40 protein-coding genes, 2 tRNA genes and 1 rRNA gene (1 of these 43 only partly in view) are annotated in these 50533 nt (G+C 36.2%); 40 read left to right on the top strand and 3 right to left on the bottom strand.

What is annotated here, in order from left to right; translation table 11 throughout:
• Together rrf and E5D58_RS11570 are read left to right on the top strand one after the other, a co-directional pair.
• Positions 1 to 83, top strand: a 5S ribosomal RNA gene (gene rrf, locus E5D58_RS11575); the annotation flags it as partial.
• 238 nt (positions 84 to 321) lie between these two features.
• Positions 322 to 1674, top strand: coding sequence for an RNA-binding domain-containing protein (locus E5D58_RS11570; RefSeq protein ID WP_136482020.1), 1353 nt, complete (start codon positions 322 to 324; stop codon positions 1672 to 1674).
• A gap of 60 nt (positions 1675 to 1734) precedes the next feature.
• Here the strand turns inward: E5D58_RS11570 and E5D58_RS11565 are convergent.
• A tRNA-Phe gene (locus tag E5D58_RS11565) sits at positions 1735 to 1807 on the bottom strand.
• 181 nt (positions 1808 to 1988) lie between these two features.
• Here E5D58_RS11565 and E5D58_RS11560 point away from each other — a divergent pair.
• The 22 genes from E5D58_RS11560 to E5D58_RS11455 all read left to right on the top strand — a co-directional run bounded on the left by E5D58_RS11560 (position 1989) and on the right by E5D58_RS11455 (position 30385).
• On the top strand, positions 1989 to 2717 hold the full coding sequence (locus E5D58_RS11560; protein WP_136482019.1) for a type III pantothenate kinase: 729 nt from the start codon (positions 1989 to 1991) through the stop codon (positions 2715 to 2717).
• Complete coding sequence (locus E5D58_RS11555; RefSeq protein WP_136482018.1) at positions 2714 to 4024, top strand: hypothetical protein; 1311 nt, start codon at positions 2714 to 2716, stop codon at positions 4022 to 4024. The genes E5D58_RS11560 and E5D58_RS11555 overlap by 4 nt, the downstream gene beginning before the upstream one ends.
• Positions 4025 to 4042: 18 nt before the next feature.
• Complete coding sequence (locus tag E5D58_RS11550) at positions 4043 to 5422, top strand: tetratricopeptide repeat protein (protein ID WP_136482017.1); 1380 nt, start codon at positions 4043 to 4045, stop codon at positions 5420 to 5422.
• Positions 5422 to 5976: an LPS export ABC transporter periplasmic protein LptC gene (gene lptC / locus E5D58_RS11545; RefSeq protein WP_136482016.1), complete on the top strand. Its 555-nt coding sequence runs from the start codon at positions 5422 to 5424 to the stop codon at positions 5974 to 5976. The genes E5D58_RS11550 and lptC overlap by 1 nt, the downstream gene beginning before the upstream one ends.
• A 57-nt stretch (positions 5977 to 6033) precedes the next feature.
• On the top strand, positions 6034 to 6225 hold the full coding sequence (locus tag E5D58_RS11540) for a hypothetical protein (RefSeq protein WP_136482015.1): 192 nt from the start codon (positions 6034 to 6036) through the stop codon (positions 6223 to 6225).
• Between the two features lie 3 nt (positions 6226 to 6228).
• On the top strand, positions 6229 to 7521 hold the full coding sequence (locus E5D58_RS11535) for a hemolysin family protein (RefSeq protein WP_136482014.1): 1293 nt from the start codon (positions 6229 to 6231) through the stop codon (positions 7519 to 7521).
• Between the two features lie 133 nt (positions 7522 to 7654).
• Positions 7655 to 9784, top strand: coding sequence for a peptidylprolyl isomerase (locus E5D58_RS11530; RefSeq protein WP_136482013.1), 2130 nt, complete (start codon positions 7655 to 7657; stop codon positions 9782 to 9784).
• A gap of 149 nt (positions 9785 to 9933) precedes the next feature.
• Positions 9934 to 10902 (top strand): thioredoxin-disulfide reductase, encoded by a 969-nt coding sequence (gene trxB, locus E5D58_RS11525; RefSeq protein WP_136482012.1) that lies wholly within the window; start codon positions 9934 to 9936, stop codon positions 10900 to 10902.
• A gap of 116 nt (positions 10903 to 11018) precedes the next feature.
• A tRNA-Pro gene (locus E5D58_RS11520) sits at positions 11019 to 11093 on the top strand.
• Between the two features lie 1070 nt (positions 11094 to 12163).
• The gene (locus E5D58_RS11515; RefSeq protein ID WP_205660319.1) at positions 12164 to 12838 is read left to right on the top strand and encodes a bifunctional 4-hydroxy-2-oxoglutarate aldolase/2-dehydro-3-deoxy-phosphogluconate aldolase; all 675 of its coding nucleotides are present in this window, start codon (positions 12164 to 12166) and stop codon (positions 12836 to 12838) included.
• Positions 12839 to 12847: 9 nt separating this feature from the next.
• A complete protein-coding gene (locus tag E5D58_RS11510) occupies positions 12848 to 13936 on the top strand; it encodes a sugar kinase (RefSeq protein WP_136482011.1) in 1089 nt (362 codons plus the stop codon).
• A gap of 403 nt (positions 13937 to 14339) precedes the next feature.
• Positions 14340 to 15518: a mandelate racemase/muconate lactonizing enzyme family protein gene (locus tag E5D58_RS11505; RefSeq protein ID WP_136482010.1), complete on the top strand. Its 1179-nt coding sequence runs from the start codon at positions 14340 to 14342 to the stop codon at positions 15516 to 15518.
• Positions 15519 to 15569: 51 nt separating this feature from the next.
• Positions 15570 to 17027 (top strand): NAD-dependent succinate-semialdehyde dehydrogenase, encoded by a 1458-nt coding sequence (locus tag E5D58_RS11500; protein WP_136482009.1) that lies wholly within the window; start codon positions 15570 to 15572, stop codon positions 17025 to 17027.
• 29 nt (positions 17028 to 17056) lie between these two features.
• Positions 17057 to 18061 (top strand): family 16 glycosylhydrolase, encoded by a 1005-nt coding sequence (locus E5D58_RS11495; RefSeq protein WP_136482008.1) that lies wholly within the window; start codon positions 17057 to 17059, stop codon positions 18059 to 18061.
• A 185-nt stretch (positions 18062 to 18246) separates the two neighbouring features.
• Positions 18247 to 18438 (top strand): hypothetical protein, encoded by a 192-nt coding sequence (locus tag E5D58_RS11490; RefSeq protein ID WP_136482007.1) that lies wholly within the window; start codon positions 18247 to 18249, stop codon positions 18436 to 18438.
• A gap of 24 nt (positions 18439 to 18462) precedes the next feature.
• Positions 18463 to 19956, top strand: coding sequence for a sulfatase-like hydrolase/transferase (locus tag E5D58_RS11485; protein ID WP_136482006.1), 1494 nt, complete (start codon positions 18463 to 18465; stop codon positions 19954 to 19956).
• A 97-nt stretch (positions 19957 to 20053) separates the two neighbouring features.
• Entirely contained in the window at positions 20054 to 20911 is an 858-nt protein-coding gene (locus E5D58_RS11480; RefSeq protein WP_136482005.1) for an AraC family transcriptional regulator, read from the top strand.
• A 182-nt stretch (positions 20912 to 21093) separates the two neighbouring features.
• Positions 21094 to 24270 carry a SusC/RagA family TonB-linked outer membrane protein gene (locus E5D58_RS11475; protein ID WP_136482004.1) on the top strand — a complete coding sequence of 1059 codons (3177 nt, stop codon included), beginning with the start codon at positions 21094 to 21096 and terminating at the stop codon, positions 24268 to 24270.
• A gap of 12 nt (positions 24271 to 24282) precedes the next feature.
• On the top strand, positions 24283 to 26022 hold the full coding sequence (locus tag E5D58_RS11470) for a RagB/SusD family nutrient uptake outer membrane protein (RefSeq protein ID WP_136482003.1): 1740 nt from the start codon (positions 24283 to 24285) through the stop codon (positions 26020 to 26022).
• A 92-nt stretch (positions 26023 to 26114) separates the two neighbouring features.
• Positions 26115 to 27431, top strand: coding sequence for an MFS transporter (locus E5D58_RS11465; protein WP_136482002.1), 1317 nt, complete (start codon positions 26115 to 26117; stop codon positions 27429 to 27431).
• A complete protein-coding gene (locus E5D58_RS11460) occupies positions 27428 to 28594 on the top strand; it encodes a mandelate racemase/muconate lactonizing enzyme family protein (RefSeq protein WP_136482001.1) in 1167 nt (388 codons plus the stop codon). The genes E5D58_RS11465 and E5D58_RS11460 overlap by 4 nt, the downstream gene beginning before the upstream one ends.
• Positions 28595 to 28612: 18 nt before the next feature.
• Positions 28613 to 30385 carry an arylsulfatase gene (locus E5D58_RS11455; protein ID WP_136482000.1) on the top strand — a complete coding sequence of 591 codons (1773 nt, stop codon included), beginning with the start codon at positions 28613 to 28615 and terminating at the stop codon, positions 30383 to 30385.
• A gap of 117 nt (positions 30386 to 30502) precedes the next feature.
• Here the strand turns inward: E5D58_RS11455 and E5D58_RS11450 are convergent, their stop codons facing one another.
• Together E5D58_RS11450 and E5D58_RS11445 are read right to left on the bottom strand one after the other, a co-directional pair.
• On the bottom strand, positions 30503 to 31741 hold the full coding sequence (locus tag E5D58_RS11450; protein WP_168796678.1) for a T9SS type A sorting domain-containing protein: 1239 nt from the start codon (positions 31739 to 31741) through the stop codon (positions 30503 to 30505).
• A 222-nt stretch (positions 31742 to 31963) separates the two neighbouring features.
• Positions 31964 to 32968, bottom strand: a complete 1005-nt coding sequence (locus E5D58_RS11445; protein WP_136481998.1) for a T9SS type A sorting domain-containing protein — start codon at positions 32966 to 32968, stop codon at positions 31964 to 31966.
• A gap of 345 nt (positions 32969 to 33313) precedes the next feature.
• Between E5D58_RS11445 and E5D58_RS11440 the strand changes: the two genes are divergently transcribed.
• The 16 genes from E5D58_RS11440 to E5D58_RS11370 all read left to right on the top strand — a co-directional run.
• Positions 33314 to 33565 carry a hypothetical protein gene (locus E5D58_RS11440; RefSeq protein ID WP_136481997.1) on the top strand — a complete coding sequence of 84 codons (252 nt, stop codon included), beginning with the start codon at positions 33314 to 33316 and terminating at the stop codon, positions 33563 to 33565.
• A 363-nt stretch (positions 33566 to 33928) separates the two neighbouring features.
• A complete protein-coding gene (locus tag E5D58_RS11435) occupies positions 33929 to 35377 on the top strand; it encodes a sulfatase (RefSeq protein ID WP_136481996.1) in 1449 nt (482 codons plus the stop codon).
• A 40-nt stretch (positions 35378 to 35417) separates the two neighbouring features.
• A complete protein-coding gene (locus E5D58_RS11430; RefSeq protein ID WP_235835904.1) occupies positions 35418 to 36935 on the top strand; it encodes a family 16 glycosylhydrolase in 1518 nt (505 codons plus the stop codon).
• Positions 36932 to 38911 (top strand): glycoside hydrolase family 127 protein, encoded by a 1980-nt coding sequence (locus E5D58_RS11425; protein WP_136481995.1) that lies wholly within the window; start codon positions 36932 to 36934, stop codon positions 38909 to 38911. The genes E5D58_RS11430 and E5D58_RS11425 overlap by 4 nt, the downstream gene beginning before the upstream one ends.
• Before the next feature lie 12 nt (positions 38912 to 38923).
• The gene (locus E5D58_RS11420) at positions 38924 to 40735 is read left to right on the top strand and encodes an alkaline phosphatase D family protein (protein WP_235835903.1); all 1812 of its coding nucleotides are present in this window, start codon (positions 38924 to 38926) and stop codon (positions 40733 to 40735) included.
• A gap of 10 nt (positions 40736 to 40745) precedes the next feature.
• On the top strand, positions 40746 to 42608 hold the full coding sequence (locus E5D58_RS11415) for a CRTAC1 family protein (RefSeq protein ID WP_136481994.1): 1863 nt from the start codon (positions 40746 to 40748) through the stop codon (positions 42606 to 42608).
• Positions 42609 to 42633: 25 nt separating this feature from the next.
• Positions 42634 to 44202 carry an MFS transporter gene (locus E5D58_RS11410; RefSeq protein ID WP_136481993.1) on the top strand — a complete coding sequence of 523 codons (1569 nt, stop codon included), beginning with the start codon at positions 42634 to 42636 and terminating at the stop codon, positions 44200 to 44202.
• Between the two features lie 24 nt (positions 44203 to 44226).
• Positions 44227 to 44973 carry an HpcH/HpaI aldolase family protein gene (locus tag E5D58_RS11405; protein WP_136481992.1) on the top strand — a complete coding sequence of 249 codons (747 nt, stop codon included), beginning with the start codon at positions 44227 to 44229 and terminating at the stop codon, positions 44971 to 44973.
• Positions 44974 to 44981: 8 nt separating this feature from the next.
• A complete protein-coding gene (locus E5D58_RS15240; protein WP_394345709.1) occupies positions 44982 to 45206 on the top strand; it encodes a GntT/GntP/DsdX family permease in 225 nt (74 codons plus the stop codon).
• Positions 45190 to 45492: a GntT/GntP/DsdX family permease gene (locus E5D58_RS15035; protein WP_205660317.1), complete on the top strand. Its 303-nt coding sequence runs from the start codon at positions 45190 to 45192 to the stop codon at positions 45490 to 45492. Before E5D58_RS15240 ends, E5D58_RS15035 begins: the two co-directional genes overlap by 17 nt.
• Before the next feature lie 13 nt (positions 45493 to 45505).
• Positions 45506 to 45610: a hypothetical protein gene (locus E5D58_RS15235; protein WP_168796677.1), complete on the top strand. Its 105-nt coding sequence runs from the start codon at positions 45506 to 45508 to the stop codon at positions 45608 to 45610.
• Between the two features lie 113 nt (positions 45611 to 45723).
• Complete coding sequence (locus tag E5D58_RS11390) at positions 45724 to 47379, top strand: sulfatase (RefSeq protein WP_136481991.1); 1656 nt, start codon at positions 45724 to 45726, stop codon at positions 47377 to 47379.
• 30 nt (positions 47380 to 47409) lie between these two features.
• Positions 47410 to 49044 carry a T9SS type A sorting domain-containing protein gene (locus tag E5D58_RS11385; protein WP_136481990.1) on the top strand — a complete coding sequence of 545 codons (1635 nt, stop codon included), beginning with the start codon at positions 47410 to 47412 and terminating at the stop codon, positions 49042 to 49044.
• A gap of 23 nt (positions 49045 to 49067) precedes the next feature.
• On the top strand, positions 49068 to 49253 hold the full coding sequence (locus E5D58_RS11380; protein WP_136481989.1) for a hypothetical protein: 186 nt from the start codon (positions 49068 to 49070) through the stop codon (positions 49251 to 49253).
• 46 nt (positions 49254 to 49299) lie between these two features.
• The gene (locus E5D58_RS11375) at positions 49300 to 50334 is read left to right on the top strand and encodes an SMP-30/gluconolactonase/LRE family protein (protein ID WP_235835902.1); all 1035 of its coding nucleotides are present in this window, start codon (positions 49300 to 49302) and stop codon (positions 50332 to 50334) included.
• Positions 50335 to 50393: 59 nt separating this feature from the next.
• On the top strand, positions 50394 to 50533 hold the beginning of the coding sequence (locus E5D58_RS11370) for an alpha-amylase family protein (protein WP_136481988.1). Its footprint extends 2242 nt past the window's final position; 140 of the gene's 2382 nt are visible here — the first part of the coding sequence; it begins with the start codon at positions 50394 to 50396; its stop codon lies off the right edge, out of view.

Raw genomic sequence — 50533 nt, 5'->3', positions numbered from 1 at the left:
ACCTCTTACCATTCCGAACAGAGAAGTTAAGCCCATTAGCGCCGATGGTACTACACTTGTGGAAGAGTAGGTCGCTGCCTTTTTTGAATCCTCAATCTAAGCTAGATTGAGGATTTTTTTTGCTTTAATATTTAGGAATACTTGATTTGACTTAGTGCCGTGATTGAGGTATAACCATTTTAAAAGCCTCCGCCATATTCCTCATAGATGCCTTTATAAAAGGTTAACATAAATTTTTTTATTCATATAAATAATGTCAATTTTGTGTCAGTAAGTGTTAAAGATTATTTTAACAAAAAGAGGGCTACTAAAATTATTTTAATGGACAAGCAAGGCTTAAATAAATTACTTTTTTTTATTTCGCTTATAGTATTTTCTACAGCGGTATTTTCGCAATCATATAAGGTGGCCTGCTTAAACGATTACCCGCCTTATTCTTCTTTAGATTCGCAAGGAAAGTTGTCAGGGTTTATTATAGATTGGTGGGATTTATGGAGCAAAGAAACTGGAATAGGTGTAATTTTTGTTCCAGGAAGTTTAGATGATTGTATAGATAGGCTAAAGCATAATAGGGTTGATATTATTGCAGGAGGCTTCTATTCAGATGAGCTCAGTGAAGTTTACGATTTTGGAGATCAAATACTGGCTACGCAAGCTATTCTTTGTATTAGGAATGGTTTTGACCCAGTTAGCATGGATAGTTTAGATTTAGAGGTAAGCCATGTGAAAAACGGTTATACGGGAATGTATTTAAAAGAACATCACCCAGACTTAAAACTTAATGTTTACGAAAAGAATGCTGCTTTATATGATGCGGTTCAGCAAAAAGCCTTGGATGCGTTTGTTTATATTACACCAAGTTCTGTTTTAAATCTGGCTGATATTTCGATACCTGATGGCTATAAGCAATATGAAACTTTGTTTACCAATAATTTAAGACCTGTTGTTAAGAAGGGCAATGAAAGGGTTTTGGCCGATATAATGAAAGGATCTGAAAGTATTTCGAATGAAGATTTGTTAGAAGTAGCAAAAAAATGGAACGTTTTTAAGGATAAGGTAGCGCTAAACAAGTCCTTTTTGTATGTTTTATTTGGAGTTATAATAGCCTTAATTACTGGGATACTACTTGTTGGAAAAAGAGTATTTAAGCTTAAAAGAGGCAGGTTAGTATTTGATATACATAATTTGGAATCAGAAATCAGTAAGGGAGAATCTGATTTTCTTGAGTTTAAATCCTCACTGAGATGGGACTATTATCAAAATTCAAAAAATAAGGATTTAGAAGTGGTCGTTGCCAAAACCATATCTGCATTTTTAAACTCCAATGGTGGTATGCTACTTATAGGTGTGGATGATGAAGGGACTGTGTTAGGATTAGATAATGATTATAGTACACTGCGTAAAAATAATAGAGATGGTTTTGTTTTGGCCCTAATAACGCTTATCAATAATACATTAGGCAAACAAACCCATAAATATATTAGTACTAAAATAGTTTCATTACAAGATAAAGATATTTGTGTTATTGAAATAGAAAGGAGTAACAAACCTGTATTTTTAGTAAAAGGAGAGAAAGAAGAATTTTTTATCAGGGCTTCTGCTTCTTCCCAGCCTTTGGGTTTAAAAGATACTATGGCATATATAGAATCCCATTGGAAATCTAAGACCAGTTAACAGAATTATCGGCTTAAAAAACAAAAAATCCCGTAAACATAAAGTTTCGGGATTTTTTTGTGGTACCTCCAGGAATCGAACCAGGGACACAAGGATTTTCAGTCCTTTGCTCTACCAACTGAGCTAAGGTACCTCGCCAAAGCGGTTGCAAATATATATTCAATTTTATAATTCGCCAAACTAATTGCGTAAAAAATAATATGAATGAGCTTATTTTTTAAGTGTTTTATGCTAACCAATTAATTGTGAATATTATAACTTTTTATAACAGTTTAATTTCATGGGGTTTTGTAAATTTGAGCTTTTAGTAAGGAATGAATTTAATTGTTGATGTAGGTAATTCTTTTGTGAAACTTGCTGTTTTTCAAGAAGGTGTTTTAAAACATAAAAGGATTGTTGATATAGAGAATGTGCTGTATCATGTAAAAGCTATTAAAGAGAATTATGCGATCGATAGGGCTATTATTTCATCGGTAGGAAAACTTAATACAATTGATTTACAAGAGATAAGGCGTAGTTTTACTCTATTGCTACTCGATTTTAAAACAAAAGTACCTTTTAAAAACCTGTATGCAACTCCAAAAACTTTGGGAGTTGATAGAATGGCATTGGCAAGCGCTTCGGTAAAAATATATCCAAATGAAAATACACTTATTATAGATGCGGGTACTTGCATAACATTTGACTTTGTTGACCGCAGCAACCATTACCTTGGAGGAGCTATTTCGCCTGGCATATCTATGCGCTACCAAGCATTACATAATTTAACAGCCAAATTACCGTTATTAAAACCAATGTTACCCGAACACTTAATTGGTAGGTCTACAAATACATCGATGCATTCTGGTGTGGTAAATGGTGTTTTAAATGAAATTGATGGAACCATTGAAATGTATAAGCTTAAATATCCAGATTTAACAGTTATTTTAACAGGTGGCGATGCTAATTTTTTGTCTAAACAATTAAAAAGTAGCATATTTGCCAATTCTAATTTCCTTTTGGAAGGATTGGATTATATTCTTGAATTTAACTCAAACGAATGATAAAAAAACTTGTACTAGGTTTAATTGTATTAACTGCAATTCAAAGTTATAGTCAAGAGGCAACAACCTCACCTTATTCTTTTTATGGTATTGGTAGTTTAAATTTTAAAGGTACCGTAGAAAATAGAAGTATGGGGGGCTTGAGTATCTATACAGATAGTATTCATGTAAATTTAAGAAACCCAGCTTCGTATGGAGGAAATAACCTAGCGATGTGGGGAGGCGACAGCAGACCCGTAAAATTTTCATTGGGAGGCAGTTTTAAAAGAACAAATTTAAAAAGTGCCACAAGTAAAGGAGAGGCACAATCGGCTGCTTTAAATTATTTAGCTTTATCAATACCTATTGGTAAGCTAGGGTTTGGAGTTGGTGTTATGCCTTATACCTCAGTAGGTTACAGATTAGAATCTCTTAATGACGAAGGTGACGTAGACAACAGGTTTAATGGTGAAGGCGGTTTAAATAGAGTGTTTTTAGGCTTGGGTTACCAATTTACTGAAGGGTTGTCGGCAGGAGTAGATTTTCAATATAACTTTGGAAATATACAGAATAATGTTATTGCGTTTCAATACGATAATCGTGTTCCTGTACAGTATCAGTCGAGAGAGATTAATAGGTCTGATCTAAGTGGATTCACGGTTAACTTTGGGTTGTCTTATAAAGCCAAGATAAATGAAAGATTAGAATTGGTTACAGGGGCAACATACGCTCCTGAAAGGAAGATCGTTTCTGATAACGATAGACTATTCTCAACCATTACAATAGTGCCTAGTTCAGGGAGAGAAGTTCCTCTTAACACAGTAGAGGCAAACTTGGAAGCACTAGGTTTGGAGAAAACGGATTTAGTTATGCCTGCAAAATATAGCATAGGACTTGGGATTGGACAAGTTAGAAACTGGTTTATCGGCGCAGAATATTTTTTTCAGGAGTCGAGTAAATTCTCAAATGTGTTATACAGTACCAATAAAACAACCTATGAAGATGCGTCTACAATAGCAATTGGTGGCTTTTTTATTCCGCAATACAATTCTTTTTCAAGTTATTTTAAAAGAGCTGTTTATAGAGCAGGGGTACGATTTGAAAAGACTGGTTTGGTTATTAATGATGAATCTATTAATGAGTTTGGCATGTCTTTTGGTATAGGGTTACCAGTGGGCGATACAAGATTACTATCAAACGCAAATATTGGTTTCGAGTATGGTCAGCGCGGGACTACAAAGAATAATTTAATTCAAGAGAATTTTATTAATGTTCAATTAAGTTTATCTTTGAACGATAGATGGTTTCAGAAAAGAAAATTTCAATAAAAGCACAAAATTATTATCATGAAAACAAGAATTACGTTATTAGTATTATTATTTATTGGATTTAATATTGGGTTTGCTCAACAAGACGAGGAGTGCATCACAAAGCTTTCCATATTCCACGAGTACGTGAAAGCAAAGAATTATGATGCTGCCTACGAACCTTGGATGGCTGTAAGAAATAAATGCCCTAAGTTTAATATTGCCATTTATGCAGACGGCGAGAAAATATTAAATCACAAAATAGACAATGCTAGTGGTGCTGAAAAAACTGCTTTTATCAATGATTTAGTAAAGTTATGGGAGCAACGTGGCGAGCATTTTACAAGTAAGACACCTAAAGGAGAGTATCTTGCAAAGGCTTGTCAATTAAAATATGATAATAGAGATATTTTAAGCTTGTCTAAAGATGAGTTATATACTTGTTTTGATGAGGCCTACCACATGGATAAAGATTCTTTTACGAATCCTAAAAGTTTGTATACCTACTTCTCGTTAATGGTTGATTTGTTTGATGAAGGGAAAAAACCAGCACAAGATTTATTTAATAAGTATGATGACATAGTAGAGAAAGTTGAAGAAGAGGTAAAGAATTACTCTGAAAAACTAAACAAACTTGTTGCTAAAGAAGATGCGGGTACAGCTTTAACTAAAAAAGAGAACAGCTATAAACGTTACTACTCAAGTTATTTAAAGGCTTATGATCAGATATCCGGAAGTATTGATCAAAAATTGGGGAATAGAGCAAATTGTGAAAATTTAATTCCTTTGTACCAAAAAGATTTTGAAGCTAACAAAGATAATGCCATTTGGTTGCAAAGAGCTGCTGGTAAAATGTCTGAAAAAGAATGTACCGATGACCCGTTATTCTTTAAGTTAGTAAATGCTTTACATGAATTGAATCCTTCTGCAAGTTCGGCTTATTATTTAGGTTTACTTAAAGAGAAAGAGAAAAAGGCAAATGAGGCGCTTAAGTTTTATGATCAGGCAATTAGTCTAGAAACAGATGGTTTCAAAAAATCAAAACTTTATTATAAAGTAGCGACTAAATTAAAGGCAAGAAAAAGTTACGGAAAAGCAAGAAACTATTACAGACAAGCTTTAAAGCTCAATCCATCAAATGGAAGACCGCATATTGCTATAGCCTCTATGTACGCTGCTAGTGCGAATAGTTGTGGAGAATCAAATTTTGATAAGAGAGCGGTATATTGGTTAGCTTCTCAGGAAGCAAATAAAGCGGCACGTGTTGATCCAACAATGAAAAAGGCTGCATCTCAGTCTTCTGCAAACTATAAAGCAAAAGCTCCAAGTAAGGCAGAAGTATTTAGCTCTGGGAGAGCCGGAGAAACCATTAAAATTGGTTGCTGGATAAATAGTTCGGTTACCGTACCAAGTATTTAATGAAAATTAGAAGATTATATAAATTGTTAAACATCGTCACAGTTATTACTGTGACGATGTTTTTTTCATGTAATAATAATTACGACCAGGTTCAAAAAATTGGAATTTCTGAGAATGAACCATTAGGTGTTGACTATAATCTTAATTTAAAATATACGGCTTTTGGAAGGATAAAAGCTAATCTGTTAAGTACAAAAGCTTTAGATTATACCAATCGAGATTTTCCTTTTAGAGAATTTGTAGAGGGGGTAACACTTTATGTATTTGATGATCAGAATAAAAAGAGTACGGTGGTTGCAGATTATGCAATAGTCTATACAAGCAATAACCTTATAGACTTACAGGAAAACGTGGTTATAACCACAAACGATAGTAGTGTTTTAAAAACGAACCAGTTGTATTACGATGAAAAAAAAGAGTGGTTGTTTACTAATCAACCCGTTTCTTTTCAAACAAAACAAGATATTATTAATGGTAACGGATTCGATTCTAATTCAAAGTTTACTAATGCCGAGGTGCTCGAAGTTACTGGAATTATAACTCTTGAGGAGTAATTTTAAAGCCATTTTTTTCAATTTTAAGTATCTTTACAATCAAATTCAACAAATAAAATGAAGTATTCTAAAATATTCCAATATGCGTATTTAGTATTTGCTGTATTATTTATTTATGATGGCGTAACCAAATGGGGTAATGGAACAAACGGCGCTTATATTTCTTTTGGTTTAGCTGCCCTTGCTATTTTCATGTATTTCTTCAGGAAAAAGTTTAGTAAGAAGTTTGATAATAGAAATAACTCTTAGTAAATGAGTCTTTATGTAATTATAATAATTGCATCTTTAATACTTTCTGCTTTTTTTTCAGGGATGGAAATTGCTTATGTGTCGTCTAATAAAATTCATATTGAGATTGAAAAAAAGCAAGAAGGACTTTTAGCAAAGATATTAAGTAGGCTTACCGCTAAACCCTCCAAATTTATCACCACGATGTTAATAGGCAATAATATTGCTCTTGTTATCTATGGGTTTTTTATGGGAGATATGTTAATGGATTGGTTTCAAACCCTAATCCCTACATCGTATGGGTTTGTTGATTATTTATTGGTTGATGCTAGCCTGTTTTCACAAACGGTAATTTCCACTTTTGTTATTCTTATAACAGCAGAGTTTTTACCTAAGGTGTTTTTTCAAATTTATGCCAACACATTAATTAAAGCGCTGGCTATACCAGCATATTTGTTTTATATACTCTTTGCTGTGATATCAAACTTTGTTATTTGGATATCGGATTTTATATTGAAAGTGTTTTTTAAAACTGAAGGCGATCAAATTCAATTAGCTTTTACCAAAGTAGAATTGGGTAATTATATAAGTGAGCAGATGGAATCTGTTGAAGAGCATGAGGATGTAGATTCTGAAATTCAAATTTTTAAGAATGCCCTTGAGTTTTCAGAAGTAAAAGCTAGAGAGGTGATGGTTCCCAGAACGGAGATTATTGCTGTTGAAATTAATGACTCTATAAAATCTTTAAACACCTTATTTACAGAGAGTGGTAGAACAAAGATTCTGGTCTATAAGGAAAATATTGATGATATTTTAGGGTACGTTCACTCCTTTGAACTGTTTAAAGAGGCTAAGAGTATAAAATCAATGTTAACACCTGTAGAGTACGTTCCGGAAACAGTGCTCATTAAGGATGTTTTAAATGTCTTAACAAAGAAACGCAGAAGTATAGCCGTGGTTCTAGATGAATATGGTGGAACTTCTGGGATTATGACGGTTGAGGATATTGTAGAGGAACTCTTCGGTGAAATTGAAGATGAACATGATTCGATTGATTTAATAGAAGAGTTCGACGAAGCTACAAATACGTATAAGTTTTCGGCGCGTTTAGAAGTAGATGATATTAACGAAACTTACAAAATTAATCTTCCTGAAAGTGAGAATTACGAAACGTTGGGAGGGCTTATTGTAAATCATGCCGAAGAAATTCCTGGTCAAAACGATGTTGTGGTTATTGATACGTTTCAATTTGTCATTTTAGAAGTGTCAAATACTAAAATTGACTTAGTAGAACTTAAAGTTTTAGAGGAAGATTAAAATCCGATATTCTCCTTTCATTATTAAATAGAAAATGGTATTTTCGCGCACGATATTTTTGTCAAATTGCAATATTTGGCAGCAAATTAATAAGTATATCCCTGTAACTGGGTGTTAAAATTAAATTTTTCAGATGGCAGTTTTAAATAAGATAAGACAACGTTCACTATTCTTAATTCTCATAATCGCATTAGCGTTATTTTCCTTTGTATTAGCAGATTTATTCAAGAACAGTGATGCACTAACTTCAAAATCGCAAAATATAGTTGCCACTATAAATGGGAAAGACATTTCTCGAGAAGAATTTTTGCAAAAGGTAGAAGGGTTGCAGAGGCAATTGGGTCCAAATGCCACAAATACTCAGGTTATGAATAGAGTATGGGATCAAGAAGTAAGGCAAGCTGTGATGGAAACACAGTTTGAAGAGCTTGGCATTTCTGTTGAACAGGACCAGATGAGAGATTTACTTAGAACAGCTTTAGCAACAAGTCCTGAGTTTTTAAATGAAGCAGGATTGTTTGATGAGAATAAATTAAACGAGTATATAGCAAATTTAAAAGAAACATCTGCGCCTGGCTATGAGAGTTGGATTGGATATGAGAAGCAACTAGCTTTTAACGGATTAAACCAAAACTATTTTAATATGGTTAAGGCTGGTTTAACAGGAACGCTTTCAGAAGGGGAATTAGAGCATAAGTTAGAAGGTAATAAGGTTGATATAAAGTATGTTCAGGTAGCATATGCTTCTATTCCAGATAGTGTCGTGCAAGTATCTAAATCTGATATTTCAAGTTATATTAACGACAATAAAAAGCAGTATGAAGTAGAGGCCTCCAGAGATATTCGTTTTGTGGAATTTAAGGAGCAAGCATCGGTTGAAGATGAAAATGCCATTAAGGAAGAATTAGAAACCTATGTAAAAGGGCAATTGGTTGACGAACGAGGAAGAAAAGACACCATTGTTGCGTTTAGCAAAGTAAAGAATAATGAGGAGTATATCAACTCAATAGCCTCTTCAGATATTAAGTTTAACGATCGTTTTGTCTTTAAATCAAGTTTACCAACAGAGTTTGCGGAAGATATTTATGCACTTAACGAAGGTGAAGTTTTTGGTCCATATAAGCACGACGGTTTCTTTAAGGTATCAAAGGTAACGGCGGTAAAGCAAATTCCTGATTCTGTTAAAGTACGCCATATATTAATACCTTTTATCGGGGCTCAAAGTGCAACACCAGAAGTAACTCAAACAGAAGCAGAGGCTAAGACTTTAGCCGATAGCCTATTAACTGTTTTAAAGAGAAGTCGTTCTAAATTTCCAGAATTTGTAAAGCAATTTTCGTCAGATCAGGGAAGTATAGCAAAAGAAGGACGGTATGATTGGCACCCATATAACACGATGGTTCCTGAGTTTAATGACTTTGAATTTGATGGAAAAACGGGCGATTTAGGTGTTGTAAAAACTGTTTTTGGATTTCATATTATTGAAATAGAAGGTCAAAAAGAAAAGAAGAAGGCTGTTCAGGTAGGTACCATTGCTAGAAAGATTGAACCTTCGGAGGCAACAAGCGATAAAGTATTTAGAGATGCTTCAAGCTTTGAAATAAATGCAGGAGAAGGAGATTTTGAAACTGTTGCTGCTGAAAATAAATTTAATATAAGACCTGTAAACGGTATTAAAGTGCTTGATGAAAGCATTCCGGGCGTTGGTAATCAAAGACCTATAGTGCGTTGGGCTTTTCAAGATGAGACGTCAGTGGGCGATATTAAACGTTTTAATGTGCCAGGAGGATATGTTATTGCTCAATTAGTAGCGCAACATGAAGCAGGACTTATGTCGGTTGAAGATGCTACCGCAAAAGTTTTACCTGTTATAAGAAAAGAGAAGAAAGCAGAGATGATTAGATCTCGGGTTTCTGCTTCCACTTTAGATGATTTAGCTGCTGCAGAAAGCACTTCTGTTAGAACGGCTACAGGAATTAATATGAAAAACCCAACCATTTCAGGAGCAGGACGCGAACCATTAGTTGTTGGTGCTGCCTTCGGTTTAGATGAAGGTGAAACTTCCAGTTTAATTGATGGCGAGAAAGGCGTTTATATGATACAAGTAACAAAGGTTACTCCAGCAGTAGAACTTGATAACTACCAAGCCGCAGCTAATAGAGTTGAACAACAAAAGTCGAATGTGGTAAATTCTAAATTATATAATGCCTTAAAAGAATCGGCAGAGATTGAAGACAATAGAGCTAAAACACAAATTCAGTAGACTTAAGTAACATATTTGAATAAGCGCTTCCGTTTATAGGAGCGCTTTTTTTTATAGTTAAACCTTATTATTAAATAACAAGTGTTGATAACTTAAGTGTAAGTTTTCTATCAAAAAACCTACTTTTGTAAGGATAAAAAATAAAGATAATGTCTGATACAATAGAAAAAGTAAAATGCTTAATTATAGGCTCTGGACCTGCTGGCTATACTGCTGCTATTTATGCGGCAAGAGCTAACATGAATCCTGTTTTATACCAAGGAACGCAACCTGGAGGGCAATTAACAACCACAAATGAAGTGGAGAATTTTCCAGGGTATCCAGAAGGAGTTACTGGCCCAGAAATGATGATAGAGCTTCAAAAGCAAGCTGAACGATTTGAAACAGATGTTCGTAATGGCTGGGTTACAAAGGTTGACTTTTCAGGAGATGTGCATAAGGTGTGGGTTAATGAAACTAAGGAAATTCATTGTGACACTGTTATTATATCAACTGGAGCTTCTGCAAAATATTTAGGTTTAGATTCAGAACAGAAATATTTAAAGCTAGGAGGTGGGGTTTCGGCCTGTGCAGTTTGTGATGGTTTCTTTTACAGAAATCAAGAGGTAGTTATTGTAGGAGCTGGAGACTCTGCTTGTGAAGAGGCGCATTACCTTTCAAAGTTGTGCACTAAAGTAACCATGCTAGTTCGCAGAGATGAATTTAGAGCTTCTAAAATTATGGCGGCGCGCGTTAAGAATACAGAAAATATTGAAATACTTTTTAATACAGAAACCGAAGAAGTCTTGGGAGATGGTCAAGTAGTTACTGGTGTACGTGTCTTTAATAATCAAACTAATGAGAAGCACGATATTCCTGCTACAGGTTTCTTTGTGGCTATTGGTCATAAACCCAATACAGATATTTTTAAAGAGTATTTAAGTTTAGATGAAACAGGGTATATTATCAATGTGCCTGGAACGTCAAAAACTAATATAGAAGGCGTCTTTGTATCTGGTGATGCTGCAGACCATGTTTATAGACAAGCGGTAACAGCTGCAGGTACTGGATGTATGGCTGCCTTAGATGCTGAACGCTATTTAGCGGCAAAAGAAGCCAATATAGAGGTTTCAGCATAGAATAAATTAATGCAGATTAGAATATAAACCGAGATACATTATCTCGGTTTTTTAAGAAAGCAGCATTTATGTTTTGATTTTTATTGAAATATGCTTTCTTTGATGTTTTATTTCAACGGGATGTGGCGCAGTCCGGTTAGCGTACACGGCTGGGGGCCGTGTGGTCGCAGGTTCAAATCCTGTCATCCCGACAACCCTATAATTAGGTAAAACCAAAACACTGATAATTATATGATTATCAGTGTTTTTTGTTTTTTAGTATTTTGGTTAATTCTAATTGTTGACAAATAGAGCATTAAATAAGCACCCAATTAATGAATGCTTTTTCTGGAGGGTTTGGTTATTCTCGAGGAACTGAATCCTGTATTTTAGAGTAGTTTATGGGAAAATTTAAAAGTTCTACGTACACAGATCTTAAATGGTAACTTTCATTTAGTTATTACAATTTGTCTAAACTTGAGCCTAAATAGCGTCTCGCTTTTTTTTTAAATTATGAGTTATTTTGAGGGTTTAAATGTCTTTTGATGCGAATGTTTTTTTACAAAACATGAAAACCTAATGGCTATGCAGATTGTAAAATTCGATTTCCTAAACAATACAACTAGTATTAATCTTCTTTTGGCATCAGGTTTTTTTGTGGAGTTGATGGCCGGTAATATCACTTTTACTGCTTATATAGCCTTCTTTCCACTTGATTTGCTCATAGATACTCTTTATAATCTAAGTCCGTTCTAAAGCGTTCAGCAAACTCTAGAACTTTATGGAAGCGATGTTTCTTATTGAGATGTTGGAGATGCAGCCTTTAGGACAACCGATTCGATCTGTCGATTCTTAGAAAAAAAGACCAATAAATCATTAACACACTTTCTAAATGAAATCCGGCTTAGAAAAGCTTCACGATTTTTAATTCAGGAAGATTAGCCCATTTCAGAAATATGCCACGGTGTGGGATATAAATGCATTCCTAATTTCAACTAGCCACTTAAGCAAATCATAGGGTTGCCCAAAAGAATTTAGATGTAATTTTTAGCTTTTATTTGTTAAAGGGAATTTGTTGAAAGCCTATCCCGCTGCTTATTTATCCATTGATATTTAGGGTTTCCTAGCACTGTTTTTTATCCATAAGGTAAATTTAGCTAAGTACTGGGTAAGTTTTATGAATTCTTGCCTTTGTTTTTTGTCTTGTTTTGTAGAATGCTTTTAAGATACAACACCATGTTTTCGCTTAAAAGTCTATGTAAAACTTTATTAAAAATAGAAGATGCAACCTATAGCTCAAAAGTCAATGACTCCTGAAATGATTACAAAAATTGACGCTTCAGGTGTAATTGCAGTTTTGGTCATTGATGAACTGAAGCATGCCGTTCCTTTGGCAAAGGCTTTATTAAAAGGAGGGGTTGACGCAATTGAGTTGACCTTGCGTACCCCTGTAGCACTTGATGCAGCTAAATTGATTAAAAAGGAAGTCCCTGAAATTACTTTAGGTTTTGGGACTGTACTTACTACTGAACAAGTAAAAACTGTGGTGGATTTAGGGGCTGATTTTGCAGTTGCTCCTGGTTGTAATCCCAAAGTAATAGTTGAGGCTGTTAAGCGGGGTTTACCATTTGCACCCGGAATTATGACACCAACAGATATTGAAATAGCTCTTGAAGAAGGTTGTAGAATACTTAAGTATTTCCCAGCTGAAACTTCTGGAGGTATGGAGAACTTAAGGAATATGGTAGCCCCTTACCAATATCTAGGACTTAAATTTATTCCTTTAGGAGGATTGAATATTAATAATGCAAGAACCTATCTAGAGTCGTCTTTAGTTACAGCGATTGGAGGCTCTTGGATAGCAAAAAGCTCGCTGATACATGATGAAAACTGGGAGCAAATTACTCAGAACGCACAAGAAATAAGAAATTTGATATCTAACATAAGAACAAAATAATTTGTAAAAATGAATACTGTAGTAACATTTGGTGAAATTATGGGGCGTATCGCTGCTCCAGATAACTTAAGATTAAGACAAACTAGACAATTTGATATGACTTATGCTGGTGCAGAAGGAAGTGTTGCTGCTTCAATATGTAATTTTGGAGGTAAAGCTAGATACGTAACCGCATTACCTAAACACGCTTTGGCCGAAGCCGCTATGGATGCGGTAAGAGCTGTTGGTGTCGACACCCAATATGTGCTGAGAACAGACAAGGGGCGATTAGGTATGTACTTTCTGGAAACCGGTGCCAACCAGCGTCCAAGCAACGTGATTTACGACCGTGCAGATTCGGCCATTGCAATAACACCGGCAAATGCGTATAACTGGAAAGATATTTTTCAAGGTGCTAGTTGGTTACACTTAAGCGGTATTACACCAGCGCTTTCAAAAAATGCTGCCCAGGCAACTTTGCATGCTGCAAAAGAAGCAAAGGAAGCAGGGGCTTCTGTTTCTATTGATTTGAATTTTAGAGGAAAACTCTGGAATTGGGACGAGAGCAAATCGGCTCGCGAATTGGCGCAGGAAACCATGCGGAAAATTTTACCGTTCGTTGATGTAGTTATCGGAAATGAAGAGGATTGTCATGATGTTTTAGGAATAAAAGCAGGTGATACTGATGTCCATGCCGGAAAATTGGATACGTCGCGCTATCCAGATGTTGCCCGTAAAGTGATTAGCCAATTTCCTAATGTAAATAAAGTTGCAATTACTTTACGAGAAAGTTATTCGGCATCACACAATAACTGGGGTGCCATGCTTTTTGATGGGAAATCGGATAAGCCGTTTTTCGCCCCTTTGAACGTAGATGGGAATTATCAGTCTTACCAAATAAAGAACATCGTTGATAGAGTTGGTGGTGGCGATTCCTTTGCCGGAGGCCTTATATTCGCTTTAACAACAAAAGAATTATCTGAACCTCAAATAGCCGTGAAGTACGCCGTAGCCGCGTCTTGTTTAAAGCACTCTATAAAAGGTGATTTTAACTTTTCAACCCGTGCTGAAGTAGAGGCATTAATGGGTGGTTCTGGTTCAGGAAGAGTTGTTAGGTAAAAACTGAAAATAATAAAAGTAATGAATTCAATTAATTTCTAACTTAAAAAATTTAGTGATTCCCAGGGAGTTTGTGTTAGTTGTTTTTTTATTCAAGTAATATCTACAGTTATTCCAAATGAATTTGGAAATGGGTTATGAAATTGTTGAAAATACACTTTAAATAAACATATGCAGGAGACTATAGGGCCTTTTATACTGTTGATTTTAAATAAGATACTTAACTTACAATCTGCTTACAGTAACAAGAGAATTTATAAATGAGGTAAAATTGGTTACTTCGAGGGTAATTTAATAAATAATTATAGAATTATTAAGTCCTAATTTAGAAGTCTATTAAATTGAGTCTTAAAAAAAGTATAGAAATACTGAGTGAATTTTAATTATAAAAATTAGTACAATTGTGGTTATAACAAAAATTGAAACATTCGTCTTAAAGGATAAGTTGTCGAAAAGCTTTTTCTTTTCCCAATGGGAGTATTCGGAAAGATGTATTTGTATTGTAAAAGTAACTGCTAAGGATGGTACTTATGGATGGGGAGAGGGCTATGGGCCAGCATCGGTTTTAGAGGCTGGTATTAAACTTTTGGAACCTTTTGTTATTGGTCAAAATGCCTTGGAAAATGAGGTGATTTGGAACAAAATGTATCGCAAGACTCTAGACTTTGCAAGAAGAGGGATTTTAGTGGCTTCCATGAGCGCGATTGATATAGCTATTTGGGACTTGAAAGGGAAGCTTTTGGGTTTGCCTGTCTCTACATTACTAGGTGGTGCACATCGTGACAGAATTAGACCGTATGCAACAGGTCTTTATTTTACAGATCATAAGAATCCTGCTAAAACGTTTAAGGAAGAGGCCGAACTGTATATTTCTCAAGGGTTTAAAGCGATGAAAATGAAGGTTGGACTTGGCATCAAGGAGGATGTGAATAATGTAAAGTTCATGCGTGAAATTATTGGCCCGGATATCCAATTGATGGTGGATTCTAATCATGCCTACACATTAAGAGAGGCTACTGAATTAGCGAGAAAAATTGAGAAATATGATATTAGTTGGTTTGAAGAGCCTTTATCACCTGAATTTTACGATCAATATAGTGAGTTAAGACAAAAAACAACTATACCAATCTCTGGTGGAGAATGCGAATACCTCAGATTTGGTTTCAAACAGTTGATTGAAAGTAAATCAGTAGATATTATACAGCCCGATATTTGTGCAAGTGGTGGGCTTACCGAGGCTAAACGAATTGGAGCTTTGGCAAGTGCAAATGGTGTAGATATTATACCCCACACTTGGGGAACAGCCATTGGATTGCATGTAGCTTTGCATTTTATTTCAAATATAGAATCTGTTCCAGGGCGTATGTATCAACCCGATTTTTTAATGGAATATGACCAAACCGAAAATGGTTTAAGAGATAAATTATGTTTTCCATCTATAGAGATGAAAAATGGTATGATAGAGGTGCCTAAAAGACCTGGTTTGGGCATTGATATAAATGAAAAGGTACTCCATAAGTATGCTTCTAGGGTTAAGGAAGTTGATATAGAAGTGCTTCAAAAAATATATAAAGTAAAATAGCCTTGAATGGCTTTTAAACAGAATAACAAAAAATCACGATATAAATTGATAATGAAAGTTGAAAAATACGGCTATAAGAAGCTATATATAGATGGTAAATTGATTGACGCCGTAAGGGGAGAGAAAGATGATGTTGTCTGTCCCGCAACAGGGGAGGTGATTGCTCAAGTTGCACGAGCTGGAGCTGCTGATGCCAAAAAAGCCTTAGAATCTGCACAACGTGGATTTAAATATTGGTCAAAACTTTCTTTAGCAGAAAGAACTAAATGGATGCTTAAATTGCGTGATGCTATTTTAGAGAAAGAAGAAATTCTAAGAACGGCTATGGTTCATGAAATGGGAAAAACATATGCTGGTTCTCAAGAAGACATAGACAGACTAACTGAGGCTTTGGAGTGGTACCCAAGTGCTATGCAAAATTTACGGGAGGAGCAAATTCCAGATCATGACAATACCCATACGCATAAAATGATTTCTCAACCTGCAGGTGTCGCTGTAGCCTATTTAGCTTGGAATTTCCCATTACTTAACGTAGGTTATAAAATAGGTCCGGCCTTAGCATCAGGATGTTCCTTAATTATTAAACCTTCAGGAATATCGCCTTTATCTTCTTATTTGGTTGGCGAAATATTGCACGATATAAATTTTCCCGCGGGAGTAGTTAATATCTTAGCAGGTCCGAGTAGTGAAGTGGCAACTACTATGACTACTAGTAAAATTCCAGCTGTGATAACAATGATTGGGTCAACCCAAACAGGACAAAAAGTAATTGCAGATAGTACCACATCCATTAAAAAATTAGGAATGGAGTTAGGAGGCAATGCACCATTCATTGTATTTGAAGACGCAGATTTAGATGTTGCATTGAATTTGGCAATTGGTTTGAAATTTGGAAATTCTGGGCAAATATGTGTTGCGGCAAACAGAATTTTTGTGCATGCGAGCATTTACGACAAGTTTTTAGCGGAATATATAAAAAGAGCGTCGAAAATTAAAATTGGTTTCGGACTAAAAGAAAATGCCGACGTATTTATGGGTCCTTTAGCTTCAAGAGGAGGAAGAGATCGTATGTTTGATATTATAGATGATGCGGTAAGTAAAGGTGCAAAGTTGGAATTAGGAGGAAAAATCCCGAAGGATTTACCAAAAGGAGGTAATTGGATGGAGCCAACAATTTTATCAGGTGTAAATATGGATATGACCGTATTTAATCAAGAGACTTTTGGGCCGGTGGCAGGAGTAATGTCTTTTGAAACTGACGATGAAGTTTTAGAGTTAGCTAATGATACTGAGTTTGGATTAGCATCATATATATTCACTAACGATCACAAAAGAATTGAGCGATTTACAGAGGAATTGGAATTTGGGGAAGTTCAAATCAACGGTGTAAAATATGCGATATACTTACCTCATGGAGGCTTTAAAAATAGTGGTATAGGGCATGATTGTTCACATTTGGCTTTAGAGGATTATTTGGTTAAGAAGAGGGTGTCTACTGCTTTAATCTAAGACATAGTGAGTAGTATTTCTTTAAAAGTATGAAAACCATTAGATTTTTAGCGCTTATCATTTTTCTAGCGGTCCAAATAATTAGTTGTGGGTATTCAAAAACAAAAAACAATTCTAAATTGGTTTTACCTCATAGCGATCCTAGTAATACCGGAAATTGGGAGCTAAACAATTCGGTTAGTGATGAGTTTGATGCCGATGAAATCGATGAAAACAAATGGTACATCGTTGGAAAATTCAAGGACGGAAAACCATTTTATATACATCCCGATAAGCCCAATAAAGAAGTGTGGAAAGGACGCGCGCCTTCACAGTTTTCAGGAAGAAACTATCGTTTGGAAGATGGGAAACTAATTTTAGAGACGAGGTGGGAGCCAGATTTTCCATTTAACCCAGAGATTAGAAAGCCAGTTTTCGGCGAAGCCATGCCTTACGAAAATATAACTACTGCTTGCTTTATTGGAAGAAATGAGTTTAAATATGGCTATATAGAAATTAAAAGTAAAGCGGCCGATGGACCAATATCTAGTGCATTTTGGGCTATGGGCGAACGATTAGAGATTGATTTCTTTGAGCTTTTTGGAGGTACGGGCAATCCTAATAAAAAACATTTAGATAGTCAGTTATGGTGGTCCATCAGGGATTGGGATAAACCGGTTACAGGAAAGCCAACTTATACTGAGAGAAAAGATCTGGGATTCAGGGTAGCCGATGATTTTCACATTTACGGGATTGAATGGAATGAAAAAGGCATGAAGTACTACGTAGACGGTAAATTATTTTCGGAGGTTACTGCAGAAGAGGTTACTGCTTGGGCTAAAGTTAACCGAGTTAATATTGATTTGCCCTTGGACTACAACGGCTACGTGTCCAATAAACCAATTGCCCTGTGGCTTGACCAAGAAGCATTTCCATGGCACGATATTCCAGAGTCTAAAGAAGAATTGGAGGCTAAAAGCCCCGAGGACAAAAAGGAAGATGGAGTGTTAGACTTCGAGATTGAATACGTTAGAGTTTGGCAAAAAAAAAGCTAATTGATTTAGAAAGCAAGAACAATCAAAAAAGGGTTTTTTGTATTGTTCATTCTAGTTTTTGTGCTGGTGATATATGGACATGATAAGTGGTGCCAAAAACAGAATAATTATTTTGTAGAGGAAGTAGACAAAGAGTATAATTTAACAGGCCTGAGCAAGAAGATTTTTGAAATAATAGGATTGGAATGCTTGACGCATTTGGTTATCCATATAAAAAAATGAACGCTGGAGAAACAACTTCCGAAGAAATGAAAGGAATTAATATAGAGGCTAGCAAGATGTTTTATTCTTGCTTTTTGAAGTCGGTTGGAAATCCTAATAAAGAAATTGTTCCATTTTTTAAATGTAAGTACGAGGAAATAAAGAATCTTAATTAAATTCACCTTTAAATAACATGATGTATGAGATTTTCACGTAAAATAATTTTTATTCTAAGCTTGGGAGTCGTTGGGTTTTTTGGGTGCAAAACCTCTGAGAAAAGTAAAAAGAATTTAGCCTTGGTTTCGTCTGAAAAAGATTGGGATACTGGCTCAAGACCAAATATATTATTCATTTTATGTGATGATTTAGGGTATGCTGATGTTGGCTTTAATGGCTCAAAAGATATCACAACGCCTAATTTGGATATGTTGGCCAATAATGGAACCATTTGTACAAGTGCTTATATGGCGCATCCATTTTGTGGCCCAAGTAGAGCTAGTTTGATGACGGGTAGATATGCACACAAATTTGGCTCACAATTTAATTTACCAACTGAGGGAGACGAGTCCAAAGGTATTGATGTCAGCGAAACTTTTATAAGTAAGTTATTACAACAATCGGGTTACTACACAGGTATTGTTGGGAAGTGGCATTTGGGACATCAAAAACAGTTTCACCCCAATCAAAGAGGGTATGATGATTTTTACGGGTTTTTGGGTGGGGGGCACAACTATTTTCCTGAGCAGTTCAAGCCGACTTATCTGCGTGAAAAAGCAAACGGTAAAAATTTTATTTGGGAGTACCTTCGGCCCTTGGAACATAACGGGAAAGAAGTGGACGAGATTGAATATGTAACTGATGGTTTGTCCAGAGAGGCCGTACGTTTTATTTCGGAAGCGTCCAATAAAAAGGACAAGCCTTTCTTTTTGTATTTATCCTATAACGCACCACATACACCTTTAGAGGCTAAAGAGGAAGATTTAAAATTGTTTTCACATATTCACGATATTAAGCGAAGAACTTATGCTGCTATGGTGTATGCCGTGGATAGAGGTGTGAAACGGATAGTAGAAAAACTTAAAGAAACAAACCAGTTTGATAATACTTTGATCATTTTCTCAAGTGATAATGGGGGGAAACTAGCAGCGGGAGCCTCGAACTATCCGCTTAAGGAAGGAAAGGGAAGTGCCTACGAAGGAGGCTTTAGAGTTCCCACATTTATGCATTGGCCAAATGTTGTTCCTTCTGGCAGGGCATATGATTACCCAATTTCTTCCCTGGATTATTACCCGACATTTGCCGGGCTTGCAAATGCCAAAATTCCAGTTGAAAAGCAATTGGATGGGAAGGATATTTGGAAACCTTTTTTGAAAAATGAAAACCCGATACGAGAAGAGCCGCTATTTATAATGCGCCATAGAAAAGGTTTTTCGGATGTTGCTATCCGACAGGATAAATGGAAGGCTCTTAAGGTTTATCAACAAAAATGGAAGTTATACGATATTGAGAAAGACATTGAAGAAAATAGAGATTTAAGCTCCCAAAACCCTGATATACTGGCCGATCTTATTAAAAGGGGTAGTCAATGGAGCGAAACACATGTGGAGCCGCGTTGGTTTCATATTGAAAAAGAAGGGGAGCAGTGGAGAGCAGATGAAATGCCCAATTTTGAAGCCACCTTTCGATTAGATTAATACTCTTCTTAATCAAAAAAAACCTCTTAAATGCGTTTTTTTAGTTTACACTTAGTTAAAATTGTGAATTTTAAGAATAAATAAGCTATATTTGAGCATGAAATTGGTTTTAAAGAATACCGACGGTTTTACAAGTTCTAGACTAAATGCCTTTTTAAAAGAAGAACCATGTCTCGACACAGCATGGCACTACCACCCAGAATATGAGTTGTTATACATTTCAAGAAGCAGCGGTATACGCTTCGTGGGTGATAATGTATCTCATTTTGAACCTGGTGACTTAGTCTTAGTTGGTTCAAATTTACCCCATTTATGGAGAAATGATGTCTCATATTACAGTGCAGATAGTAAAAAAACAATTAAGACAGTAGTAGTTAAGTTCTACCAAGATTTTATTGGGGATAATACATTTGAGGCACCTCAATTTGCAGCCATAAAAAGGATGTTATCAGATTCTAAGTATGGTATGAGCTTTGGGAAAAGTGTTTCTATAGCCTTAAAGGATGAGCTTCTTTCTTTCCCCACATTAAACAATACCCAGCAATATATTAGTTTATTGGATATTTTGCATAAGTTATCCATGGTAAATGACAAACAACTTTTGTCTTCATCAGATATGAGACAATATACACCAAAAGGAGCTAAAAGAATTGACCGTGTGATTAGGCACATTTCCGATAATTACGCAAAGGATATATCACTCGAGAACATATCTGATATTGCCTGTATGACACCAAATTCCTTTTGTAGGTTTTTTAAGAAAAAAACCAATAAGTCTTTTAGCGAATTTTTGAATGAAATAAGAATTAGAAATGCTTCAAGGATTCTAATTCAAGAAGACTTCCCTATTAATGATATTTGTTTTTTAGTTGGGTATAATTCCATTACTAATTTTAACAAACAGTTCAAGAAAATCATGGGAAGAACTCCTAACCAATACCGACAAGCCGTTTAAGATTAAGTGGTTAAAATATGTTAGTATAAGGGTAATTTCCTGCCATTCAAAACATAGATTAAGTGTTTATTTTGACTTAGAATTCACTAACATCAATCTGTAGTTTTCATTATTGCTATGGGCGAGAACAGATAGTTGATGAATTTTGAAATTAATACATTTTAACTAATCTAAATTATCTTATGAAAAAACTAAAATTTGTTTTAGGTGTTTTCTATTTATTGGCAATTAGTGCCTTTGGTTTCAGTCCAAACGAATTAACATTAGATGCTGAAAATCATGTAGAAAGTGAAAAAATAGAAGTTCCAGATGAAATTCAAGCCATTGAAATATCTGGGGTGGTCTCAGATGTCGATGGGCCCTTGCCAGGGGTTAATATTGTTGTAAAAGGAACTACAACAGGAACGCAAACAGATTTTGATGGAAACTACGCTATTTCTGTTAGTGGGTCTAATCCTGTATTGGTATTCTCATATGTGGGTTACAAGACTCAGGAAATACCTGTTGGTGCTCAAAAAACAATTAATGTCTTGTTGGAACAAGATGTTGCTGGACTTGATGAGGTCGTAGTTGTTGGGTACTCAACAAGAAAAAGGGGGGAATTAACAGGTTCGGTAAGTACAGTAAGTGCTAAGGAAATAGAAAACACCTCAAATACAGAGGTGGCTAAATCTTTAGCTGGTAGAGCTTCAGGTGTTATTATCAATGACCGCGGTGGTTATCCTGGTAGTAACAACGTTGATATTCTTATTCGCGGTCAATCTACATTAAATAATAACAATCCTTTAATATTGATAGACGGAATACAATCCGGTACTGCGGTGTTTAATCAATTGGCCCCTCAAGATATTGAATCATTAAGTATACTAAAAGATGGAGCAGCTGCTATTTATGGTACACGAGCAGCTAACGGGGTTATTATTGTTACTACGAAAAGGGGTAAGTCTGGCAGACCTAAACTTCAATTATCGACTTCCTATAGTTTGTCCTCATTTTCAGTAACACCGGATTTAATGACTTCGGCAGAATGGGCTACTTATGAAAACGAAATTGCAGAGAGAATATCTGCACCTCTTCCATTTACAGAAGAAGATATTGAAAAATATAGAAGCGGGGAAGATCCGCTCAATTATCCTAATACAGACTGGGCAGATTTAACCTTTGCTAATACAGTACCGGAAACCAGAAATTCTTTGTCAATTTCTGGAGCTACGGAAAATGTTGGATATTTTGTTAGTGGTGACTTTATGAGTAGGGAAGGTGTATTTGATTCTGGGGATTTAAATTTTAATCAAACTCAGGTAAGATCGAATATTGATGTTAAACTTAATAATGATATCAAGGTGAGTGTAGATTTATCTGGACGATTTTCTCAGCAAAATCAGCCTGGAGTAGATGCTGGCTTCATTTATAAGCATATTTATACTAACTTTCCTAATGAGATAGGTGTTTATCCTAACGGTTTGCCTGCATTTGGTGGGGAAAATGGAGCCAATCCTGTTATTATGTCCAGTAATCAGTCTGGTTTTGTAGAGAATAATTATACTAATTTGAGAGGGCGTCTTGCGCTTGACTGGAAACTGGATGCTATTACAGAGGGCTTAAGCTTTAATGGTTTTGTTGGTTTAAGAAGAGGCTCTGGTAATATTAAAAACTTCTACACTCCATGGACTTGGTATAGGTTTAACGAAACTACTGGAGAATATGATGAGAACATTGGTTTTTCTCAAAGAGGGAAAGATAGGATTCTAAATGAAAACTTCAATAAATTTAATCAAGAATTATTCAATGCGACGTTTCGATATAATCGTACTTTTGGAAATCACTCTATAAATGGTTTAATAGGATATGAGCTTACAACTGGTGAAAGCGAATTTTTTGAAGTACAAAGAAATAGTCTTCCTTCACCTTCAAGACCATACTTATTTGCAGCGGATGGAGAGGATATTGTAACCGCAGGAGGTGCTGCGGAAAATGCTTTGATAAGTTACTTTGGAAATGTAGTTTACGACTATAACAAAAAGTATATTTTAGAACTTACATTAAGGCGTGACGGAAGTAGTAATTTTCCGCCGGGGAAACAATTTGATAATTTCTACAGCATTGGCGGTACTTGGGCCATTGGAAAAGAATCCTTTTTGGAAGATGTAAGTTGGTTAAGTTCCCTAAATTTAAGAGGTAGTTACTCGAAAATGGGTAATGATCGAATTCCACCATTTCAATTTTTAACACGCTATAATTATAATAGCGACCCAACCGTACCAGGACAAAATGTGCGCCCCAACTATTATCACTTTGGTGAAGTTGGAGCATATTTCGCGGGATATAGTAGTTCTGTAACCCCAAACCCTAATATAACATGGGAAAAAGCTTTTATGAAAAACATAGGGCTTAGTTTTTCTTTATTTGATAGCAAGTTCACAGGAGATATCAATTACTTTAGTCAGAGAAGAGAAGATATTTTGGAAGACAGAGGAAATGAGGTTGCGGCTTTTACTGGTATTATATTCCCTGATGAAAATGTGGGTGTTGTAGATAGCTACGGTTTTGAACTTTCCTTAGGTTGGGCAGAGCAGATAAATAACAATTTTAGATATAATTTAGGGTTTAACTTTACACAAGCCAAAAGCGAAGTAGTAGGGCTTCCTGAACCTGCAAATGTAACTCCTAGTATGTCTAGGGTCGGAAAACCAGTTAGATCTTATGTTGTCTATCCTACTGCTGGTGTTTTCCCAGATCAAGCAACGGTTGATGCGACCGATGTTAAATTAGAAAATACGGTTGAAGGGGAGATACACTATTTAGATACAGATGACAATGGCGTTATAGGTGCTGGAGATCGCGTAAGAACCAGCACATCCAATATACCTGAAATTCAATACGGATTTAGTGGAGGATTAAACTATAAAGAATGGAATTTCAGTTTCTTATGGGTTGGTCAGGCAGAAGCACAGGTTCTAGTGTTTTTTGATCAACAAGGATCCAAACCATCTTATGTTTTTGACCAACGTTGGACTCCGGATAACCGCAATTCAAGGTATCCTAGAGCTTTTGGTTTGAATGATACCTTTAGCGGTAATCAAAATTCTAATCCAGATAATTTCCAAGGTGCAGATACTTGGTTACACGATGCTTCGTTCTTAAGACTAAAAGAGGTTGAATTAGGGTACACTATTCCTCGAGACATAACCCGTTTTGCGGATATGAAGATATTTGCTAGAGGTTTGAATTTATTGACCCTATTTTCAGATGTTTATGATCTTGGTTTAGACCCTGAAGCTACTGGCTACAACAATTTCAGAAATGCAACATATCCGTCATTAACGATGTTTACGTTTGGATTAAATATGACCTTTTAAAAAAAATAGATTATGAAAAAATTTAGAATAATTTGTATTCTTGCAGCTCTGGGGTTATTTTCCGTATATAGCTGTGAAGATGAGTTAAATACAGAAGTGTTAAATGCATTTTCTGAAGATTTAGTATACAGTGATGCAAATCAGGTGGAAAGATTGGTGTATCCCGTTTATGGCAGTACAGAAACGTGGGCAATAAACAAATCAATTTGGTGGGGTAGACGCTACAACATCGAAAACGGTTCTTACGAAGCTAAGTTTAACTTTAGTGATTTAGATCGTTTAAACTTAAGAGGGAACGGCTGGACACCTTTAAATGTAGGTGATTTTGATGGTAAGTGGGAAGATTTTTATTTATATATTCGAGAAATTGACCAGTTTTTTAGTTTGATAGACGATAGCGAAGCTAATGAGAAAGATCCAGATGCTGTAGCTGTATTAAAGGCTGAAATGCGGTTTTTAAGAGCAAATCTATATTTTAAATTAACAAGGCTATACGGAGGTGTGCCAGTTTTAGAAAAAGCTTTAGGCTTAGAAGATGATTTCAATATTCCAAGAACGCCTTATGAGGATGCTGTAGACTTTATCGTTAGCGAGTTAGATTTGGCTGTAGCAGATTTACCAGAAACAAGGCCAGCATCAGAATTCGGAAGAGCAACCAAAATTGCAGCACTAGCAGTTAAGTCTAGAGTGCTTTTATATGCTGCGAGCGATTTACATGATCCAGGTTTAATGCCGCAGACGCAAAACACTGAACTATATTCTTATAGTAAAGCATCGAAATGGCAAGATGCAGCTGATGCGGCTAAAGAGGTGATAGATTTTTATGGTTCTAAAGACCTTATCTCTGTTAATAATGCAACAGATTACCAAAATTTATTTTTATCTGTAAATGAGGATATAATATTTGCAAGACCTTTTGGGACCTTATATGATTTTGGAACAGATGTGAATTCATTGCCAGGACAGACTCAAACACCGCCTGGATATGGAGGGTGGGGTTTATCTTCTCCTACACATAATTTTGCCTTGGAATTTGATATGGCAGATGGCTCAGCTACCATTGGAGATTCATCTACCTATGATCCAGATAATCCTAGCGATAACAGAGAAATGCGCTTCTATGCAAACTTATTATATCAAGGAGCAGAGTTTAGAGGACGTCCTGTAGATTATGCTGTGTCGCGTAATCACCCTACTATACCTCATGGTTTAGACTCTAGGAGGGGGACTTTGGCTGGGTCTGAAGGAAACCCACTGCATTGGTCTAAAACAGGTTACAATATTAGAAAATTTCAAGACGAGGCTACACCATTAGTTACCGATGCTGTACCTGGTCGGCCATATATATTATACCGTTTGGCCGAGATGTATTTAAATTATGCCGAGGCACAGGCCGAATTAGGGAATGATGCTGAAGCAAGAACATATTTAAATAAAATAACAGCTAGAGCTTTAAAACCTGCCGTTACGGCCAGTGGCGAAGAATTAAAAGAAGCCATTAAACATGAGCGTAGATTAGAGCTATGTTTTGAAGGCCACAATTTCTTTGATGAAAGACGTTGGATGAACCCAGAAAGATTAGGGTTTGATGTTAGAGGTTTATTATGGACAAAGGAAAGAGATGGTAGCTTAACATCTAGGGAATGGACTGTTGTAACACGTCCATGGTATGATAAGCAATACTATTTACCCATTCCGCAATCTGAAATTGAAAAGGCGCCAGCATTATTACAGAATGCCTTCTATGAATAATAATATTTTGTTTTTAGTATTTTAGTTTAGTAAAGGCCAGGGTTATCTACATCCTGGCCTTTTGGTGTTTGATAAAGTTTCTATTAAAAAGTATGAGAGAAATCAATAGTACAAAAAAGCGCTATAACATACTAGTTCTAATTTTTGGTACGGTAGTAATAAATTACCTTGACCGAACAAATATTTCAGTTGCAGCATCAGCCATAAGCCAATCGCTTGAACTAAGCACCGTGCAAATGGGCTCAATTTTTTCAGTATTCGGTATTGCATATGCAGTTTTGCAAATTCCTGGGGGCATAATTGTGGATAAAGTCCGTTTACGGTTTTTGTATGCATTGATGTTGTTTCTGTGGTCGGTGGCCACTCTGTTTCAGGGCTTTGTAAACTCGTTCAAGGTTTTATTGGGGTTAAGAGCTAGTATTGGGGTTTTTGAAGCGCCTTCTTATCCAGCTAATAATGCTATTGTTACCAAATGGTTTCCTGAAACCGAACGTGCTTCTGCTATAGCCATTTATACTTCTGGTCAGTTTATCGGTTTGGCTTTTTTATTTCCAGCTTTAACGCTAATTCAAGACAAAGTAGGTTGGAGAGGATTACTTATCATTTCAGGTGTGATAGGAATTATATGGGCTATTGTTTGGTATGTTTTTTATCGAGACCCAGACCAACACAAAACTGTTAGTGATGCCGAATTAAAATTGATTAAGCAAGGCGGTGGTTTTTCAAAAGAGGCTAAGACTCATTACGATAAAGAGAGATTCAGTTGGGGCGACTTTTTTGAGGCTTTCAAGTATAGAAAATTGTGGGGTATATATTTAGGGCAGTTTTGTATGGGATCCATGTCCATTTTCTTTTTAACTTGGTTTCCTACTTACCTTGTAGAGTATAGGGGATTCGATTTCATAAAGTCTGGTTTTTTGGCTTCAATCCCCTTTTTGGCAGCATTCTGTGGAGTTTTGTTGGCTGGCTTTTCTTCAGATTTTTTAATCAAAAATGGAAAAACACCAGAGTTTGCAAGAAAAGCACCCGTTTTAATAGGACTATTATTGTCTACTTTAATTATAGGTGCAAATTTTACGGAAAGCACATTTTTAATTATTTTGTTTTTAACCATCGCTTTTTTTGGCAATGGGCTAGCATCTATTACTTGGGTGTTTGTGTCTTTAATTGCTCCTAAACGTATCATTGGACTTGTTGGTGGTGTATTCAATCTTATTGGCGGATTGTCAGCGGTAGTCGTACCATTTGTGATCGGTGTTTTGGTACAAGAAGGTGATTTTAGCCCTGCATTATTCTTTATAGGAATACTTACCGTTATAGGGTTTTTGTCATTTTTATTGGTTGTTGGCAAAGTAAAACGTATTCAATTGGAAGGTAACAAAGATGAACTTAATGGCATAGGAGCATGAAAATTAGAATAACAGATGTTAAGGTGTTTCCAGCAAATATTGCAGGAAGAAGCCAGCTTAATTTAAAGATAGAAACCGATATAGGGATTTATGGTTGGGGTGCTTCTGGTATTACAGGAAGGGAGTTTGCAGTAATTGGGGCTATTAATCATTATAAACCTTTAATTATTGGTAAAAACCCTATGCAGATAGGGGCTATTTGGCAAGATCTGTACCGGGGACAATATTTTGAAGGTGGACGGGTGTTAACGGCGGCAATTTCAGCGATTGATATTGCGCTGCATGATATTAAGGGAAAAGTATTGGAAGTTCCTGTTTACGAATTGTTAGGTGGTAAACAAAGAAACTATGTTGAATGCTTTGCATCCTTAAGGTTTAGCAGTAAGGAAGAATTAATAGAAAGAGCAAAAGTATTGATTAAAGAAGGATGGCGAATGCTTAGGTTGGCTCCTGCCGAGTATGAGGAGGGTAAATATGCTTCAGAGTTTGAGCCAAGAGATTCAATAGCAATTATTGCAGATTGGTTGGTAGCATTACGAAGGGAAGTAGGCACCAAAGTTACCATAGGTATAGATTATCATCATAGATTATCTGTTCCTGAGACCGTTTCGTTTATACAACGGATGCCAATAGGGACTCTTGATTTTATTGAAGAACCCATTCGAGACGAATCTCCAGAGGTATATCAGGAGTTACGAAAAATGATAAACGTACCCTTCGCAATAGGTGAGGAATTTGCAAGTAAGTGGCAATTTATGCCTTACATAGAAAAGAATATTACACAGTTTGCAAGAATAGACGTGTGCAATGTTGGTGGCCTTACCGAGTCAATGAAAGTAGCAAGTATGGCCGAAGCACATTATATAGATTTGTTACCGCATAACCCTATTGGGCCTATTTGTACCGCTGCAACTATTCATTTGGCGGCGGCATGTCCAAATTTTACTTGGTTAGAAGAAATGAATACCCCTGTGGAAAACCCAGGGTTGGACGATATCAATTATTATCCTTTACAACCAAAGTTGGAGGGCAATCGATATAAGGTGCCTGATACACCAGGCTTGGGAATAGAATTTAATGAGGATCTAGCCCTTAACCAAGGATTTAATATGGTGGAGACCCCACGCTTGAAAAAGAAAGACGGCTCTTTTACGAATTGGTGAATTATATATTGATATAAAATGAAGCTTTTATTACCTATACTTTTTACGATTTTTTTTAGCGCCGTAAATGCGCATTCCCAAGAAAGGCCTAACATTATTATTATGATGACCGATGATCAGGGCTATGGGGACATTGGAGCTCACGGTAATCCCTATTTAAAAACGCCTAAAATTGAATCATTAGGAGAACAAGGGCTGGAAATGACACATTTTTTTTCATACCCAAATTGTTCGGCATCACGAGCCGCACTTCTTACTGGAAGATATCCCTATAGAACCGGGGTAACAGCTGTAACTCAGGTTGATCATTTTATGAACGCTTCCGAAGTTACTATTGCTGAAATTTTAAGCACTAATGGTTATAGAACTGGAATATTTGGGAAATGGCATTTGGGTGATAATATGCCAATGCGACCAATCGATCAAGGATTTCAAGAAGCCTTAGTGCATAAAGGTGGCGGTATTGGTCAGGCTGCTGGACCTGATGGAAACACCTATTTTAATCCAATATTGGAGCATAACGGTGTTCCTAAAAAGTATAATGGCTATTGTGATGATATTTTTACAGAAGCCGCAATTGATTTCATTAGTAAAAAAGGGGACAAACCTTTTTTTGCTTATTTGGCAACTAACCTACCTCATTTTCCTTTACAAGTTCCAGAATCTCGGGCTGAACCTTTTAGGAAATTGGGACTGCATGAGGATAATGCCCTTACCTATGGGATGATTGATAATATTGATTACAATGTAGGTAGGGTACTTGAGATACTAAAAACTTTAGGAATCGATAATAATACCATAGTTATTTTTCTTTCTGATAATGGACCACGCCATAGACGTACTAAAAATGACTCATACCCTGGGCGCTGGGTTGCAAACTTAAGAGGAACCAAAACCAGTGTTTATGATGCAGGTATTCGTGTACCATTTTATGTAAAATGGCCCGAACATATTAAACCTAAAAGCCAAACAACCCAAATGGGAGCTATAATAGATGTATTACCAACCTTATTGGAGGCTGTTAATATTGAAGCTTCAAGTGAAATAGAAATGGATGGCGAATCGTTGTGGCCACTATGGACAAGAAATGAATCGGAATATCTTGACGAACGTGAATTCTTCGTGCAAATGCATTATGGGCCAACGCCGTTTAAATACATGCATTTTGCAGTAAGGACACCAAAATACAAATTGGTAAGCCCTCACGATTTCCCTCATGGCATTGTACATCAACCAACGGATTTTGTGCTTCAAAATGTATTGAAAAATTTAGAATTATATGATGTAGAAAAAGATCCAAGCGAACGAATAAATATAGCTAAAAACCACCCTGATATTGTAGACAATATGTTAGAGAGCTATGAGACTTGGTTTGATGAAGTTAGTGAAGAGCGTGATGCAAAAGGTATTCAACGCATTCATTTGGGCACTGCGAAACAACCACATGTTGTGTTATCGCGTTTTGATTGGGGAGGTCCTCGGGTTATTTCACGCTTTGATTATGGTGGGCCACGTGTAGTTGAGGATAACCAATTAGGATATTGGCGTGTAACAACAAAAAGTGGGAGTTATAAAATTTCATTGGATTTACCTGAGTTGATGGAGGATGGTTTCGCACATTTGAAATACAATGACATACATTTAATTCTGCCAATTAAAAAAGAGCAAAAACATGTAGTTTTTGAAAATATTAGACTTCCAGAAACTACAGGGAATTTTCATGCTTATATTAAAACCGATAGATTACCAATCGGTCCACATTTTGTTGAAATAATAAAACTTGAAAACTAGGTGGTTTACAGTATACCAGATGCTCTCAATATTCGTGATAAAAAGTAAGGAATAACGGGTGATTTTTAATCTGGATCGACAGTTATAATATCTTAATACGAGAGGGGGAGATTACATCTACTTTATTATTAATTTAGTTCTAAAAATAGAGCTATCTGCTTTACCTTCAATAATATATACACCTGATTTAAGATTAGACAAATCAATCTGATTATTAGATGGGGAATACGTCGTTTTATAAACCATTTGTCCAGTAGTATTATAAATCGATAGTTCCATATTTTCCTTACCTTTTATAGTAATAAAACCGTTTGACGGGTTAGGATAAATTTTAAAAGTTGATTTTGACTTATCGTCTAAACTTAAAGTACTTTTAGACCATACACGCACATAATCTAAATACATGGAAGTTGGAATTTCACCTAAATTTTTGCTAGCCCTATCATTCGTAACCGGGTCTAAAGGTTGGAATCTATTATCACTAAATGTAACGAATGGAACTCTTAACCCTAAAGAAACAATAACCTTTAAAGGATTATCGCTCCAATATGTATTGTTTAAAGTTCGCCCAACTTTGATGCCATCAACAAAAAAATGAAGTTCAGTAGGCGTAATTTCACAGGCATATGTGTGCCACCCTAGGGCTGGATCAAATCTACCTGGTAATTCATATTTGTTTAATTGCTCGTCCCTAGCATTAGGTTGTTTAGGTCTAAACCATTCCCTACCAGAACTAGAATTTAGTACCAGATGCAAATTTGATTCTGCGTCGTGTATGTCATCCTGTCTTTCACCGGGTGGAGCTAAGGCATCATAATCGAATTGTTGTAGTTCTACAACGTCAATTTCTGTATACACTGCTTCTCCAATGGGTTTATTATCATAAAAATCGCTATATAACCAAAATGCAGGGCATACACCTCGTCTTCTATCTAGAACGGTAGCTTCTCTAGACAAAATAAAAGCACCGTAAATACGAGCTTCAACATACCCGATAAACTCTGCTGGCAATTGAGTAGTATTTTGCATACAGCCACTATTAAAATAAGTACCATCTACAGGTATATTGTTTTCGTTATGGCGCATTGTTATTTCTACAGCGTTCTCACCTTCAAATGTCCCGGGGGTAACGTTAGTATCATTATTCCATTTCCAAGCACTTACGTTGGGTAAGTTGGTTGTTTTGCTCCATTTTGACCAATCAATAGTATTCGAGTTAAACTCATCACTGTAAGTTTGCTCGTACTGCCAAGTATCATTAGGATCAATAGTAGCTATAGGATTGAATTGACCGTATACCCATGTAGATATAAAAAGGGAGAAATAGATTAAAATTGGAGCAATATTGGATTTCATAGCTTTAAAATTGTCTTGCATTTATAACAAATGTAGTATTTCTATAGATTGTTTAATAAGGTAAAATTATCAAAATCTAGACCAAAATTATCATTTTTAGTTTGGGTAGATATTCCTTTCTTAAGAAAATGGTCTAAAACAGAGTTGGTTTATTTAACAAAAAAACCAGCGATAAATAGTACCACTGGTTTTATGTTCAATAAATATGTGACTAAATAAGATTTAGTGCTTTACAAATTTTCTTGTAGATGTTCCTTTTTCAGACGTCAATCTTACCAGATATAAAGCGCTTTTTAAGGAAGAAACGTCAATAACGTCAATTACACCAGTTCTAGACATAACTTCTCTGCCTAACAAATCCAATACCTGAACACTTTTAATAGCCTCTCCAGTTTGAATTCGTAACAAATTCTTTGTAGGGTTAGGAGATAATCCAAATTCAAAGGCATTCTTAGCGTTAGTGGTAGAAAGTATAGGTGAATCAGTAACTTGAACCGTTAATTTATTCAAAAATATTCCTGTAAGAGGGTCTGGGTCAGCTTGAGCCCATCCGTATGCCCATGACCAAAAATAAACATTTCCTGTAGTGAAAGCGGTATATAATTGAGGGTCAATACCAGTTACAGATGCTGTTTCATCACCTACTTTAGCAGATAAGCTTGATGATGCGGCATCCGAACCTAGTGCGATTTCAACTTGCACTGAATACGCTGTGTTTGCTGTCGCAGGAACATAAATAGGGCTTGGGAATGGAGTGGAACCAGTGGCATCAGGATGTGATTGGCTATTCACTAAAAAATCTCCAAAGTCTCCCGAGAATAAAATGCCTTCACGATCATTAAAGTCGCCTAAATCTTTTCCGTTTTTAAAGCCCCACCATACTTTGGCACCATCGTTAATAACTTCACTATCTCTACCAATAACTAAATCAAATGTGGCCGTTATAAATTGACCGTCAGTTGCCTGAATAGATTTGTCAAGAATAAGTTTCTTCCAATTGGAATCGTCAAGTTCAATTTGATCAGTTGCATTTGCCGACCATGCCTCCTGAGAAAGCCAATCTGGATGGTTATTAATAAGAGTTTGAGCAGTTGGAGCATCATAAGAGGCTTCTGTGAAATCTGACGAAAAGAATCCTACTGATTGTCCTGATTTAAAGATATCTTGCGCATTCAACATAATTACAGAGGTAAACACTGCAATTAAAAAAGTGTAAATTTTTTTCATAATTTTTAAGTTTATTTAATCTGTCTTTTATTTGGTGTAAAATTAAAGAGTATTAGAAGTGAGCGATAGCAATCTTTTAACATAACCCTGCACTATATTATCTTTTTTAGAAAAAAGAGTTTTAGGCTGTAAAAAAAATCAAATTGTAACTGAAGTAATCATAGATTTATTATAGTCTATAACTATGGTCCTGAATAATCGGTAACATATTTGTCCTTTTATTGATAATAGATAAAATCAATGTGCAAAAGAAAAGCAATACTGTATTTCGGGATATATTTGGTTTTGTTGTAGTTTATTAGGTCTATATATACAAAAGACCAGTAAAGTTTTATATTTAACCTTATGGGAAGAAAGGTAACTTATGATAATTTATGGTTAAATAAGGCTATCTTTCTTCAAAGAGACTCCGCTATTTTTGCCTTAGTATATGGAGCAGTTAAGAAAAAAGAGCTTACTGAGGCTGATTCGTCATATAGCATAGATACGTATCAAAGGTGGCCTTTATTAATTCAATATAGTCTAGGGGCAATGGATACCTTAGTAAAATTCGAATCAGAGGGCTTTTTATATAATTCTGCAAACACGATGTGTTAGTTCAATATTGTAAAAATAGTTGAGATGTTTGATGATGGCGTGGTTAAAACGGGTGATGAAGGGGGGTGAAATTGACAAGTACACAGAACAAGTGGTTTAAGCGTTGTAACAATGTTACTAAAGTTTTTAACATATTAATCGAGGAGAAAGAAGTTCATTATTAAACCTTAATTGAAAAAAGAGATGATAGCCTACAATGGTTGTCCTTTTTGGTAAAAAATAATAAATGGTTTGTAGTAATTCCATGTAGTTAAGGTTAGATATATACTTTATGAAAACTAATTATTCTCAATTTAACTAAAAGTACATTAAAGTTATTATTAACAATAGCTTACGATTTAAGAAAGACAAAAAAAACTAGACATGAAAAATCTAAAGTTTTCTATTGCGTTTTTAGCAATTGTTTTATGCCAATTGTCTTGCATAGGCCAAAAACAACCAAATATAGTACTCATTTTTATTGACGATGCTGGGTACGGCGATTTTGGATTTCAAGGAAGTGATGTTATGATAACTCCAAACTTGGATAAACTGGCAGAGCAGGGCATTTTGTTCACTCAAGGTTATGTTACAGACGCTACCTGCGGGCCTTCCCGGGCTGGGCTTATTACCGGTAAATACCAACAACGTTTTGGTTATCAGGAAATAAATGTTCCAGGTTATATGAGCGAAAACTCTAAATTTTTAGGGGATGATATGGGCTTGCCATTAAACCAGAAAACGATGGCCGATTATTTAAAAGACTTAGGCTATGTAAACGCTATGTACGGCAAATGGCATTTAGGGGACGCCGATAGATTTCATCCCTTAAATAGGGGGTTCGACGAATTTTACGGTTTTAGAGGCGGTGCCAGAAGCTACTTTCCTTATAAGGATTTTAAAGGTGTACATCATGACAATAAAATGGAAAGGAATTTTGAGAACTACGAAGAACCTGATGGTTATGCTACTGATGTCTTTGTGGATGAAGCCATTTCATTTGTTGAGAGACATAAAGAAAAGCCATTCTTTATTTACTTGGCTTTTAACGCCGTGCATACACCGATGGAAGCAAAGGAAGAAGATTTGGCCAAGTTCCCAAACCTAAAAGGAAAGCGTAAGGAAGTGGCGGCCATGACCTTGGCACTGGATAGGGCTTGCGGCAGATTAATGGACAAGCTAGAAGAACTCGGGCTGGATAAAAATACAGTTGTTGCCTTTTCAAATGATAACGGAGGGCCAACAGACAAGAATGCGTCTATAAACCTGCCACTTAGCGGTACAAAATCCAACCATTTGGAAGGGGGAATCAGGGTGCCTTATCTAATCAAATGGCCAAAAAGGCTTAAAGCTGGTATAAGGTATGATTACCCTGTTAGTACACTCGATTTTTTGCCTACCTTTTATGCTGCAGCCGGAGGGAAAATCGAGGACTTGAAAGAAATTGACGGGGTAAATTTGATTCCTTATGTCGATGGCTTGAACAATGAAAGACCACATGAGGATCTATTTTGGAAGAAGGATGTGCGCGCCGTTTATAGACATAACGACTGGAAACTCATCCGGTTTGCAGACAGACCTGCAGAACTTTATGATTTGTCCGCCGATCTAACCGAACAAAACAATTTAGCAACAGAACAACCTGAGCGTTTAAATGAAATGTTCAAGAAATTATTTGAATGGGAATTAACCCACGAACGCCCCTTGTGGACCTTAAAGCAGGATTTTGAAAAGTACGATATAGATAGAATGGATCGCTATCGCACTCCAGAAATGGTAAAAAAAGAGATAGAAAAGTATAACGTAGATAACAGTAAGAATTTTAAAAAATAGAATAGTCAAAGAAAATCAAAACTTTTCAACGAAGGCAAAAATGGAAAGAATTACCACAAATCAGGTTAAAGACTGCATGTTTAGTATAACACTAGCTGCTGTAATATGTTTGCTTACCATTACGAGTTGTAAACAAAACCTTAATAATGCCTTTAATGAAGAGCTTGCAACAAAAGAGAAGAGCCTACTACCATATTCAGATCCCGAAAACAAAGGTGGTTGGATTCTAAATGAAGAACTAAGTGATGAATTTGAAGGGGCATCAATAGACACAACAAAATGGTTTATCGAAGGGCAAAATGGTGATTATTACATCTGGAAGGGAAGACCGCCTTCTCAATTTGTAGCTCACAATGTAAATGTTACAGATGGTAAACTTGTAATTACTTCACAATGGGAGCCTGATTATGAGTTTGCTAAAGAAAAATATGCCGATGGAAAAAACAATGATGCCTATGGGAAATTGGAAGGAAAACCAGTTCCCGTAACTACCGGAGGTGTTATTACAAAGAAGCGTTTTTTATATGGCTATATGGAAGTTGAAGCAAAAGTGGGTTATGCGGCAATATCAGGTGCATTTTGGGGTATAGGTTTCGAGCAAGAATTGGATGTATTTGAGCTCATGGGAAACCCCAAAAAGTATGGCTTTATAGAGGGAGGAAATTATTGGATAGGAACAGCTCACGATTGGAGTCCACCTTCAGTAAGACCTACAGCAGTATTCTTACATTCAGAAAAGTTAGATTTTAATACGGCTAGCGATTTTCATGTGTATGGAGCAGAATGGGGAGAAGACTATCTAAGTTTTTATATTGATGGCAAACACATTGTTACGTTTACTCAAGATGATGTTGGAACCGATTTTATTTTTAACAACCCCATGGAAATATGGTTGGATTCAGAAATCTTTAAAAGATTAGGTGTGCCTCATAAAGAAGAGTTGCCGGTTGATTTTGAAATTAAATATATGCGTGTTTGGCAAAAGCCTTCGGATAATTTATTGGCAAAGGACAAAGCATTTTATGGTTTTGAAGGTCCAATTCTTTTTGAAGAAAATCCAAGACCATTATATTTAGTTCCTGAAAATTCTGAAAATAATGATTATCAAAAATTTTGGCAAATCGATGATGGCTCTAAACAATATTTAGGTATTTATGAAGGGCAATACAACTCTGGCGTTGAAAGTTTAAAATTTTCTGGTTACGGGAAAAACGAATCATTACTCGTAGATAAGGTAGTTATTAAATCGCCCGAAGGAGCCTTGAATCTTCCAGCAGGTGATTATACCTTATCAGCCAAAGTATGGTTAGACCAAGGAAGAATTACTGATAAAATTCATGTGTCTCTACTGAACCCTGAAATTGAATTACAGTTTGACGGATTAAAAAAGATGCCTAGAAGAGAGTGGGTAACAGTTGAAACTCAATTTTCAAGATTAAAAGTTTCAGCAGAAAATGATGGTATGCAAATAGAAATTAGAAGAGAAGATTTGCCTCCAACAAAAGCGGCAAAACTATTTATTGACGATATTCAAATTAAAAAAATTAATAAGCAATGAGCACTCATAACAAAGCAATAACGAATACATCAGAAAGTCCGTATGTAAAATTGAAAAGCATCAATTTTGGAGATTGTAAATGGGATAAAGGATTTTGGGCAGAAAAAGTTCAAGCTGCCGCAGAAAGAATGCTTCCTTACATGGGAAATGTGCTTTGTGGTGATGTTGGTCATGGTTTAAACAATTTCAAAATTGCAGCCGGTGCTAAAGAAGGTGAACATAAGGGTTTTTATTGGCACGACGGAGATTTTTTTAAATTTATGGAGGCTAAAATGTACATCTATGCTTTAACGAAAGAAGAAGCATTGTTAAAGGAGTTAGATGAATACATCGAATGGATTGGTAAGGCTCAGGAAGAAGATGGGTACATCCATACTCATATTCAAATTACGGAAGGAGCGGAGCGTTTTTCAAACAGAAAATATCATGAAATGTACAATTACGGGCATTTATTTATTGCCGCTAGCGTACATTTTCGACTAACAGGACAGCGTAATTTCTTGAATATTGCCATAAAGCAGGCCGATTTACTGTGTGTTTATTTTATGCCAGACACCAAACACTACCAACGTTTTGGTTTTAATCAAACGCAAATTATGGGCCTGGTTGAGTTATATAGAACAGTTGGGGATAAGAAATATCTAAAGCTTGCCGAAAAGTTTATCAATAGAAGAGGAACGTTTAAAATTGAGCACCACTCTACTACTGAAGGTTATCCTATTGGAGATATGGTTCAGGAACGTACTCCTTTCAGGGAATCGGAAGAAGCAGTTGGTCATGCCGTTTTAGCATTGTACTATTATGCAGGTGCAGCAGATGTGTACGCAGAAACTGGTGAAAAAGCTTTAATTGATGCCTTAGATAAACTATGGGAAAACGTTACTGGTAAAAAGATGTATGTTACGGGAGCTGTAGGTCAAGCCCACTACGGAGCTTCTACTAATTTAGATATGATTGAAGAAGGCTTTATTGATGCCTATATGATGCCGAACATGACGGCGTATAACGAGACTTGTGCCAACCTTTGTAACGCCATGTTTAGTAGCCGAATGATGGGCATTAAAGAAGAATCCAGATATGCTGATATCATTGAATTGGTTCTGTACAACAGTGGTCTATCAGGAATAAGTATTGAAGGAAAGGATTATTTTTATTCTAACCCCCTGCGAATGGTTAACAATTCAAGGAATTATGATGCACATGCCGATGTTACGGAAAGTCCTGTTCGTCAACCATATTTGGAATGTTTTTGTTGCCCTCCTAACCTAGTAAGGACTATTTGTAAAAGTTCAGGATGGGCATACAATTTATCAGAAAATGGCGTAGCCGTAGTTTTGTTTGGTGGAAATAGATTAGATACCACAATGTTGGATGGTTCTTCAATAAAACTTTCGCAAGACACAGATTATCCATGGAAGGGTGTCGTGAAAATTACCGTTGATCAATGTAAAGATTCTGCTTTTGATATTAAAGTTAGAATTCCGAAATGGGCAGTGGGCAGTACCTTAAAAGTTAATGGAGAAGATGCTATGGTTCAGGTTGTTCCAGGTACTTTTGCAACTATCAATCGTAAATGGAAGGCTGGAGATACCATCATTTTGGACATGCCTATGGAGGTTACACGTATTGAAGGGCATAACAGAATTGAAGAGGTGAGAAATCAAATAGCCGTAAAGCGTGGACCAATTGTTTACTGCGTAGAGTCGCCAGATTTACCTAATGACACCTCCATTTTAAATGTGTACATCAACGGTGATACGAATTTGGTGGCAGAGCATAAACCAAATTTTTTGGGTGGTGTTACGGTAATCAAAGCAGAACTGCAACTCAGGGAGGACAAAAATGATGATATGTACCAAGTAGTAACCAAACCTGAACTAAAACATCATAAAACACAGTTAGTGCCTTATTTTGCATGGAGTAACCGAGGGCAGGCCGAAATGACGGTATTTATCCCCGTTATTTGGAATAACTAATTTAAGATTATTTTGAGAATTTTCATATTTACCTTGGCTTGTCATTTTGTGCTAAATATTAATGCTCAGCACTTGTATTTACCAAAAAATATTAAGCCAGAAGATCGTATTTGTTTTGCCATGTATACTGTTCACGAGAATACGGTAAAACTTAATGCTCAATTTTATCCCATAAAAAATTTTGAGCCTTTTGAGGCTTTTTTGGAAATTCAAGAAGGTGGTAATTGGGTAACCAAGGATACAGCAGTAATTCAGTATCCTGGTTACACGTCACTATTTAGATTAGAAAATTGGAATGATACTATAGAAGCTAAGTATAGGGTGGTTCACAATAAAAAAGCATTTTACGAAGGCATTATTCGTAAAAACCCCATTGATAAAGATGAGTTTGTATTAGCAGCATTAACCTGTAATTCCATTTATCCAGAACATGGCGGCGATATTCCTAAAACAGATATTGTTGATAATATTAAAAAGCTCAATCCAGATTTATTGTTTTTTTCTGGGGATCAGGTTTACGATCATAGCCAACACTATTTGTACTGGTTGAAATTTGGGAGAGACTTTGGCGATATTATAAGAAACACCCCAACTATTTGTATTGTAGACGACCATGATGTTGGTCAAGGTAATATTTGGGGTAGTGGGGGTATTAAAAGTAAGGATAGAAGTGGTAAATATGGAGGTTATTATATGCCAGTAAGTTACATAAAAGAAGTAGAACGTGCTCAAACCAGCCATTTGCCAGATCCGTATGATCCAACACCAATCGCTCAAGGTATTGGTGTATATTATACTGATTTAACTTGGGGAGGCATTAGTTTTGCAATACTAGAAGATAGAAAGTTTAAATCTGCACCTGGTCAAATTTTCAGACATGAGGGTAAAGTAGTTGACGCCATTTTTGATCCTGAAGTAGATACAAGAATATTCGACGATCCCAAAGCATTATTATTGGGCGAAAGACAATTAGACTTTTTAGAGGATTGGACAACCGATTGGGAAGATGCTGAAATGAAAACAGTGTTGTCTCAAACCATTTTCACGATGGCGAATAATTACACAGGTAAACACGATAGGGAAATTTTTGCCGATTTTGATTCTAACGGCTGGCCACAAAGCGGAAGAAATAGGGCATTGGCCGTTATTCGTAAAAGTTTTTCACCAATGATTGCTGGAGATCAGCATTTAGGGTCTTTTATCAAGCATGGTGTTGATGATTGGGATGATGCCGGATATTCATTTTGTACGCCAGCTATTGCTAATTACTGGTTGCGCTGGTGGGACCCCAAAAAGCCAGGAAAAAACCGGGGTAAAAATAACCCGTTCTACACGGGGGAGTTTTTAGACGGCTTTCAGAATAAAATAACCGTTTATGCAGTAGCTAATCCTTCATCAGAAGAAATAGACGAAGGTGGTAAACTCTCTACTAGGGTTGCAGGTTATGGAGTTATAAATTACAATAAATCGAATAGAACGATTACCTTCAATTGTTGGCCCAGAAATGTTGATATTACAAGAAAAGACAGTAAGCAATACCCTGGATGGCCCATAACGATTTCCCAGTTTGATAACTTTAGCCCCAAAACATTTTATCAACTACCATTGCTACTATTATCAAAGCCCGACCAAGTGGTAACCATTAGAGGTAGTGCTACTGGAGCAGTAGAATCATCCGTGAGGATAAAAGGAAAATCATATCAACCCAAAACGTTAAGATCTGGTTTTTATACCATCGAAATAGGGGAAGGAGATTATAAAAATCAAATATTCAATGTTTTGGCAACAACGAAGAATAACAAAAAAATAGAGGTAAAGAATTAAAAATAGCATTATGCAATTTCAAGATTTCGAAAAAAAGTCGTTTTTACTAACCATTTTATGCTTATTCATATCAGGTTTAAGTTTTGGACAAATCTTCAAGGAAGTATACAAGGATTTCCCAAGACAGGAGGAAAATCTCAGAAAATGGGATGCTCCGGTGGTCGCGGATCTGGACCAGGATGGCTATCTAGATTTGATGATAAACGATCATGGCTTCGGTATTCAGGTGTGCTGGAATAATAAAGGCAAATTTGCCAAACCTTATGACATTATTATGGGGGATTTGCACGGGGTTTCTGCGGGCGATTTTGATTTAGATGGGAATATCGAAGTCATAATGTCGCGAGGTGGTGGTTCCGGTAGCAATGCTCGAAACTCGAAAATGTACCGTGTTGTGGGAAGGGAATTTATCCCAATGGACGATTTTGACGAACCCTTGGCCTTAATGCGTGGCAGGACAGTAGGTTTTGTGGATATTGATAGTGATGGCGATTTGGACTTAATAAATTTTGCATTTCCCGATGGTGCCAAAAAAGGTACTACAGAGAATTATATATATGAAAATGATGGAAATGGGCAAATGATTTTAAATTCTACCTTACCTGTTAGTAAAGGAAATGGACAAAAGGTTTTGTTTACCGATTTTAATGGAGACGAAATATTGGATATCGTCATGTACGGCCATGGGAATGTTAAAATGTACAAGGGCGGTGATGGCTTCTTGTTTGAAGATGTTACCAAAAAATTATTGCCAAAGGATATTTATGAAGTAACGGGAGTTACAGAAATAGATTATGATAATGACGGGGATTTCGATTTGTATTTTACTAGGGGCCTCGAGTTCGAAAAAGGCGAAACCTTTTACGATAAGGAGACCAAAACCCTTGGGCTTTTCACAAAAAGAGGCGAATTTCTATTTGATAATATTGAAGTAGGCGACGTACTGAACATGGAGAATTTCCAGTCGCAATGGCCAAATGCGGATACCTATTATATTGGTGAAGCCTCGTACGCTTATAAATTTGAAGGGGAAACCCATTCTGGGAAGGATATAAAATTGGTGGTAAGCGATGCCCTAGGTTTTCCAGACAATACAGATTTTAAGGAGAAAAAAGGCTGGTACATTGGATATATTGGCAATCGAAAATGGCGTGTTGCTGGATTTTTGTTTGCACCCTCAACAGGAGTCATCCACGGTGTGGAGGATTACCCAAAATACAATCATCTGGCAGGTCTTGAGGATGTCCTATTGGAAAATAAGGGAGGGAAATTTCAGGACGCCACTAGTAAGGCAAATATGGTGTTCAAGGAACATTCTATGGCATCCAACATAGCTGATTTTGATAATAATGGCTATCAGGATATTTTGGTCGTACCACGGGGCAATTTAATTAATGGAATTCAGTGTATCCTATATTTAAACCAAGGCGATGGCACATTTAATGTAAAAAAGGATCATACCATATTTTCACCAGAATTAGGGGCCATGGGAATGGCTGTTGAAAACCTCGATTACAACAACGATGGAAAAGTAGATATTGTTTTGGGTAACGAGCGCGGGAAATGGCACCTTTTCAAAAATACTTTAGCAGATACAGACGAAAACAATTTCCTTGTCGTGCATGTTGGAAATTCGCCATCTGGAAAAGCTACGGCCTTAGGTGCATTCGTAACGCTTACTAACAAAAAATCCGAACAAATAAAGCGCGTGGGCTCCACGGGCGCCCAGTATTCCCTTAGCTTTAATGATCAGGTGCATTTTGGAATTGGAGCGGGCAGCGGACCTGTAAAAGTTAAGGTAACCTGGTCCAATGGGGAAACCAAGGAACAGACCATCATAAAAATGAATAGTACAATACTGATAGGAAAATAGTAATCAACTAACTAATACTAATTAAATGAATAAATACACAAAAAATGCATTCTTATACGCCCTTATAGTTGCTATAGGATCTTTTGTCTTTGGTTTAGATGCTGTATTAATTTCGGGAGGATTTAAATTTATTACACAAGAGTTTAATTTAACAGCTTCACAAGTTGGTTTAATCGGTTCGGGACCAGGTATTGGCGTTTTGATAGCATTACCTCTAACAGCATATTCAGCTAATAAGTTTGGAAGAAAACTTACGCTTCAAATTATCGCAATATTTTATATTGTCTCTGCAGTAGGTTCTGCTCTGGCTCCATCATTTTTGTCATTGTTTTGGTTTAGGTTTTTAGGAGGATTAGCTTTCAGCTCAGTGACCTTAGCTTCAATGTATATTGGTGAAGTTGCTCCAGCTGAGCAAAGAGGTAAATTAGTTTCTACGCTACAAATAAACATGGGAGTCGGTTTTACGGCGGCCTATTTGATTAATTATTGGATTTTACAAAAAATGGGGTCTGATGCGCAATGGGTTCAAGATTTGAATTTAGCTGAAACCGGTTGGCGCTGGATGCTAGGGATAGAGATTGTTCCTGCCGTTTTGTGGTTTTTGTTATTGTTTTTAATTCCTAAAAGTCCTGCCTGGTTAATCTATAAAGGCAGAGTTAAGGATGCAAAAAAATCATTAGGTAAAGTTTATCCAGAAGATAAAGTGGATACACAAGTTCAAGAAATGATTCATAGTGTAGAAAATTCAGAGAGTAGCAATACTTCTACAGTCAGTCAGTTAAAAGAGATTTTCAGTAGTAAAATGAGAATTGTTTTAATTATAGCATTTACGCTTGCCGTAGTGCAGCAGTTTACTGGAATGAATGCAGTTATGATTTATGCCCCTACCATGTTTGAGCAATTAGGTTTAGGGACAGATGCCGCATTTTCCAGTACCATCTGGATAGGTGTCATTGGTTTAGTGTCTACTTTGATATCATTATCATTGATCGACAAGTTTGGTCGTAGGCCACTGGTAATGGGTGGTTTAATTTTGATTATTATCAGTATATCAACGGTGTCATATGGATTTAAACAAGCTACATACAAAGTAACCGACGAGGCTATTGCTGAAATGAAAGATATTCCAAACATAGCAAGTTTAAGTAATATAGTTGGAAAAGAATTTAATAGTGATATCGAGTTCAAAAGGGCGTTAGTTGATGTTCTAGGGGTAGAGTCTGCACGCGATAATTCAGGGGTGATTTTTAAGCAAACTGCACATATGAACGCCATGTTAATATTGCTCAGTATATTAACTTTTATCGCCGCTTTTAATTTTTCAATAGGGCCTATTATGTGGGTTTTGCTTTCAGAGATTTTTCCTATTTCCAATCGTGGCGTAGCCATACCTTTATTTGCATTAATTTCCAGCACAGTTAGCGCGTTGGTGCAGTTTCTTTTTCCTCTAGAAATGGAACACTTTGGGGCAACTATAACGTTTATAATTTACGCGGCCATTGTACTTGTAGGCGTTATTATTCTTTACAAATATCTTGTGGAAACTAAAGGGCTGTCTTTAGAAGAAATACAAGCAAAACTTCAAAGAAAATAAAAATAACCACTAGACTTAAAAATTATGAGCTTATTCGATAATAAAAAATTTGTGGTAGGACCATTTATGAAAGTAAGTGATCCTGTTTTAGTGGAAGTGGCCGCTTTTGCCGGTTTTGATTTTGTTATAATAGATTTAGAGCATGGCCCCAATACTTTTGAGACGGTTCAAGGCCATGTTAGGGCGGCACAGGCTACAGGCATTACTGCAGTAATTCGCGTGCCAGAGATCAATGAAAATATGATTTCGAAGGCATTGGATATTGGTGCAGATTATGTGCAAGTACCACAAATTGAAACAGCTGCTGATGCAAGACGTGTTGTAAAGGCTTCAAAATTTTTTCCAGAAGGCGCCAGGGGTGTTTGCCGTTATGTTAGGGCGGCAGATTATTCATCTATGCCAAAAGAAAACTATTTTGGTAATGCCAATAAAACTACTGGAACTATTATCCATATTGAAGGCAATATCGCTTTCAATAATATTGATGAGATTTTAGCTGTGGACGGTATTGATGTCATATTTATTGGGCCTTATGACATGTCCCAGGCCTGTGGAGTACCCGGTCAAGTTAGCCATCCTAAGGTCATTTCACAAATGAAGGAAATCGTTGAGAAAGCAGCACCTCTTGAGAAAGTTGTGGGTACGTTTGTTGAAAGTCCAGAATCTGCCAAACAATGGATTGATCTGGGGGTAAAATATATTTCCTATGCTGTAGATGTTGGGATTTATTATCATGCCGGTAAGGATATTGTGGATAAGATTAACGCATAGTACTGCTTATGATGTTAAGTCTATTCATTCTTATATTTTTTCTTTTACTTTTGATATTTTCCATTTCAAAATGGAAAGTTCATCCTTTTATAGCTTTATTACTTACTGCATTGGCATTGACTCTTTCTTTAGGTATGGGGGGTGAAAAAAGCGTACAAGTATTACTGGAAGGCTTTAGCGGTACCTTACGGGGTATTGCCATAATCATAATTTCAGGTGCTTTTATTAGGTGAGGTTTTACAAGAAACAGGTGGGGCTTTCCGTATAGCGGGTCGTATACTAAAATGGCTTGGTGAAAAAAAATTGCCTTGGGCTATGGGCTTTACAGGCTATGTGGTTTGCATTCCTGTTTTTGTTGATGTGGCCTATATTTTGATACAGCCCGTTGTGGAGTCGCTTTCGGTAAAAAGTAAACGTTCAGTTTTATTTATAGGCTTATCCTTAACGGCGGGATTAACGGTTGCTCATACGTTAATTCCCCCCCTACACCCAGACCATTGGCGGTTGCCGAATCCCTGAGTTTGGAAAACTTTTGAAGAGTTCAACAGGAAATAGCTTTACTTGGGATGGGAGTTTCAAAGGAAATCCATTGCCAACTGGAGATTATTGGTTGTCATTTAGTGCTAATGAATTTTGACTACTCATAAAAAAGGTAAATTCGTTGTACTTTATGGTATAAATGATTTATCAAAATAGCTTCTTTTTTTTGAAATTTAGCACTCAGAATATTTTTATAATTACCATTACCCAATGAAGGGATATCTTTTATTATTTACTATATGTTTCGCGTTTAGTTGTAAACACCTAGACAGGCCAAAAGAGGAACCAAAAAAGAGGCCTAATATTTTATTTTTAGCTATAGATGACCTACGCCCAGAAATCGGAGCTTATGGTTCTGATATTGCCATTACACCAAATATTGATGAACTTGCATCAAGAGGTTTACTATTTAATAAGGCGTATTGTCAGGAGCCTATCTGTAGTCCTTCTAGAGCAAGTTTAATGACAGGAGCTAGACCTGAAACTATCAACGTCATTGAAAACTTCACTTACTTCAGAGAGGCTAATCCAGATATTGTAACCTTATCGCAGCATTTTAAAAATAATGGTTATGAGACAGTGCATACGGGAAAGATTTATCACAAACCGGCATGGGCAGATATGGAAAAGTCATGGAGTAGAAAACCCGCATATGGAAAAATGACTGTTGAAAAGAGCAAGGCCCCTGGAGGTTATGCATTAACTGAAAATCAAGAATTTTCCAAAAAAGCAACCGCAGAAGTTATTGCAAAATATGGAAAGGATGCACCTAGAAACGGCTTGGGTAAAGGGCCGGCGTTTGAAAAAGCAGATGTTGAAGATACGTTTTACGAAGATGGATATAACGCAGAATTGGCTGTTGCTACCTTAAAAGATATGTTGGAAAAAAACCCAGAAAAACCTTTCTTTTTGGGTATGGGAATGAAAAAGCCACATTTAAACTGGATGGCACCGTCAAAATATTGGGATATGTATGATTCGGCTAAAATTAAGATAGCTAGTCAAACTGAAGCCCCAAAAAACGCAGCTACCATGGGGTTACACCCTTCTTTTGAACTGCGTGCCAGATACGGCATTCCTAAAAATGGGCCAATTGGCGATGAAATGGCCATTGTTCTAAAACATGCTTATTTGGCTTGTGTAAGTTATATCGATGCTCAAATTGGTAAAATGATTGATGCTTTGGAAGAGGCAGGCGTAAGAGATAATACCATTATAATGCTATGGAGTGATCATGGCTTTCATTTAGGAGATATGGGTATTTGGTGTAAAGCGACTAACTACGAAATAGCTACCAGAGTACCATTAATAATCTGGACTCCCGATATGCCAGAGGGAACTCGCGGTAAAAAAACGGATGCATTAGTAGAACTAGTGGATATGTATCCTACACTATGCGACTTAGCAGGTTTAGAGAAACCGCAACATTTGGAAGGGTACAGTTTTTTGCCTTTGGTAAACAATCCAGACCAAGCATGGAAAAGCGCTGCATTTAGTCAGTTTCCAACACCAGCCCTAAGAGAATGGGCTGCCAACCCACTTTCTCAAGGAATGAGAGAAACTTATTTTGGTCCTTTAATCGAAGAAGTTGAAGACAAAATTAAGGCTCAAATGAAAGATAAATGGGATAGAAATTTGTTTGAAAATAACCTAATGGGCTATGCTATGCGTACACAAGAATATAGGTTTATTGTTTGGAAAGATTATACTAAAGAGGACAGCGAGCCACTTTTCTTTGAATTATACGATCATAAGACAGACCCAAAAGAAACTAAAAATATAGCCGGTGATAATCCTGAAATAGTAGAAGAATTACTAGCCCAGTTTAGCAAGGGGTGGAAAGGAAATCTTCCGGCCAAAAGGTAAAAAAAGAAATAAAACTAACATGTTATAAAAATGAAAAATAGAGAATTACTTAAAACTATGAGTTTTTTTGCTATTGGGCTTTGCTCGTTAGTGAATACTGCACAGAATCCATTATCAGATCCGACTAATAATGATGGATGGATTTTAAATACCACTATGAGTGATGAATTTAATGGTAGCGAGTTGGATAAGACCAAATGGTGGATATTGGGCGAGAATGGCGATTATAGAAGCAAATGGAAAGGGAGAGCCCCTGGCCAGTTCGCTTCCCATAATGTGATTGTGGATGATGGAAATCTAATAATTAGAAGCCAATGGGAACCAACTTTTAACTTTGCAAATGAGCAATTAGATGGTATTTATTATGGAGGAGGTCGCAGAGATGACAATAGCAGACCAATAACCCAAGCTTGTGTAATGAGTGAAACATTCTTCAAATATGGTTATATGGAAGTTAGGGCTAAAATTGCTGACGCCCCGGTTACATCTGCTTTTTGGACCACAGGGTATCACTCAGAAATTGATATGGTGGAAAATTATGGAAAGCGCCCTATTGGTAATCCTCGTGGTACAAATTCCATCATAGAAAGAAAACAAAGAACAAATATGATTAATTGGGATCCCGATATTCCTTCTAATCACAGGAATTGGAAAGTTGAAAATGATATGGGTATTCGATTAGCCGAAGATTATCATGTTTATGGATTTGAGTGGGATAAAGATTATATTCGAACATACTTTGATGGGAATTTGTTAAGATCTGAAACCAGACAAAATTTCGAATCTAATAATCAATGGCGTCACGATCATCCTCAGGAGTTATGGTTAGATTCTGAAGTATTTTATTGGTACGGGACTCCGGCCGAGGCAGATTTGGTCACACCAGCAGAATTTAAGATAGACTATGTAAGAATTTGGCAAAAAGAAATTAATGGTCCTAGTTTTAATGCTCTAGGGTTTGAAGGCCCATTTTACTATCAAGGGAGAAGTACACGTTGGTGGAATTCGGGTTCTGTACCATGGAGAATTAAGAATGAAAAGCCAGCATCAGGAGATTTTAGTATGCGATTCCAACGTTCTAGTCCCTTCTCAGGAAATTATACAACATTTACGCCTTATGGTTCTTTGAGTTTGCCTGCTGGGAATAACGAGCTTAAATTTAAAATTTGGATTGATCCAAGTACGACGGTAAATGCCTTAAAAATTATACTAGAAAATCCATGGGAGTTTTTAAATTTTGACCTAACCGGAGTACAGAAAGGAGAATGGGTAGAGCTTTCACAAAGTTTTAGCAGAACTAGCCCTTCTAATACTAGCCTTACTAATGGAGACCGAATGAGGGTACAGTTAAATTCTAGCGATATTGTTAGCTCTGAAGTGCTACTATATATTGATGATTTCGAATTTCAAAATACATTAAGCGTAACCAAAGAACAAGTATTAGATTTTTCTTTATTTCCTAATCCGGCAAAATCAAGAGTAACGTTTAGATCAAACGATAATGGTAAAATACATATTTATAACATCTCTGGGATATTAATTAGTACGACCGAAAAGCAAAAAGAATCTGTAGATTTAGATGTAAGTAATCTGTCATCAGGAGTGTATATTGCTAGATTTATTTCTAACAATAGAACAGCGATTAAAAAAATAATTATTGAATAATATAGATTAATTAGTTATTCTCGATGAGCACCACTTGCAAGTTATATAAGCATTTAGTAGCTGCTGCATCTTCATCATATTCTCAAGACTTGGCAACCCATTTGCATGTTGGTTTGGGTATAAACAAAACCATTGATGAGGCCATAACTATCTGGAATAATAGTAAATTTTTAAAGTTGCATATAATTGAAGTTAACAAATTATACTAGGCGAAATAGTATGTATTACAAGGGAATCATTAAAACTAATATAGCTTTGAGTTTACTGAAAAACACACTTTACTTTTCACTCTTTTTTGCATTGGCTAACACTGTAACGAGCCAAGAAAAAAAGTTGTCAACCACAAAACTGTTTGCAGAGTTGCCAGACATTTGTCCAACACCAGATGCTTTTGATGTGGCGCCTGATGGAAGCTTAACGCTATCGTGCCCAAACTTTGCCGACAAAACTATGCCAGGTGTTTTAATGAGAATTTCTAAAGAAGGAGACGTTACAAAACTTATAGAAGTGCCTGTATTAGCTAGTTCAGGAAGATCAAATCCAATGGGTATTGCTTATGATGATAAAGGCGTGCTTTATGTTTGCGATAATCAAACAAACAAAGGAAGGATTTTAAGAATGACTTTTAATGAAGATAAGTTAATTTCTACTGAAGTTGTTGCCCATGGATTTAATTCAATTAACGGCATTAGATTCAGTAACGGGTTTGTTTATGTTACACAAACTATGTTGCCAAAACTTAAAGAAGACAAAGTGGTTGGAGGTGTCTATCGTTTTAGCATAACCAGCAGAAACATTAAGATTAATAACGATACATCGGATGACAATTTAATCTACACATCAAAAACACAAAACAATGAACGTCAAGTTGGTTTAGATGGGTTAGTTTTCAATAAAAAAGGGGAGCTATTTGTTGGAAATCTTGGAGATGCGATCATTTATAAACTAATCTTAAATGCTAAAGGAAAAGTTGAAAGCGAAATGGTTTACGCTAAGCTTCCCAAAAATTCAGCACCAGATGGAATTAATATAGATGATAACGGTAATTTATATGTTGCAGGATTTGCACAGAATCAGATCTTTAAAATAGACACCAATAAAAATGTAGAGCTTTTAGCCGAATATCCTGACAATGATGGTTCAGAGGGTGGTTTAGACCAGCCTGCTGATTTAATTGTTTTTAATGGCAAACTAATTATTTCAAATTTCGATTTAATGGTAGCTAAAGGGATGATAAATTCTAAGCATAATAAACCGTACACTGTATCTTATCTAGATTTAAACGAATAAGAGTCTAATTCTAATTAATTAAACTTTTAAAATATTAATACTAAACATAATTTGCAATCATGGACATTCTAAAATATAATTTTCTTAAACTAATCATTGGTTCGTTTTTAGTAGTCAATGTGCTTTCTTGCCAGCAAGAAAAAACACTAGAAGAAGAGGCCCTAAATAAAATTGAAACTTTAAAGTTCATGATGGACGA

The sequence above is a fragment of the Cognatitamlana onchidii genome (assembly GCF_004804355.1).
GTDB lineage: Bacteria > Bacteroidota > Bacteroidia > Flavobacteriales > Flavobacteriaceae > Cognatitamlana > Cognatitamlana onchidii.
Note: the sequence above shows the minus strand (reverse complement) of the source record. Positions and strands in the feature narration are given on the sequence as shown.

Bases quoted from the DNA above. Each gene is read 5' to 3' on its own strand.
- E5D58_RS11570 (WP_136482020.1), top strand. From the start codon at position 322: ATGGACAAGCAAGGCTTAAATAAATTACTTTTTTTTATTTCGCTTATA.
- E5D58_RS11560 (WP_136482019.1), top strand. From the start codon at position 1,989: ATGAATTTAATTGTTGATGTAGGTAATTCTTTTGTGAAACTTGCTGTT.
- E5D58_RS11555 (WP_136482018.1), top strand. From the start codon at position 2,714: ATGATAAAAAAACTTGTACTAGGTTTAATTGTATTAACTGCAATTCAA.
- E5D58_RS11550 (WP_136482017.1), top strand. From the start codon at position 4,043: ATGAAAACAAGAATTACGTTATTAGTATTATTATTTATTGGATTTAAT.
- lptC (WP_136482016.1), top strand. From the start codon at position 5,422: ATGAAAATTAGAAGATTATATAAATTGTTAAACATCGTCACAGTTATT.
- E5D58_RS11540 (WP_136482015.1), top strand. From the start codon at position 6,034: ATGAAGTATTCTAAAATATTCCAATATGCGTATTTAGTATTTGCTGTA.
- E5D58_RS11535 (WP_136482014.1), top strand. From the start codon at position 6,229: ATGAGTCTTTATGTAATTATAATAATTGCATCTTTAATACTTTCTGCT.
- E5D58_RS11530 (WP_136482013.1), top strand. From the start codon at position 7,655: ATGGCAGTTTTAAATAAGATAAGACAACGTTCACTATTCTTAATTCTC.
- trxB (WP_136482012.1), top strand. From the start codon at position 9,934: ATGTCTGATACAATAGAAAAAGTAAAATGCTTAATTATAGGCTCTGGA.
- E5D58_RS11515 (WP_205660319.1), top strand. From the start codon at position 12,164: ATGCAACCTATAGCTCAAAAGTCAATGACTCCTGAAATGATTACAAAA.
- E5D58_RS11510 (WP_136482011.1), top strand. From the start codon at position 12,848: ATGAATACTGTAGTAACATTTGGTGAAATTATGGGGCGTATCGCTGCT.
- E5D58_RS11500 (WP_136482009.1), top strand. From the start codon at position 15,570: ATGAAAGTTGAAAAATACGGCTATAAGAAGCTATATATAGATGGTAAA.
- E5D58_RS11495 (WP_136482008.1), top strand. From the start codon at position 17,057: ATGAAAACCATTAGATTTTTAGCGCTTATCATTTTTCTAGCGGTCCAA.
- E5D58_RS11490 (WP_136482007.1), top strand. From the start codon at position 18,247: ATGCTTGACGCATTTGGTTATCCATATAAAAAAATGAACGCTGGAGAA.
- E5D58_RS11485 (WP_136482006.1), top strand. From the start codon at position 18,463: ATGAGATTTTCACGTAAAATAATTTTTATTCTAAGCTTGGGAGTCGTT.
- E5D58_RS11480 (WP_136482005.1), top strand. From the start codon at position 20,054: ATGAAATTGGTTTTAAAGAATACCGACGGTTTTACAAGTTCTAGACTA.
- E5D58_RS11475 (WP_136482004.1), top strand. From the start codon at position 21,094: ATGAAAAAACTAAAATTTGTTTTAGGTGTTTTCTATTTATTGGCAATT.
- E5D58_RS11470 (WP_136482003.1), top strand. From the start codon at position 24,283: ATGAAAAAATTTAGAATAATTTGTATTCTTGCAGCTCTGGGGTTATTT.
- E5D58_RS11465 (WP_136482002.1), top strand. From the start codon at position 26,115: ATGAGAGAAATCAATAGTACAAAAAAGCGCTATAACATACTAGTTCTA.
- E5D58_RS11460 (WP_136482001.1), top strand. From the start codon at position 27,428: ATGAAAATTAGAATAACAGATGTTAAGGTGTTTCCAGCAAATATTGCA.
- E5D58_RS11455 (WP_136482000.1), top strand. From the start codon at position 28,613: ATGAAGCTTTTATTACCTATACTTTTTACGATTTTTTTTAGCGCCGTA.
- E5D58_RS11450 (WP_168796678.1), bottom strand. From the start codon at position 31,741: ATGAAATCCAATATTGCTCCAATTTTAATCTATTTCTCCCTTTTTATA.
- E5D58_RS11445 (WP_136481998.1), bottom strand. From the start codon at position 32,968: ATGAAAAAAATTTACACTTTTTTAATTGCAGTGTTTACCTCTGTAATT.
- E5D58_RS11440 (WP_136481997.1), top strand. From the start codon at position 33,314: ATGGGAAGAAAGGTAACTTATGATAATTTATGGTTAAATAAGGCTATC.
- E5D58_RS11435 (WP_136481996.1), top strand. From the start codon at position 33,929: ATGAAAAATCTAAAGTTTTCTATTGCGTTTTTAGCAATTGTTTTATGC.
- E5D58_RS11430 (WP_235835904.1), top strand. From the start codon at position 35,418: ATGGAAAGAATTACCACAAATCAGGTTAAAGACTGCATGTTTAGTATA.
- E5D58_RS11425 (WP_136481995.1), top strand. From the start codon at position 36,932: ATGAGCACTCATAACAAAGCAATAACGAATACATCAGAAAGTCCGTAT.
- E5D58_RS11415 (WP_136481994.1), top strand. From the start codon at position 40,746: ATGCAATTTCAAGATTTCGAAAAAAAGTCGTTTTTACTAACCATTTTA.
- E5D58_RS11410 (WP_136481993.1), top strand. From the start codon at position 42,634: ATGAATAAATACACAAAAAATGCATTCTTATACGCCCTTATAGTTGCT.
- E5D58_RS11405 (WP_136481992.1), top strand. From the start codon at position 44,227: ATGAGCTTATTCGATAATAAAAAATTTGTGGTAGGACCATTTATGAAA.
- E5D58_RS15240 (WP_394345709.1), top strand. From the start codon at position 44,982: ATGATGTTAAGTCTATTCATTCTTATATTTTTTCTTTTACTTTTGATA.
- E5D58_RS11390 (WP_136481991.1), top strand. From the start codon at position 45,724: ATGAAGGGATATCTTTTATTATTTACTATATGTTTCGCGTTTAGTTGT.
- E5D58_RS11385 (WP_136481990.1), top strand. From the start codon at position 47,410: ATGAAAAATAGAGAATTACTTAAAACTATGAGTTTTTTTGCTATTGGG.
- E5D58_RS11380 (WP_136481989.1), top strand. From the start codon at position 49,068: ATGAGCACCACTTGCAAGTTATATAAGCATTTAGTAGCTGCTGCATCT.